Origin of the sequence: Brevibacillus sp. MER 51 (assembly GCF_023714195.1) — a bacterium.
In the GTDB taxonomy this organism is placed as follows: domain Bacteria; phylum Bacillota; class Bacilli; order Brevibacillales; family Brevibacillaceae; genus Brevibacillus.
Genome location: NZ_JAMAUS010000009.1, coordinates 115,343 through 173,013, shown reverse-complemented (window position 1 = coordinate 173,013; position 57,671 = coordinate 115,343). Strand labels below are relative to the sequence as shown.

Annotated in this window: 50 protein-coding genes (2 of these 50 running past the window's edge); 30 read left to right on the top strand and 20 right to left on the bottom strand. The window is 47.7% G+C overall.

The genetic code is table 11. From position 1 onward, the window contains the following. Positions 1-2,535: the 5' portion of a hypothetical protein gene (locus M3630_RS20000; RefSeq protein WP_251253257.1), read on the bottom strand. It extends 1,425 nt beyond the left edge of the window; only the first 2,535 of its 3,960 coding nucleotides appear in the window; its start codon is at positions 2,533-2,535; the stop codon falls past the left edge of the window. Positions 2,536-2,628: 93 nt separating this feature from the next. Between M3630_RS20000 and M3630_RS19995 the strand changes: the two genes are divergently transcribed. After that, positions 2,629-3,048, top strand: coding sequence for a hypothetical protein (locus M3630_RS19995; protein WP_251253256.1), 420 nt, complete (start codon positions 2,629-2,631; stop codon positions 3,046-3,048). Positions 3,049-3,227: 179 nt separating this feature from the next. Here M3630_RS19995 and M3630_RS19990 read toward each other — a convergent pair whose 3' ends face one another. The 13 genes from M3630_RS19990 to M3630_RS19930 all read right to left on the bottom strand — a co-directional run bounded on the left by M3630_RS19990 (position 3,228) and on the right by M3630_RS19930 (position 21,213). Then, positions 3,228-6,494 carry a DUF1080 domain-containing protein gene (locus tag M3630_RS19990; protein WP_251253255.1) on the bottom strand — a complete coding sequence of 1,089 codons (3,267 nt, stop codon included), beginning with the start codon at positions 6,492-6,494 and terminating at the stop codon, positions 3,228-3,230. An 82-nt stretch (positions 6,495-6,576) separates the two neighbouring features. Beyond that, a complete protein-coding gene (locus tag M3630_RS19985; RefSeq protein ID WP_251253254.1) occupies positions 6,577-7,665 on the bottom strand; it encodes a hypothetical protein in 1,089 nt (362 codons plus the stop codon). A 14-nt stretch (positions 7,666-7,679) separates the two neighbouring features. Beyond that, positions 7,680-9,488: a hypothetical protein gene (locus M3630_RS19980; protein ID WP_251253253.1), complete on the bottom strand. Its 1,809-nt coding sequence runs from the start codon at positions 9,486-9,488 to the stop codon at positions 7,680-7,682. A 13-nt stretch (positions 9,489-9,501) separates the two neighbouring features. Further along, positions 9,502-9,921 carry a hypothetical protein gene (locus M3630_RS19975; RefSeq protein WP_047072281.1) on the bottom strand — a complete coding sequence of 140 codons (420 nt, stop codon included), beginning with the start codon at positions 9,919-9,921 and terminating at the stop codon, positions 9,502-9,504. A 6-nt stretch (positions 9,922-9,927) separates the two neighbouring features. After that, entirely contained in the window at positions 9,928-10,347 is a 420-nt protein-coding gene (locus tag M3630_RS19970; protein ID WP_173610651.1) for a hypothetical protein, read from the bottom strand. After that, positions 10,347-13,382 (bottom strand): M23 family metallopeptidase, encoded by a 3,036-nt coding sequence (locus tag M3630_RS19965; RefSeq protein ID WP_251253252.1) that lies wholly within the window; start codon positions 13,380-13,382, stop codon positions 10,347-10,349. The genes M3630_RS19970 and M3630_RS19965 overlap by 1 nt, the downstream gene beginning before the upstream one ends. A gap of 11 nt (positions 13,383-13,393) precedes the next feature. Beyond that, positions 13,394-14,809, bottom strand: coding sequence for a hypothetical protein (locus M3630_RS19960; RefSeq protein WP_251253251.1), 1,416 nt, complete (start codon positions 14,807-14,809; stop codon positions 13,394-13,396). 48 nt (positions 14,810-14,857) lie between these two features. Next, a complete protein-coding gene (locus tag M3630_RS19955; protein WP_251253250.1) occupies positions 14,858-15,469 on the bottom strand; it encodes an S-layer homology domain-containing protein in 612 nt (203 codons plus the stop codon). A 12-nt stretch (positions 15,470-15,481) separates the two neighbouring features. After that, positions 15,482-18,862, bottom strand: a complete 3,381-nt coding sequence (locus M3630_RS19950) for a hypothetical protein (protein ID WP_251253249.1) — start codon at positions 18,860-18,862, stop codon at positions 15,482-15,484. Between the two features lie 59 nt (positions 18,863-18,921). Next, entirely contained in the window at positions 18,922-19,152 is a 231-nt protein-coding gene (locus M3630_RS19945) for a hypothetical protein (protein ID WP_229087933.1), read from the bottom strand. Between the two features lie 98 nt (positions 19,153-19,250). Then, positions 19,251-19,655, bottom strand: a complete 405-nt coding sequence (locus M3630_RS19940; protein ID WP_251253248.1) for a hypothetical protein — start codon at positions 19,653-19,655, stop codon at positions 19,251-19,253. A gap of 167 nt (positions 19,656-19,822) precedes the next feature. Next, positions 19,823-20,677, bottom strand: coding sequence for a hypothetical protein (locus M3630_RS19935; RefSeq protein WP_173610646.1), 855 nt, complete (start codon positions 20,675-20,677; stop codon positions 19,823-19,825). Between the two features lie 104 nt (positions 20,678-20,781). After that, a complete protein-coding gene (locus tag M3630_RS19930) occupies positions 20,782-21,213 on the bottom strand; it encodes a hypothetical protein (protein WP_251253247.1) in 432 nt (143 codons plus the stop codon). Between the two features lie 134 nt (positions 21,214-21,347). Between M3630_RS19930 and M3630_RS19925 the strand changes: the two genes are divergently transcribed. From M3630_RS19925 to M3630_RS19865, 13 genes are all read left to right on the top strand, one after another. After that, positions 21,348-21,602 (top strand): hypothetical protein, encoded by a 255-nt coding sequence (locus M3630_RS19925; protein ID WP_251253246.1) that lies wholly within the window; start codon positions 21,348-21,350, stop codon positions 21,600-21,602. Between the two features lie 93 nt (positions 21,603-21,695). Then, a complete protein-coding gene (locus M3630_RS19920; RefSeq protein WP_221866807.1) occupies positions 21,696-21,956 on the top strand; it encodes a hypothetical protein in 261 nt (86 codons plus the stop codon). Between the two features lie 89 nt (positions 21,957-22,045). Beyond that, a complete protein-coding gene (locus M3630_RS19915; protein WP_251253245.1) occupies positions 22,046-22,213 on the top strand; it encodes a hypothetical protein in 168 nt (55 codons plus the stop codon). Positions 22,214-22,531: 318 nt separating this feature from the next. After that, positions 22,532-23,086, top strand: coding sequence for an RNA polymerase sigma factor (locus tag M3630_RS19910; RefSeq protein WP_047072266.1), 555 nt, complete (start codon positions 22,532-22,534; stop codon positions 23,084-23,086). A gap of 37 nt (positions 23,087-23,123) precedes the next feature. Continuing rightward, positions 23,124-23,543, top strand: coding sequence for a hypothetical protein (locus tag M3630_RS19905; RefSeq protein WP_251253244.1), 420 nt, complete (start codon positions 23,124-23,126; stop codon positions 23,541-23,543). Between the two features lie 4 nt (positions 23,544-23,547). Continuing rightward, positions 23,548-24,123 (top strand): dTMP kinase, encoded by a 576-nt coding sequence (locus M3630_RS19900; protein WP_251253243.1) that lies wholly within the window; start codon positions 23,548-23,550, stop codon positions 24,121-24,123. Continuing rightward, positions 24,117-24,674, top strand: coding sequence for a lytic transglycosylase domain-containing protein (locus M3630_RS31215; protein WP_251253242.1), 558 nt, complete (start codon positions 24,117-24,119; stop codon positions 24,672-24,674). The genes M3630_RS19900 and M3630_RS31215 overlap by 7 nt, the downstream gene beginning before the upstream one ends. 46 nt (positions 24,675-24,720) lie before the next feature. Continuing rightward, positions 24,721-25,527, top strand: a complete 807-nt coding sequence (locus tag M3630_RS19890; RefSeq protein WP_251253241.1) for a sigma-70 family RNA polymerase sigma factor — start codon at positions 24,721-24,723, stop codon at positions 25,525-25,527. A 75-nt stretch (positions 25,528-25,602) separates the two neighbouring features. Continuing rightward, entirely contained in the window at positions 25,603-26,577 is a 975-nt protein-coding gene (locus tag M3630_RS19885) for an aldo/keto reductase (protein WP_251253240.1), read from the top strand. A gap of 137 nt (positions 26,578-26,714) precedes the next feature. After that, a complete protein-coding gene (locus tag M3630_RS19880) occupies positions 26,715-28,226 on the top strand; it encodes a spore germination protein (RefSeq protein ID WP_173610636.1) in 1,512 nt (503 codons plus the stop codon). A 16-nt stretch (positions 28,227-28,242) separates the two neighbouring features. Next, positions 28,243-29,445, top strand: a complete 1,203-nt coding sequence (locus tag M3630_RS19875) for a Ger(x)C family spore germination protein (protein ID WP_251253239.1) — start codon at positions 28,243-28,245, stop codon at positions 29,443-29,445. A gap of 68 nt (positions 29,446-29,513) precedes the next feature. Continuing rightward, a complete protein-coding gene (locus M3630_RS19870) occupies positions 29,514-29,747 on the top strand; it encodes a hypothetical protein (RefSeq protein ID WP_173610634.1) in 234 nt (77 codons plus the stop codon). Positions 29,748-29,783: 36 nt separating this feature from the next. Then, complete coding sequence (locus tag M3630_RS19865; RefSeq protein WP_251253238.1) at positions 29,784-30,875, top strand: GerAB/ArcD/ProY family transporter; 1,092 nt, start codon at positions 29,784-29,786, stop codon at positions 30,873-30,875. A gap of 45 nt (positions 30,876-30,920) precedes the next feature. Here the strand turns inward: M3630_RS19865 and M3630_RS19860 are convergent, their stop codons facing one another. From M3630_RS19860 to M3630_RS19850, 3 genes are all read right to left on the bottom strand, one after another. After that, positions 30,921-32,420 carry an IMP dehydrogenase gene (locus tag M3630_RS19860; protein ID WP_251253237.1) on the bottom strand — a complete coding sequence of 500 codons (1,500 nt, stop codon included), beginning with the start codon at positions 32,418-32,420 and terminating at the stop codon, positions 30,921-30,923. A 279-nt stretch (positions 32,421-32,699) separates the two neighbouring features. Next, positions 32,700-34,109 (bottom strand): sensor histidine kinase, encoded by a 1,410-nt coding sequence (locus tag M3630_RS19855; RefSeq protein WP_251253236.1) that lies wholly within the window; start codon positions 34,107-34,109, stop codon positions 32,700-32,702. After that, on the bottom strand, positions 34,106-34,807 hold the full coding sequence (locus M3630_RS19850) for a response regulator transcription factor (RefSeq protein WP_173610630.1): 702 nt from the start codon (positions 34,805-34,807) through the stop codon (positions 34,106-34,108). The genes M3630_RS19855 and M3630_RS19850 overlap by 4 nt, the downstream gene beginning before the upstream one ends. Positions 34,808-34,986: 179 nt before the next feature. On the opposite strand from M3630_RS19850, the gene M3630_RS19845 reads away from it, so the two are divergent. The 3 genes from M3630_RS19845 to pcrB all read left to right on the top strand — a co-directional run bounded on the left by M3630_RS19845 (position 34,987) and on the right by pcrB (position 37,166). Next, positions 34,987-36,042, top strand: a complete 1,056-nt coding sequence (locus tag M3630_RS19845; protein WP_251253235.1) for a DUF3048 domain-containing protein — start codon at positions 34,987-34,989, stop codon at positions 36,040-36,042. A gap of 120 nt (positions 36,043-36,162) precedes the next feature. Continuing rightward, positions 36,163-36,453 (top strand): YerC/YecD family TrpR-related protein, encoded by a 291-nt coding sequence (locus M3630_RS19840; protein ID WP_007717484.1) that lies wholly within the window; start codon positions 36,163-36,165, stop codon positions 36,451-36,453. 17 nt (positions 36,454-36,470) lie between these two features. After that, complete coding sequence (gene pcrB / locus M3630_RS19835) at positions 36,471-37,166, top strand: heptaprenylglyceryl phosphate synthase (protein WP_173610628.1); 696 nt, start codon at positions 36,471-36,473, stop codon at positions 37,164-37,166. A 61-nt stretch (positions 37,167-37,227) separates the two neighbouring features. Here pcrB and M3630_RS19830 read toward each other — a convergent pair whose 3' ends face one another. Then, complete coding sequence (locus M3630_RS19830; RefSeq protein ID WP_251253234.1) at positions 37,228-38,937, bottom strand: DUF4179 domain-containing protein; 1,710 nt, start codon at positions 38,935-38,937, stop codon at positions 37,228-37,230. Then, complete coding sequence (locus tag M3630_RS19825) at positions 38,934-39,491, bottom strand: RNA polymerase sigma factor (RefSeq protein WP_251253233.1); 558 nt, start codon at positions 39,489-39,491, stop codon at positions 38,934-38,936. The genes M3630_RS19830 and M3630_RS19825 overlap by 4 nt, the downstream gene beginning before the upstream one ends. Positions 39,492-39,989: 498 nt before the next feature. Here M3630_RS19825 and M3630_RS19820 point away from each other — a divergent pair, with 498 nt between their 5' ends. The 9 genes from M3630_RS19820 (at position 39,990) to mglC (ending at position 51,218) form a co-directional block, all read left to right on the top strand. Then, positions 39,990-41,144, top strand: coding sequence for a HesA/MoeB/ThiF family protein (locus tag M3630_RS19820; RefSeq protein ID WP_251253232.1), 1,155 nt, complete (start codon positions 39,990-39,992; stop codon positions 41,142-41,144). Between the two features lie 36 nt (positions 41,145-41,180). Beyond that, entirely contained in the window at positions 41,181-42,419 is a 1,239-nt protein-coding gene (locus tag M3630_RS19815; protein WP_251253231.1) for a PqqD family protein, read from the top strand. Positions 42,420-42,499: 80 nt separating this feature from the next. Continuing rightward, a complete protein-coding gene (locus tag M3630_RS19810; RefSeq protein WP_251253230.1) occupies positions 42,500-42,985 on the top strand; it encodes a tetratricopeptide repeat protein in 486 nt (161 codons plus the stop codon). A 70-nt stretch (positions 42,986-43,055) separates the two neighbouring features. Then, positions 43,056-44,660: a response regulator gene (locus M3630_RS19805; RefSeq protein ID WP_251253229.1), complete on the top strand. Its 1,605-nt coding sequence runs from the start codon at positions 43,056-43,058 to the stop codon at positions 44,658-44,660. Positions 44,661-44,663: 3 nt separating this feature from the next. Continuing rightward, the gene (locus tag M3630_RS19800) at positions 44,664-46,427 is read left to right on the top strand and encodes a cache domain-containing sensor histidine kinase (protein WP_251253228.1); all 1,764 of its coding nucleotides are present in this window, start codon (positions 44,664-44,666) and stop codon (positions 46,425-46,427) included. Positions 46,428-46,435: 8 nt separating this feature from the next. After that, complete coding sequence (locus tag M3630_RS19795) at positions 46,436-47,407, top strand: substrate-binding domain-containing protein (RefSeq protein WP_232773982.1); 972 nt, start codon at positions 46,436-46,438, stop codon at positions 47,405-47,407. Between the two features lie 125 nt (positions 47,408-47,532). Further along, positions 47,533-48,579: a galactose ABC transporter substrate-binding protein gene (locus M3630_RS19790; RefSeq protein ID WP_251253227.1), complete on the top strand. Its 1,047-nt coding sequence runs from the start codon at positions 47,533-47,535 to the stop codon at positions 48,577-48,579. Between the two features lie 83 nt (positions 48,580-48,662). After that, positions 48,663-50,180: a sugar ABC transporter ATP-binding protein gene (locus M3630_RS19785; protein ID WP_251253226.1), complete on the top strand. Its 1,518-nt coding sequence runs from the start codon at positions 48,663-48,665 to the stop codon at positions 50,178-50,180. Positions 50,181-50,198: 18 nt separating this feature from the next. Then, positions 50,199-51,218: a galactose/methyl galactoside ABC transporter permease MglC gene (mglC, locus tag M3630_RS19780; protein WP_173610619.1), complete on the top strand. Its 1,020-nt coding sequence runs from the start codon at positions 50,199-50,201 to the stop codon at positions 51,216-51,218. 54 nt (positions 51,219-51,272) lie between these two features. On the opposite strand, the gene M3630_RS19775 is transcribed toward mglC, so the two are convergent. Continuing rightward, positions 51,273-52,322 carry a DUF418 domain-containing protein gene (locus M3630_RS19775; protein ID WP_173610755.1) on the bottom strand — a complete coding sequence of 350 codons (1,050 nt, stop codon included), beginning with the start codon at positions 52,320-52,322 and terminating at the stop codon, positions 51,273-51,275. A 195-nt stretch (positions 52,323-52,517) separates the two neighbouring features. Here M3630_RS19775 and M3630_RS19770 point away from each other — a divergent pair, with 195 nt between their 5' ends. The 4 genes from M3630_RS19770 to M3630_RS19755 all read left to right on the top strand — a co-directional run. After that, entirely contained in the window at positions 52,518-52,955 is a 438-nt protein-coding gene (locus M3630_RS19770) for a VanW family protein (protein ID WP_251253225.1), read from the top strand. A gap of 101 nt (positions 52,956-53,056) precedes the next feature. Continuing rightward, positions 53,057-55,402, top strand: a complete 2,346-nt coding sequence (gene pcrA / locus M3630_RS19765) for a DNA helicase PcrA (protein ID WP_221866825.1) — start codon at positions 53,057-53,059, stop codon at positions 55,400-55,402. Positions 55,403-55,450: 48 nt separating this feature from the next. Then, a complete protein-coding gene (gene ligA, locus M3630_RS19760) occupies positions 55,451-57,466 on the top strand; it encodes an NAD-dependent DNA ligase LigA (protein WP_251253224.1) in 2,016 nt (671 codons plus the stop codon). 20 nt (positions 57,467-57,486) lie between these two features. After that, positions 57,487-57,671, top strand: the 5' portion of a protein-coding gene (locus M3630_RS19755) for a WD40/YVTN/BNR-like repeat-containing protein (protein WP_173610615.1). It continues 745 nt past the right edge of the window; the window shows 185 of its 930 coding nt (coding positions 1-185); it begins with the start codon at positions 57,487-57,489; its stop codon lies off the right edge, out of view.

The window sequence follows — 57,671 nt, the reverse complement described above, 5'->3', positions numbered from 1 at the left end:
TAAATACCACTTTCTTACTGGGAATAGTCTGCCATAATCATCTAGCTTAACGAAAACATCCTTCGCTTTTGACCAATCAATATTTTTATAGTCACGAGAACTACCTGCATTTTGGTTCCAGGACCATACTAAATCACCGCTACCTTGTGGGGTGGAGGATAACACCATCTGAAAGGATGCTCGATAGCCTTTATATTCTATCCCTATTTTTGGTTCTTTACTTTTATCCAGGTCTCTTACTAAAGAAGCGAATTTACAACGAAATGTTATGATACCCCCACCAGTAAAACTAATGACGTGTTTAACCGTGTTACCTGGAACGATTGAATCTGTAAATAAAACGGGATATCCGTTTATCATTTTCAGATTTGAATTTAGTTTCAATCCGCTATAATCTAGATGAGATTTTGAAGGGGCGTTATTCGGTATGCCTGTTCCCCCAAATACTTTAAGCTTCTCGGAATACGTATAAGAGGCAAAACTAGGAGCAGTCACTTCCCGAGTGACAATTCCGCCATTTTTTGATTGCTCATGTCCCTTATAAAACATTCTTCCTGTGATACTACTAGGTAATCCACTATCGTAAAGGGAATAATCTATGTCATGATTCTTAATCCCAGCCTTGTAACATTTTTGACCCCCTTCCTCCGGGGTAAGTTCTTCAGAGCCGTCAGTACTTCCTGAACCACTGCCTCCAGCCCCTGAACCATACCCTACCTCTACTTCGATTTCTTCCATATCCTCGTAAACCCATTTCAAAGAATGCCGTCCAGCAGGGAGTGCAACTTCCCGATAAAGACCAACGGCTGATTCGTGATTTTCGTTTCCTTCCCAAATCAGTTTGCCGTTATCATATAGCTTCAACGATTCATAACGACTGTACTTTCCTCCATATTCAAAGCGGACAAAGCCAGGATTTTCCAATTCGATATCACGCAAATAAACGCGGTTTGTGGTTCCATCCTGATCCTTGACCATCAGAACACCATCATCAATATCTCCAGTATTTGATTCAGGATGATAGAGCTGGTAAATGTCTACCCATTTCCAGTTATCCCTGACATCTATGTCTCTACTCCAACGTTCGTCACCTGAATTGAAGTCCTCTGAAAAGACACGAACGTATTTGGACCGATCCGGGTCAAAGTCTGTTAAATCAATGGCTGGCTCCAGTAAAACCTTCTCTGTAAAATTCAGTGAAGCACCAGGGTTCAGTTTCACTTGATAATCGATCTCTGCCCGATTTTCAGAGGTGGTTGCCATCTTCTTACTACGGTTGTAGTCCCAATCATTGGAGCGATCTACAGAAATATAGCTTCCGAAGCGGCCACGTATTTTTTCGGAATCATCATCGTAATCAAAGTCTGTGTCCTTTTCAGCTCGAAAAGGCTCTTCCGTATAACTGTCTGTCACTCGAAAAGTAATCGTATGAGTGCCTTTGGTAAGAGGGATTTTTGCCGATTGGATCTCTTTGGTAGAGGCTGACACAAGCACCTGCTCCCCGTCTACCAGCACCTCAAGTATTTCAGAAGGGCGAAAATCACAAGCATAATCAAATTCAAACCAGCCATCGTCAAAAAGAGTAACGGTAGTGGATGCATCGCCAGTACCTTGGCGTATGGGGTCTTCCATTACCAATGCTTGCATATTGAAATCGGGATGAGACCATCTTTTCCAAACGTTTACGCCGGAAAAAGAGAAGTGTGCTGTATCCGCGTCCAAATCTGAGATAACTTGTGGATTGTAATGATCGATCGACAGCGGAGGGCAGATTAATTCTACTTCGCCCTTTACAGCGACCGTGGTCTTATCTCCGATGCGAACATCGTAAGTAATGTTAGCATCACCGGATATGGTCTCAGAGTAGTGCTCGTAGGGATCAAGTGACCATGGAGGACCATGGTGAGAAGAAGCATAACTTCCATATAGTCCGCTACCATGCATAATGCTTTGTTGAAAAGTGTCATCAAAAAAAGTGTTAACATCAAATTGATAGGGTGGAGTTACTCTCCCCATTTTATGACTCCAAGAAAAAACACCGTCACATTCGTTGTCTAGCGAGATGGAGACTTCTCTCCCATTGATCTCCTTGGTCACTTCACCGTTATAGTAAGTCGTCATGATGCTTTTGCTTGATCTGGTAAGCCATTGCCATTTGGGATCAGCAAAAGCCTTGTTCCCCAACGTATCCACATCCGGCGGCGTCTGCTCATCCAAGCTTTGCACCACCTCAACGCACTCCACATCTTTAACATAAACCGCATTTTTCCCAAACCGCCGATCACTCATCCGACGCACAAACCAATCAAACTTATACGTCTGCCCTGGCTTGACGTGAAACTTCGCTTCTTGCCAGCTGCTGTTCTGATTCCATTCCCCGCCAACCTGATTGTTGTTGATAAAAAACAGCAACCCATCGCCAGGAGCAGTGCTGGCCATGTATTTAAAACGAATAAAGCCTTGCTTTTTAAAGCGCCATTGAAAAGTCACTTTGCTGGAATTACCGTGCTTGAGAGTGGTCACATCCAGCTTCATGATGTTTTCACTCCCCGCCATCTCATTGGAGCCGACCGAGTGAACCATCTTCCATTCCTGATCTTCCGTCGAGGAGACATAGCGGAAAAGGCCATGAAACTTATCCGACAGCGGGAGGGTCCGCATATCAAATGTAGGGACTTCTTTATCGATGGCATCGTAATGATTGAGATAATAGCCGCTAAAGTGATGATAGTAAGGAGCTGGACAAACTGGCAGCGAAACATTTTGATGGGTCCCATCCGGCTGCTCGGCGTTTTTCAGGATTTTGTAAATGCAATCGCGTACCATGAGCAAGGCGCGCTGGTAGTCGTTTTTTTGCGGATCGATTTGCTGGTTGACCCACCATTCCAGGCGACGGTACATGTTCCAAAGCGCTTCGCGGCAACGAACCTTGGCATACCAATTTTTGTCCCGGACAAATTGTTCAATCATCTGATCGATCATGCTTTCGAGAGAGTCGAGATTAACCGTCTGCCAACGACCAATCTGACCCTTGCCGGGATCACCTAAGAGCGGATTCTGATAGCCAGCGTAACGATCCTCTGCACGAGGACGATTCGGGCTGTCTGGATTGTCCGGATGATTCGGGTGGAATGCGCCCTCTACCAGCGAGGAGCGCATTTTTCCGAATGTGACGTTGCCCACTGATTTAGAAAAAATGCCAAACGTATGACCCAAAATGATCACCTCTAATCGGTAAAATCGTATTGCAGGTTATGATCTACCCAGACGCGGATGCGGTTACCCGTAACCCAAACACGCAGGGTATACCATTTCTCTTTTTCCCAGGCAAACGGGTTCATCGGGGTAGAGTACATGGTTGATCTGCCGTTCTCTACCTTAAAAAGCTGCATGGGCCGCGGCATACCACTGGCGCTTCCGTCACTGACGACGAACATCCAGTAGTTCTGGTCGTTGTGATAATTGAACACGATACCAGCGCTGTCTCCATCTGCGGGCTCATCTACTTTGAAATCGACCTCAAACTGATAGTCTGTATAGGTGAAGTCGTTTCGAATGTAGCCACTCATGCCACTCATGCCACTAGAGCCCTTTGTATGGGTAAAGGTGCCTTGGTCGCGATTATGCTCCCAAGTGCCCGAGCCAAAACGGGTCCAGTTGTCTTGCCCCATCGCGAGTGCATTCATATCCGTCGTCCATGGATAGTACGCATTGAATGGATCGTGTGGATCGTATGCTTCTGGAACAGAAAAACCACCTGACCAATGCTCGGGATCATGCTCAGCTTCGAGAACATCGTTGGAGTAGTCGTAGACCAAACCTTGTCCTATTTCTTCTATACGATCTGCCCATGCTTTCTTGTAGTCGCGAACAGAAAGTAATGGTTTCTCGATATGACCTTTTCTATGATCCAATTGGCCAGCCAAGTATTCCAGGATGACAGCATCTGCGAGTTCTTTTTTACCCATGACTTGGGTGAGCAGCGAGGTAGCACGCTCTTGGTTGGAGGCGACCCAATCTGCGTTGATAACAGCTTGATCTGGTTGTTTGTAACTGAGGATAGATTCGATCAGATGAGCTGCTGCTTCCGGCTGATAGGCAATTAGTTGCTCATGCAATACCGTTTGCTCGAGCGCGAGCTTGGCATACTTTCGCCATTCATCGTCCTGCAGTTCTCCATCACGCGCGCTTTTTTCTGCCACATCGTATAAATCGACGAGGTAACTGGCTCGTTCATGCGGGGAGGTAGCGAAGAGATAGCCGCTGCACAATTCCGTGATTCTGCTGCGCAACAGTGCGGTGACCGGCAACTCGTCAAGATCGCTGGCGTGAGCGGATTTGCGGGCTGTATGCTCGTCGAACAAAAAGGACGGATCGGGTTCCATGTAACCAAATGGATTCTCAATTTGCAGCTCGGCTGGACGGAATACATCTTCGCCGACCAGTGCTTCCGTAATGGTTGAAGGGGCTGCCTCCATTTGACTGGTGATTTCCACCTCCTCAACCGTGGAAGAGAGCAATACTTCCCGTTTTCCTGTAACCCCGTCCTCCTCCAGATGCGAGAGAATCTCATTCTGGCGGGTGGACTCCCATGTCTCAAAGGAAAGAATGCCGGCTCTGTCTTGCAACGCTTTACTGAAAATGACTTCAGATTCGATCAATGCCTGAACCCGCGTCCGCACACCCTCCAAAAATTCTTCATCTACGTAAGCATCGAAAGTTTTGTTGGTCAGCGCCCATTCCATGAGTGCTTCTAAAATACTCTGACCGTCTGTCAGGCGCGAGGCAAAAATCATGTCGTCCATCAGGTGGGAAGGGAATTCTTTGGAAGCAAGGATGTCTTCCAAAAGATGAGCGGGCAGTAAGCGCAAGATGGTTGCGAAGATCATATCCTCTGCCAGGAGGCTTGGGCGTACATTTTCCAGATTGGCGAAAATGTCATCCTCATCCTGATAAAAGGATGGCTTAGGTGCTTTGCCCCCACTAAGATCGATGGCGCGTTCCTTTTCCCAAAGATGAGCAGCATGTACGAGCTGGCGATCTGCGCGAAGGTCATCTTTGATAATCGAAGTGGGACGAGAAAGATCTTTCTTTCCGAGTTCGAAGTGCTGGGGAATCCAGAGCGGATTGGTTTTCTCTCGAAGAGAATCATTGATGGGGTTGGGAACAAACAAGAGGTGACTGTTGTGTCGGGAGCTTTGTTCCAGATAGGTCATGAGCGAAGCATCTGTTTGAATTGTTCGGGTTCCCGTAATCTGTGATAGGAAAATAGCGAGCTCCGAAACTACGTCTCGATTACCAATAGCATATTCCGTGATGAGTGTGCCTGGGGATTGATAGGGACGAGTAGCATATAGTCGAGAGCGATTGATGAACAAGTCATTTTGGTATGGTCGGAAGGCTGTTGGTGAAAAGGAATCGAGGGAGAGAAGACGCGTGAAATCTCGATAGCCCCAGTCGCGATTCTGTAAAAGGGAACCACCTTGGAGCATGGTTCGAAAACCTGTAGAAGCCCGATGGATTGCTAAATCTTGCGTAGCGATCCTGCTTGCACGGTGAAGGAAGTGCAGCAAGGCGTCATACTGACGGGCTTTGAGGTAAGCCCAGTCCATGTCGCGAAGCACCTTCGTCGGTTTTGTTTTCATCCGGTGGAAGGTTTGCACGAAGTGACGGGTCATTTCAAAGACAAAATGACGCTCGCCAATGAAACGGGACCAATCCGTATACAGGGCATGTCTGTTATCCCGGCTTGAAAGAGGCAGGTTGTTCTCAATAGATAGATTGTGAGTGATTGATCTGGTTGCGTATTCTCTTTCCATCTGCACAAAAAGAGAAGCCCAAAACTTTCGCCCAGCCAAGCTTCTATCGGTATTTACGAATAAATCGAAGGCAGAGAAACGCTCGCCCGTGAACCATTCATTCATCTTTTTTCCAGCGAAACGCTTAGTCCTTGTTGCGACAGGTTGTTCTTTCCCAATGATAGCTTCGGCAAAAATGGAACGACTCGCCGATCCTTGTGGCAAATCTATATGCAGCTCATCCTTATTCACGCGTACGGACATTTGGGCAGGGTTGAGCTTTGCCATTCCTGCTGCTTTAATCCGATCTGATAAATGTACACGACGAATAACTTGTAATGGCTGCTTGATGATTCGGTCAGCATCCAGGGCATCGTCCAGAAGCAAGCTCTCTTTAAGCGGCGAGCGATCGGATACCACGACCAGTTCCATGGGATTGGCCATGCTGGTATCATTCCGAATCATATCCTGCAAAGAGTCTTGTAGATCAGCCGCAAATGATTTCTGGTTTGCGAGCAAATAATCCAGCATGACCATACTGGCACTTTGTCCGTAGGGAATATAGACGAAGGAATACTTGCGGGAGGGCGAGGTCGTGAAAGTTACTTTTCCGATATAGTTGCGAATAGAAGCGTAGTGGTCTGCAAGTCTGAATTGATAGGCTGCTAGAGAAGAAATCCCGGTCAAATGGTTCACCTCCCAAAAAGAAGGGGGAACACCAGAGATGCGTTCTAGTTTTCCCCCTTTTGCTAGCTATACGGTTTTAGAGGGACTTCTTTTAGTAGCGAACTTCCTTCAGGAAAGCGACCCCCATTTTTACGTTGGCGGAGTAGTTCATGAAATTCTGTTCGGTATTATGGTCGAAATAGCGGTACACTTCCTGCTTGTGTTTCTTGGTCGTGTCGCTCGGATCGACATCAATGATCAATTCATCCAAGTGGAGAATGTTGTTTTTCGAAACAGCAATGCAGGCATCCAAGCTGCCGCGGTATCCATCGTAGCCATGAACGACATAAATCGGGCTCAAATGGTAACGGCGTGTCCAAGCAGATGCGTTAAAGCCTTGTGGTTCCAGAAGAAGACCCGTGTCCCCGAGCTTGCTATCGGAATACGCCTTGCCCGGCTGTGGAGCTTGGGTAATGAAGGCAGGATAGTGCTTTTGGAAGCGAATGCCCGATTTTGTCGCAAGCATTTGCAAGGTGTTGTTGCCAAAAGAGGTGTATTGACCATAATCGTGTGGGGCGATCGGAGCAGCAGGCTCAGTAGCGACAGCTCCAGCCGTCAGCATGATGTTTCCAACCACATCATCCATGTTGTATTTGAACGGCTTGAGTGCGCCGACATAGAGGAAGCTCTTGCGATAATCTTCAAAGTGAACAGCCGGATCGCCAACGGCAACCAGGGAAAGGCGGTTGTTCATCACGTTCATGTACAGGTAGACTGGTTTATCAATCGTACGATCTGTCGGTTTGCCATTCACGACGAATTTCTCGTCAGCCCATTCGAAATTAACCGGATGTCCTTCTGTTGCGAAGGTTTTGGCTGTGGCATTGTAGTCTGTCAATACTTGAACCGTCAAAGAGCTGTGTTCCTTCGGGTTGGTGAAGCCTGGATTAACGAATTTCACATAAAACTCTTTGGTCTCGGTGTTAATTTTGGAGATGCCCTTTAGGACAAGCTCGGAGGTTTTGCCAGAAGCGGAATCTTTTTTGGTGAGATCGGTCATAACTGTCCAGGTCGATTTCTCCTGTGTCTCTCCAGCGGTTGCGTTATGGGGATAGTTAGTGATTTGTTCGATTTCAGATTTAATGGTATCCAGGAGCTCTTTAGAAGTGGTGATTTTTTCAATGTATTTAAAATTGGCCATGTGAAAATCCTCCTTTAATATACTTCTTTTAAAATGGCGATGGTGCAATCGGTAGGGTTGGGGGAGTACTTGAAGAAGTTTACAGGGGTATTGATTCGGAAGAATTTGTAAACCTCTGTCCAAGTTCCGGCAGCGGGGTCCTTCGGATCTTTTGGTTCCTCTGTATCTACGACGAGCTCGTCCTTGTTGATCAGATTATGGTCCTCGATTGCTACAACACTGTCGAGGTAGCCACGATAGCCTTCGAACTGGTGTACCAGATAGATCGGCGATGCATGATATTTCTTCGTCCATTTCGAACTTTGGAAGCCGTTTGCTTCGAGTACCATTTTGGACAGCTCAGGAGGGATTGTGCCCACTCCATCGTATTTGGGGAGCTGGGTAATAAAGGCAGGGTAGTACGCCTGGAAGTAAACGGAGCTACGGGTTTGCAGCATGGAGAAGGAGTACATGCCGTTGGAAGTATAGCGTCCCCAGCCCGAATAGTTAGGATTGGTGTCCTGCTTGATGTCGGCTGGAAGGAAGCCTGATTTTTCCTTGGTTAAATCACCCATGCCGACTGTGATGCCAAAATTGCCTTTGTGATCATAGTCAGCAAAAGGAATGGTTTTTCCGATATAAGCAAAGCTGCTGTAGTAAGCGTCCATATCAGGTGAAGGATCACCTTCAATTACGATGGCTACCCGATCATTGCTGACGGAGAGGTTGTATTCGACCCAATAGTCAGGGCGACGTTTCTTGTTCGGTACCCAGGAGACGACAGAGTCAGCGCCGTAGAAAAAGTGGGAGGAAGGGCTTTTAATTTCGACCTTGTCGTCGTAATCGAGTGCCCATGCTTCGTGAGGTGGGATGTATTTGTCGGTATCATCAGGATTGTTCCATTTGTTGTATTGAAGTTCAGCTTGTTTTTGATCGAGGACGACCGGGACTTTGCCGGGAATAACTGTGCTCATATCGCAGGCAAGCTGGTACGTATCGGCAGAGTTTCCAACCGGATTTTTGCCTGTGAAGCCTTTGCCGTAGGACACATCCAGGTAGTTGTACTGCTGGATGGGATGCTTCAACATGACGAAGTAGTCGTTAGACGTTTGGCCTGAAGGTACGTCAGGAACGGCTTTTAAGACGACAGTGCGGTCGTAGTGATGGACGGGGTTGGCAATGTATTTGACCATTCCGAATTTGTAGGGAGTGGGAGTAACATTTGTCCAGATACCACCAGATGTGTAATAAGCAGTCCATTTCCCTTTTGCCAAAACATCATTCCAATCAGATGGAACTTGGGTGATCACTTGATATTCATTCCATTCGTCACCATCAGTAAAAGTTTGACCGTCTAATTCATACTTGCCTTGTTGAACAGCAAAGCATTTCTTACCGACCGTGTTGGCGGGATCAGTATCATCGACATTAATAACCAGTAGTCCAGGAATAGATAGAGTTACATCTTTGCCTTCATCATCTTTATAGACAAACTCTCTTACCTGAATTTTTTTGCCCGATTTTACATTACTAGAATTAAGAGTTTCGTAGATATAACCGTCTGCATCTACTAGAGGAACACCTCCATAAGATACTAACTCCCGCACATCCGGCAAAACATAAACCGGATAAGTCTTCCCATCCGTATGCTTGTACGTCCCTTGCGTATTCGCAACAGTCGTCTTCTGATACGTAACCCACTTATCTTCATTAACCTCAAACACCTTTTCCCAGCGGTTCTTAGTATCCGGGATTTTGGCATTGACGATTTCATCAGCCAGCTTGTTGATGAGCAAATCGGCTGTGACCTCGCCCTCGATCCAAGCTACTTGTTTACTAGGCATCCATACGCCTCCTTTACAGTTTCTTGCGTAAAAATTTCACATTGTACCAAACTTTCTTTTCCGTACCTGAAATGTTGTGGAAGTCAAAGCGGACTTGCGCATTTGGCTTCAACGGATAGACGATCCCAAAGCTGTTTCCCATCGAGACGGACTCCGGGAGCTCTTTGGTATAAATCGTTTCACAGACCTTCACGCCGTCCAGACTCAGCTCCCAGTAATCGCCGACGCAGTAGTTATTGGTAGCAAACGCCACGGATAAAAATTCTGTCGGGTAGGGAAGGGCATAGGTATCGGAAAAGACTTGCTTGGACGCAGTCACATCAATCATGCGTCCGCGAATGAAGGGCTCGGTAAATTTGGAAAAGTGCGGGTAGGGGAGCTCACGTACTTTGTCGATCACGCCCCCGCCCGAATAAACAACGGAGAAGCCCACTTGTACTCACCTCTCTTTCTCTATACGAAGGACATCGGTGCCAGTTAAGAGGCCCCTCGTATCATAGAGTAGACGGATCAGATAAGATCCTACCGTTTTTCCGTCAGGTGCGAAGCCCGCAGCGGTAACCGAGGTCAAGCGCCAAAGAGAATAGTACTCCCAGTCTGGATGGAGCTGATCGACTTCAAGCGGGAAGGTGGTCGTGTCTGTAGAGCCAAACGTGAGGGAAATATCCAGCATGTAGCCAGACTCATAGAATAGCTTTGCACCCGTGACCTTTTCCGGATCGAGGGGATGCTCTCGGATTAGACGTACAGAGGGTTCCTCGACGAACGGGTCTGCTGTGACTGTCGTGGTACGGTGGACTTCATCACGGATCAGATCGAGGATCGGATAAATCAAATAATCATTCGCAATCCCAGCCATTACACAATCGCCCCCTCGTTGTTGCTCCAAAATAAATCGAGGATTTGCATATAGCCGTTCTGCGCATCGAACATCGAACGGATTCCTTTGATGGTATACGCTTCGCGGGTGGTTGTATTAGAGTCGATAATGTAAATACGATCGAGGACATCCAAGGCAGGGTTGCCAGGGATGGAAATTTGCAGCGTACGGCACAATCGTTTTATATCAAAAAATGTTCGTCGCGCGGCCTGTCGCTTCAATTCGTCTGTCTTCGCAGAGGGAACGTGCCTCACGCCTGTGCGGACCTCGCCTTTTAACTCCATCAAAATCTCGGTATCTACGAAATGACCCGCCTTATTTTCTTCGTCCAAAATGACAAGATGGCTCCTGCCACGGGAAAAATCGATCGTCTTATGAATCGTGATCAAATTATCGTGCTCCGTAAAAGTAGCCACAATTGGCCGATTCATATCAATCTCTTCCAAGCGATACGTACCATAACGGTCACAATAGGAACGGAATTCTGTATCTTTCATGATTTCCGCGATGGCTTCTCCGACTTTGTATTGATACGATTCGAATTTGCGTCCGGGCGGCTCAATAAAAGGATTTTTCCAACCCTTTGGGGTCAAAATGGATTCGGCATCGACTTCCACAAATTCGCCCTCTTTATCGGGCACAGCCTTGAAAACCTTGCCTGTTGCCTGCGTCACGTGGGTATAGCTTGTCTCTTGTACAATGGCATAGGGGTAGTAAATGTCTTGCGGATTGCTACGCCAGCCGTACATTCCTGCATGGGCAATCAAGTCTTGTACAATGGCGGATTTGAGGTAGGCGGCTTTGGCAGTTGGTTCAGTTGGGACAGGTGCGGTACCCGCCCATTCAGGGATCGAATCAAATTCCGTGCTGGAACGGAACTTTTGATAGATTTGCCACACGCTGTTATACCAATTCGTATCACTCGCCCATTGGTAAGCCCCCTTGTCTCCTCCTTGCCAAAAATATTTGACGTCGTCGACTGATTGGAAGCGCCAACCTTTGCTTGCCATGGCCTCCCGATAGCGAACGGCTCCGCGGTAGAGCTGTCGCTCGATCCCTTGGTATTGCGGATCGCATTTTTCACCGGTATAGCATCCATACCCGAGAATGAAGTCTCCTGGAGGCAGACCTTTCCCCAGCGTCCCCATTTTGGTTTCGTGCTCCGCAACGGCTAACAGAAATTTATAATCGAGCTCTGGACCCTGCTGCTTGGCCTGCTTTTTGGCCATCGAGATAATTTTGTCCCGACGAGACATCGAGGAAAAAACATTGGTATCATGTGCGGCAGAATGTCCGATGTCTGGGGGATATTGCTTGTCCTCAGTAATTACCTTGTTCAAAATCTTCTTGTACATATCGCGGCAGTAAATGGTCATGGTCGATTCCTCGCCATTTAAATCGAGCTTGTCGATCAGCCCAGTAAACACGCGCATTAAATTCAGGCCATAGCCCATGTAGATCCGAACAGGAGTATTTTCGGAGAGGACACCGACATGGAATCCATTCACAAAATAAGACCAAGGGGTTTCCTTGTAGGTTTCGGGAAAGTAAAACGGATTATAGTCCGGGCTGTAGTAGCCGTTCGGGTTTGAAATCGTGATTCGTGCCTCACAGGAATCCATTTCAAACTGGTCGTCCATTTCGATGTGGGTAATATTGTCCAGAGTTAGGGTGTCCATATAGACGAACTTTCCGACCTGGAGCGATACTTTTCGCGGCTGTCCAGGCATGAAGGTGCTCGTAATTTCCCGTTCCTCAAAAAACTCCTGCTGCACCGTCGGATCGACTTTGTCTTTGTTCCCGTACAGGTCGGGGCGCCCTTGCAATTCCTTGATCTGAATGTACTGGAGGGAAAAACGATTGACTTGTTTTCCATTCCAGAACAGCTCTATACGAATTTCCATTTCGCCATTGGGAAAGGGGATATCACGAATCTCTACGTTTTCTGTCCCGGAGAATTTGTTGACCTTGATTTGCATTTTTCCATTGAAAAAAACGCGCAGCTCGCCGGCACCTTCACCGAAGTTAGTGGAGAACCCCATGCTAAAAATGCCGGGGTGAACGGAGGTCAGCTTGAGATTCATGCCAGTCGTTACGGTTGGGGAGGGGAAGACGGTCTTGTACCCTTTGGGATCAAAGGTAAAGGTGAGATTGCTATGCTCCGTCGAGCTTCTCTCGATCATGGATAGCTTTTTGGTTAGCTCGTCTACTTTGTAGACAGATTTTGAGTGCCACGTATTATTGGTAAACCGTTCCTCAAAAAGAGTTGCTCCTGGCGTTCCAACATAGGTGGCATCGGTTGTGACTCCTGCACCGTTATTGGAAGAGGCAGCAAACAGATACTTCGAACCATTCATATAAGGAAACGGATCGATAACGGCTTTTCCATTCCAGACCTCAAAGTGCAGATGAGCTCCTCTTCCTTTGGAGCGGGGGGAATTGGGATCGTCATAGGTGCCCATGTCCGTAACGCCGGCAGAGCGGACGTCTCCTGTATTGCCGCTTTTCCCGATAATAGTGCCTTGCGTGACATAATCCCCTGTTTTGACGTGGATTTCGCTCATATGGGCGTAACGGGTCCATATGCCATCCGCATGCTGAATTTCTACGCGAAAGCCAAAGCTCGTATATTTTTCAGACATAGTCACTTTTGTTACTTTGCCAGCCCAGGCAGCTTTGATAGGTGTACCGACTGGACAAGCGATATCAATCCCTTGGTGGTTGCGGTTGTCGCCCATATAGGCTGTAATATCTCGGATGCTTTTGCCCTCAACAGGAAAGACAAAGGGGATCTTGGAGAGAGCAGTTCCCCCGTCTCCTGAACCATCTTGAATAATGGTGCGGGTCAATGTTTTCTCTTCCCGCGGATCACTCATAATGAAATCGAGTTCTTCGGTACGGCCTGGCACGAAGACGAGTCGATCTACCTCGACGCGGCACGAGGGCTTCGATAATTCTCCGAGTTTGAGTCTCTCGGAGAGAATTCTACGCAGCTCATTGGACATCGTTTGCATGAAAGCACCTCCTATTTAAACCGTTCCAGGGACCATTTTCGAAAGCGATTCAAAAAAGAGACGGCCTGTGCCCGGGTAAGTAACGAGTAAGGCATAAACCATTTTTCTTTGTCTTCCGCGTTCGATGACGATACCTCGTACATATGGTTGACGACAGCCGCTCCATCGACGAAATTGTTGATCGCAATGCCTTCGATCAAGTAATCTCCGTTGCCAAACCGCTCGTCTTCCATAGAAAGGACGGATGGTGCCCACCATGAAGGCTTGCTGCCAGTCATACCACCGTTTAGCGCAATTTTTTCCCCGGTGTTGCTGTTGTACATATACTTTTCGCGCCCGACATCTTCAAAGCGGGTACTCGTCTCTTTGACATAAAAGAAATGAACGTTTTTACCTGCCTCAAGCGGCATGTTGAACAGTACCGTATGATCATCAAATTCTTGATAATCGGAACTGCTCACCACTTTTTCATCCACTTTGATGGCAAGTTGCTTCTTACCTGCAGGATAAGTACCGTTCAGGCGAAAAACACGTTGCCCCTCGTATGCCGTATAGGATTCATCCAACCGCTGTGTGGGAGGCTGTGAATCCGTAAAGCGTTGGTAAAAAGAGCGCCGAAGCCGGTCAATGAGCAGAAAAGCCTCTGCCCGATTGATGTAGGCATTGGGAAAGAAGCGGTCGTTTCTCCATACGCCAGGACTTTTCACCGAAAAATATCCGCCTCGCATAAACAGAGCGCCGTTTTCGTAGCTGTTGTAGATGAAGCGCACCTGTACGCCGTTTAAATTGTAAGGAAGATAAATCGTTGCACCTGGAGCAGGACTGACCATGTAGACATCTTGCTTGAGTCCGATATATTTTTTGGCGAGTTCTTGGGCAGGTGTCGATTTCCATTCCTCTTCTGGCACATCCATTCGCTTCAAGGAGCGACCATATGCGTACAAATACTCGTTGAATTGACGACTGAACGGATTGTAGAAATACGTGTCTCCGTTATCGAGGCGTTTGTTCGGGTAAGCAAAGGAAGAGGAGTTGGGGGGGATCGGTTTGCCAAAACGGTCCAAGGCAGGCTTGCCGAAGCTGGAAAAGGCGACAACCGAGTTGGCAGATGGTGCGTAATACAGCTCGACGTCCGTTTTGTTCGGGTCAGTTTGATTTGGCCGAATTTCTTTGAAAAGGGTTTGTGTGCCGTCAATATAGACAAAGAGGGGGTTATCTGCACCCGGTGTCAATTTGGCTGCGAGCGTAAAAACTTTTTGTCCGGTGGAGCCCTTTTGCTCCTCATACAGGTAAGGAGCATTGCTTTCAAAGGAGCCATAAGCAATTCCTTGAATGAACGGTTCTCCGTCAGCCATCAAGTAATTGCTGGCCTCCATTACTTCATTAAAAAACCAGTCTTTTTCATTCACATCAGCCCAGCTGATCATTTTCATCACCTCCTATATAGAGTAGACAGAAACCCGGAACAGCCTCAGCTATTCCCGAATCATCCGCTCTACCAGCCGCCTTGTCCGATTCAAAAAAGCAATAAATTCGGCACGCGTCACGAAATCATTGGGGCGGAAATAAATGACGGGCTTCCCATCTCGGGTAATGACCGTGATTAGCCCGAGATCGGCCATTTCCTCGATGTTTTTTTGCGCCCAATGTCCTTCAATATCTTGAAACTGAAAGCGTGATTCGCGCTCAATTGAGTCTTTTTTGATGAGGATCAGATCGACGGTTACGCTGTAGCGCCGCCCTGCCTCAAGTACTTGGGGGGTAATAGATTCTGCGCTTCCGAGAAAAATGCTTCCCTTTTCATCGTAAAACTTGTGGGTCCAGCCTGCGTAGCTCAAGTAATCGTTATACGATTCCTTGTCTGGAAAAAGCAAGGTCAATGAACATTGGTAGCTGCTAAAACCGGAGTGGTGGATGTGCGAGGGAGCGTTAATGATTTTGATTTCGCGCAAGGAAGGCTGGGGGCTTGGCGGAGAATACGGCTCGATGAGTCGGGCGTTTACTTCCATGAACTCAAAGCCATTATCAAGGAACAGCTTTTTTTTGTATCGCTGATTGGCAGTGCCAAAGGCGTATTGTTGGGTCATTTCTGTACCTCCTTACAATCTCGTGTAGCTCGTGGCGATTCCAGAGCGGACTTGTTGGCTCAATTCGGTGGAAAGGCTTGCTTGTGTATTGCGAACGGCTTCGCTGACGGTTGAGCCGAGGCGTTGGAGGTCAGCTTCCGTTCCGCTCATGTTGGCGATGGTAATGTTCACATTGCTGTCGCCGCCATAGGTAAAGTCGTAGGTGCTATGTGTTCCATTGGCTGTTTGCATGCCCCAGTAGGTCAGTGGCTGCAAGCCGTCGGGCATGTTGAAGGTTCCTTTGGTGGGCTGCTTGGACATATTCAGGGATACGAGATTGTCGTATTTGGCTTTTTCGAGGCCTTTTTTAAAGTCCTCAATGCTTTTCTTGAATGTCTCGTTGTTTTGGTTCTCGGCCAAAAGACGATCCATGTCAGAATTCCCAGCATCTAACGACTCAATAGTACTGCGTAAATATTCTTCCTCGAGTTTCTTAATGACTTCAGAATTGGCACTGTGACCAGCTAAGAGTGCTTTGCTTCGGTCAATGTAATACTGATGCTCTTTATTTGCCAGGTCAGAGCTCACTTTGCTCATCGCAGATTCAATTTTGGTGCCGGCTGTATGGTTGGTTTTATCGAGGTTAATTTGTTCATATGAAGCGTCTAAGCCCGCAAGTGTAAATTGTCCTACTAGTTTGGCGTCGCTATTGTCAGGAATATTCTTGATGAGGCTTTCCAGTAAAAAACGAGTTGTTCTGTTATTTGCTCTTCTACCATCTTGGTACTTTGCAAATAAGTCTAGAATTTCCTGGGAATCCTCTGTTTTGCCCTCGGACAAAAGTTTGCTCTTTTCTAGTTCGTATTTGGCTTTGAGATTTCTGTCATTATGGTCAAGTTTTTCCAGATGATAACCAACTACTTCCTTGCCAAGGTCGAGTGTTTTAACCTCTTTCCATGAAGTAATGGGGGTATTGTCCAACTTGGAGCCGTCGCCATCGATATCGATAAGCTTAGAGTTCTTATCTTTCTCCTCCAGTTTTTTGTTATCGGATTTCGTTTTTTCGAATTCAAGGTCAGCTTCCTTCTCGTCTAGCTGAAGCGTTTTATTTAACTCTTCTTTGAGCCTAGCACCGTCGTATTTATCACCGGCTTGCAAGGCTTTCGAGTAATCGCTCCATGAAGGGGCAGTGCCACCCATGAGGTTGATTGCACTATCTGTAACAGCATTAAAAGCTGTTGATATATAACCCATAGCTTTTAAAACAGGAGGCATTTTGTCAATATTCATGATGTCAGCCGCGAGGTTTTTTTGGTTATCCAAGACCCTGCTTTGTCGCTGGGAGTCGGACATAAACAAAGGCTGTAACCAGTCTTTGTTAAAAGTATCCAAGAACGAGAGCGCCGTTAAACCAGCACCTAAGACACCTGCGCCTTTAAAAAATTTTCCAGCATTTTTTAATCCTTTTCGCCATGCTGGTACACTCTTGGCTGCATCATCGACAGAAGTTGAAGCAGCTTTGCCTGCTTTGGATGGGGCTTTTGGAGTGGAGTCTGTCTCATCCGTATCGCTCTTTTTTTCGGCAGATTTAGGTTTAGGTTTAGATTCCGATTTAGGTTTAGATTCAGAATCGGTTTCAGAATCGGTTTCAGAATCGGTTTCAGAATCGGTTTCAGAGTCGGAGTCGGAGTCAGAGTCAGAGTCAGCTTCTTTCTTATCCTCCTTCTTTTTGCCTTTAAACATCTTGTCCCGTATCTTCGTCTTGAAATCACCAGATAATTCGTCAAAAAGGAGAGCAGCAACAGGAGCGAGTCTGCTTGCGGTAGAGGATGAGTTGCCAGCGGCTGGGGTTGAGGAAGCAGCCTGAGGACCCGCTGCGGCAGTCGGAGGTTTGGGTACAGCCGTGGACAGTGCTTCTGTCAATTCATTTAAGGCTTCCCGTGTTTTCTGGAGTTGTTCCTCCTGCTGCTTCAAATCGCTTGTCATGTCCGTGATCTGCTGGTCAGTAGTGATAGACGTATCAGCAAGGGCACGCAGCTTCTCATCCAGCGAGGAGACGGCAGGAATCAAGGTGGTAATCGTGTTCTGCAAACCACCGAATGCCCGTTGGGTCAAGTAAATTCGACTGGTGAGCAAATGTGCCTGACGCTCTACATCGCGCATCTTCAGCCAGAGCAGATGCAACTGTTTCAGCAGCTTTTTCTCTTCTGCAATCAATGCCCTTAGCAATCGATCATTGTACGGATACAAATCTTGTACCTTTTTCTGTTCCAACCTGTTGCGAATCAATCGAGTGCGGGCTGCCTGATAAGAAGACAGATTTTGCAATTGCCAGGACTGGATCTCCATTGCTTCTTGTGTAAAGGGAGAAGAGGATTGACCAAGCAGTGTGGTAACGCGTTCTTGTCTTCGCTGCTCACTTCCTTCATGAAGATTGCGCCGGGCTTTGACGTAGGCAGCTTTTCCGCCGTATTGATCCGCATCCCCAGCATTTTTCAACAGTCGTACAGCGAGCGATAATTGGCTCTGGCTTTCTCTCATGCGCTGAAGGAGGTGGACCAAAAGCGTGGGAAAGCTGCCGGGCTGATTTTTAAACATATCGAATGCGTCAAGGGAGGTTGCCTGCCAGATGGTTTGCATCCGGGTTTGGGGAGCAAAAGGGTCATCTGGTAACAGAGCTGCTTTCTCCCGAATATCGGCTACCGTTGCATGCGGGTCATTTGATTGGCGAGAGGACGTATAGTAGGCTCTGGTTACTTCTTCAAGGCTGACGGCATGTGTTAGTGCAATATCCCGCAGGTCTTGTTTGACTCCGGATCGCAAGTATTCGCGCAAAGCAAGTGCTACTTCTTCCACTTGTTTTTGATCCGTCGTTCGTCCTGAAAGGCGTGCATGCGCCAAATCCATCATATTTGTATCTTTGAATAAAAAATTGCGCTCTGCCTTTTTTAACAGGCGGTTCAAAGATTTCGCTGACTCCCAATTTTCGATATCCATCGAGGTGATAAGCGTGTGAAGGCCGCTGCTCATCATGTTTTGCAACACATCTACGGCAGCCTCTTCCCATGCTTGTGGATGGAGGGTGCTTCTCGTACCGTATGCTTTTTCCGTTCTTTTAACGGGAGCATCAGGAACAGTAGCAAAGCGGAACGGGGAAATGGCTCCTGTGCTTACGGACAGCCGGGAAGCAGAAGCAGCATGGAAAACTGGCTGAGACTCGTACTTACGGGAAAAGCTGAGCGGCTTCGACTCAATGTCGCGTATCATCTGGCGTAATTCATACAGTTGCTGATTGATTGCTTGAAAAAAGGGGGTTGCTTGCTCCGCTCGAAATGCGGATGCCGACGGCCCTACAGAACTCCGTGCAGCACTCGTTATGGAGCGGAGGGCATCGGTCAATCGTTGGGTTTCCATGAATATCACCTTCCTCAAAAGAAAAATCCCGTTCTGGTCTTAGAATAGACAGAAACGGGTTATAGACCACCTAACACTTTGCCAAGTACGGCAATATCGTCTTCGGAAATTTCCTGATAGTCTTGCGAACTAGATGCATGGGGAGAACTGGAAGTAGAATTCGTACCCTTTCTTCGCAAGAAAGGAAAACCCATGCGTGTTTCTACCTCAAATTGAATGTATTTGTTCACTCTCTTCATTAATTCTGCTACTTGGGGAAGGGTGTACTCCCAAATATCCCATTTCTTCAAACCACAGTCCTTATGGAGATGAAAAAATAGGTCGCCCCAATCAAGTGGCTCACCAGATTCCGTATCGCGAATGGTGGAACTGTCACCCTCGCCACTCTCTACTTTTTTAAGCCGTTTAGACCAATGAGAATGTTAATAAGCTTTTTGGCCGTCTCCAAATCACAATGTTCATCCAAGTACTCACGAGTAACCGTAGGGTAGTTGCGAAAGCCCAGAAGCAGGATATCGAATAAGTCTTCTTCCTTGTTTTCATACGGGAGAAAATTAAGGATAATCGCGTCGATATGAACGGTTCCTAGCTTTTTCATCAGGAGGCGGGCGTCTTTTAAGGTCACAGGCGGAATCCGGTAGGTTTTGCCGTCACGCAGCATGATTTCACTATCATCTTCAAAGAAAATAGCCTCTACTAGATCAGCCTCCTGCTGTTTTTTGATCCGCTCTACAGCTTCCTGGTTCATCATCTCTGCGTGTTTTTTTTCCAGATCTTCTTGGTGGTTTAGCACGGAAGAATCCCTCCTTGAACAATAGTAGATTGTATTTGTTAAATATATCTACTTGCTAAAATGCGTTGTCGTTCGCTATGATTCGTTGTAAGTTATTCCCTTTAAAAAAGGAAGGCAAGAGCGAAGAGCACGGAGCTCTCCACTCAGCCTGATTAACCTCGAAAGAGTTACACTTTTTTGGTCGATACGAAGCGTTTCACACTGCCTAGCTTGCCATCTGCTCGCTCTGGATCAATAACGGACAAGGAAATAGCGGAAGTACTGGCTGTGGAGCGGGCCGCATCGATCGAGAAGCTGCCTTTTGCCATGCAGGAGAACAGCTCTGTCTCAATGCCTGCATAGGTTCCATCCTTTTGCAGGAAGGAGCCGTGATGGACGACATGAACCGGGAATGGCACTTCATCCATCAAAATGTCGACGACGTCTACGGTTTCGGTTCGCTGATAGTTGAATACCACATCTTCATTAAGCAGGGCTGGGGAGAAGATAAGACGCGTTTTATTTTCACTGCCATCCTGGAATGTATCCACCATGAATTCGTCAGCTTTTGGAGCAGCAGACGTGCTCAAGTTTACTTGCTTCAACAGGCGATTGCTATTTTTCAGACGAACAGCAAATCCGCCACCGTTGAAGAGCTTGCCGCCAAACTCGACTTCACAAACACCAGCGTCACTACCAGCGGAAGCTGTGCGATCCAGGCTGCCAGCAGTAACTGCTTTTTGCTCACCCAGTACATACACATAGTCGCTCTTTTGCTCTTGCAGCTTGGAGCCCATCATCAGTTCGAGAGCCGCCAGATCAAATTTGGCATCCGTTGCGGTAATCTCAATGCTTTTGGATTTGACGAGAGTGTCAATGGCGAAGAGCCCATCGCCGCCAAAGATATCCTCCATTTCAACATTCATGTCAATTTTCAGGTCCTGCATATTACCAAGTGTAATGACTTCGACGCCATTTCCATCCTTGGAAGCGCGTTTGGCAAGAAATTGACCGACACCTTTGATAATCATTTTTTTAGACAATGAAAGTCACTCCTTCTAAATAGGGGATTTGGTTTCTGTTGCTGTATCGTGTGAAAAGGGAACCGCGATCAGCTTGTCATAGGATAGACGGGGTTTTGAAATGTCTAACAAACTTGCAAAGTAAACTTCGTGATCAGTGTGAAACAGTACGCAGAGGAATGATCCGTATCGGATTCCTGCTGCGAGACAACATAGGTGTCCAAACCTTCTATTCCATTCATTGATAAGCTTTTGCCGTCTAAGAGATGGAAAAGATGGTTCGCGATTTGATGCGCCAGCTCGATATCGCCAGGCGTGATCACATCCAATCGGAAAAAGCTGGTGAGAAGGAGCGGATTATCGGTGTCGCGCTTTCCAGAAATTGCGTAGAAGGAAAGGAGAGGCTTTGCAACATCAGATAGCTGGGCGGGCTTTCTTTGCTTGATTATCTGCTTGGATTGGGAGTCCTTGTCTTCTGGAGCAATGCCGAGTAATCCCAGCAATTGGCTATCCGTAGAAAGTAATTCATAGAGATGATGATAGAGATCGACAACCATGAATGATTCACCCCCTTTTGATGGGAATTTTTTGGAACAAAATGTGCTCCTTCTACGTTCATAGGTTAGACAGATGGGGAAGATGTCTCCCTTGGAATACATATTCGGTCGTAAATAGCCAGGAGGTCATAACATTGAGAAGTGATAGGATACAAGTCATCATTCAACAAACGAAGGAAAAACTGTCTGCGAAGGCGCTGGAAGATCATGAAGCCGTTGTCGGGATTATGGCGATGGCCAAAAACTTCATGATAAATGAAGAAAGTGTGCGTCACATTATTCACGAGGTTTTTGATGGAGATAAGGAACGGATGGCACAGGCATTGACAGTAGCCAGCCATTTGATAGATGAAAGTTTGATACAAAAAATCATCTCAGATGTAAAGTAAGCCCGTCCACTGCGGGCTTTTTCTTTTTATAGGGAGATAACTCATTCGAAACTGTCTATTCTATTTCAAACGAATAAGAATCGAGGGATAAGAGTGAGAGATTCCAAAAAAGCCGTATTGTATGTCGTAATTATTGCTGCATTAGCTGAGTTTCTACTAGGAGAGGATATTGATCGCGAAGGCTGGGAGGAGCTCAGTGACGCACTTGGCATGCTGGGAATGGATCTGAATGAGGTTTTCTCAGAAAATGATTCCTTGCTGCTTGGACTTCAAAAAGTTTGTCAGGAATTTGGGAAGATGAATATCACAGAGGAAATGATAGAGGAATTATACGTAGAGGACCAGCTGGAATAAACGGCTGGTTTTTTTATTTCAAAATCCGCTTAATACATCGCTAATCGCTTCGTATAGATTCGACAACAGGCAAAAGGAGGGGAGAAACCATGTACTATCAGATTAGTTTTTCGGCAGATGGAGAGCAGGTGCAGGTCATGAAATATATGTCGACCCAAGACACACCTATAGCCGTTTTGGAAGAGTTCTTTCGCGAGCATGTTCAAGTGAATCCTGAGTCCTTAAAAGGAATTGGGATTGTCAGGATCGGTGGGTAGTATGGCCTGCCAGGGATGTGATTATGAAAAAGCCTGCCAAAAGAAAATGACAGTCAATGACATCGTGTTGTCAGCAAAGGAACAGGATGTCGTGCCCATGACTTGTCGTTGTGTGGTTCATGACATTTGCCGCGATTGCCAATGGTACATCAAGCGCCAGTGTGCTTCATGGAAGATTTTGAATGGAAAAGTATTCACGGCTGGTACCTTGCAAACTTGTCCGAAAAAAGTTTTAAAAACTGGTTGCTAAAACCTTCCTCCCATTACCTAGTGTGATAGAGCAACTGTGAATAGGAGCATGAGGAGGGGATGAAGTACATGACAGATCAACTTCACCAGATGGACGAGTTATTTTTCGCAGGGAAAGTCGATGATTTTTTACAGAAGGCAAAGGAAAACTGTGAAGCCAAACTGACCGGAATGACGTTTGCTGGAATGACCCACGATGATGTCGTTCAGGAGGTTCTCTTAAAGGTGTATCGCACAATGAAGGATTACGACCAGGAAAAAGCCAGAGTGACTACCTTTGTCGATCACGTGATTACGAATAAAATTCGCGACTGCTTGCGAAAAGCCGGCACGCAAAAAAACCTGACAAACAGTAATGCAGTTCTTGTTTCGGATGGAGATGAGAATGAAGAGGAAACGATGATCAGCCGTATTGCTGCTCCGATTGAGGAGTTTCGATATGAGGAAGTTGAGATGATGATCGACATCATGGAGTATATGAAGCTGTCCACCCGAGACAAGCTGATTCTCCAGATGAGAAGCGAAGGCTATTACCATGAGGAAATTGGCCAGAGATTCAATATCAGCAAGGAAAGAGTGTGTCAAATCATCAAGGCGATTTTAAAGCAGTACGGTGAGCTGTGAACATACACAAATAATCGATGAAAAGGAATGATCCAGCATGGCAGTTTTGTTGAAAAAGATGAATGAGGAATTGACTGAGGAGCTCTCCCATCAGGTCATTGGAAAATACGTACACGTTCCGACCAATATGCATACAACGCCTACAGCCGAAGGTGGAGAGGAAGAGGTAAATATTTGGTTCGGCGGTTGCGTAGCGGGCATTGAAAAAGCAGTCATTGCCTTCGATTACGAAAAGCAGGAGTTTCGTGAGGAGCCGTTGACCTACACTAACTTTTTGCTGACAGACGGTATGGGATACACGGTGAATCGACTCCATTCCGAGATTTATGAGATTACAAAGGAAGAATTCGAGCAAATGCTAGCGGATCATCTGGCTACTCAGGCTGCTGAGCTTGAAGCAGAGAAAAAGCTTCGTGAAGCAGCAGAGGAAATCACGACAAATGAGGAGACGATGTAGTGCCATGAGACAACCCACGATTGTCGCTTTTGAAGGAATTGACGCCAACGCGAAGGAAGCCCAAGCGGCGTTACTGGAAGAAAATTTGAGATGCCTCGGATATAAGGTGAAAAGAGTATCGTTTCCGCGTTTGGATACCCCAATCGGAGCAGTCATTGGCATGTGGCTTCGCTGCGAAATTGAGCTGGATGAGAAAGCAGTAGGAAAGCTTTTTGAAGCCGATTTTCTGGACTATCAGCGAGAAATGGCGAGGATTTCGAAGGAAAACGTTGATTTTATCATCATTGATCATTACGAACTGTCCAATTATTACTACTTCTATATAAAGGATGCTCCCCTTTCCTGGTACGCCACGATGAGTGATTTGACAAAGCGACCTGATGCAACCTTTTTTCTGCGAACCGAAGTAGATGCGAATCATGCCACGCTGCTAAAGGTGCAGGAAGCCTATCTTTCCCTGGCCCATGCTTCGCGCCGATCTGTTTATACGCTGGATACGGCAATCGGAGTGGAGAGAATGCAGAAAAACATTCTCCAAGCAGTCCATCAGGTACATCTGAAAAAGCGAGTTACGTGCTAACAAAGTTATTCGGCATTGTTGCCGCAGTGTTCATTCCCGTCAATGCTGTACTGCCAGCCGTAGAAAAAGGACTGTCGGAAGTTCATCCTGTGATGAAACTGGCCATGGACACAAATAGGCAGTTGCATATAAAAAAGGAGCTTTCAACCGTAATCACACAGGTTGCACCGAGACTTGATAAAGCAACAGTCGAGCTTTATACAGAAACGATTTTGGGATTATCCAATCAATACGAAATAGATCCGGTTTTGATCATGGCGATGATCTGGCAGGAAAGCCGTTTTCAGTACGACGCGATCTCCAGCAAGGGAGCAAGAGGATTATTACAAGTCATGCCACGCACTGGAAGCTCGCTGGGAGTTCACCCTGATGACCTGTTTGATCCCGTGATCAATCTACAAGCAGGTATCAAATATTTAGATCTCTTGCAAAAGAAATATGGAAATCTTCGTTTAAGTATCATCGCCTATAACCAAGGCGAGGGAAATGTCGACCGAAATCGTTATCACGATGGCTACTATACAAAAGTCATGACCCATTACAAAAAATGAACGGCTTATTAAGAGAATCATAGCAGGTAGGCTGGGAGGAGGTATTATGAGTGAGCATGCTGTGTTCGTAAAACAGAGATTGGGCAAGAAAAAAGAACAATACTCCTTGTATAACATGGAGAATATTCGCCGCTGCAAGGAAGACAGTGAGTTTCTTGGTGACGTTATACTCGCAAATGAAGAGCTCATTTGGCATTCTGTGCACAAATATATCGGAAAGCCTGAGACATTAGTGAAGCAATATTGCTTGGAAAAAGCGGATATCTTGCAATTGGGGAGAATGGGAATTATCAAGGCAATCAAAGCCTTTGATATCGCAAGAGGCGTGAAGTTTTCGTCCTTTGCAGTCATAACGATTGTGAGGGAGATCAACTGCTTTCTGCGAGATAGCGGAAATATTGTACGGCCGACTAGAACGGCAACAACGATTCTCCAGCACATCAGTAAAATAGAAGCAGACCTGGGATATCTCCCTACCATAGAAGAATTGTCCGTACTGTTGGGTGAAAATGTGGAGCAGATCAAAAAAGCGCTGGATGTCGGGAGACCTGTGAAGTATTTACAAGAGCCATTCTTGAAGGCATCCGCTTCGAGCCATGAAGCTGCCACCGCTATGGACGTCTTGAAGGACGAAGGAAGAGACGTGGAGGAGTACGTGCTGGACAAGCTATTTGTTACCGCTTTGCTTGCGCAACTGCAAAATCAAATCTCATCAAAAGAGTGGCAAGTCCTGCAACTAAGGATGGCAGGCTACAATCAGACGCAAACAGCAAATTTTTTAAATGTATCCCAAATGTGTGTATCAAGAACTATGAAAAAAATACAGAATATTTCGACAAATAAACTTTCCTAATCTCATTTTTCAATCCCCACCCAAATAGGAGATAATGAAAGAGCACTCCTATTATGAAAAGAGGTCGATCACAATATGAAATATTACCGGCTCGGTGGCAGTGGATTGAAGGTATCGGCATTGGGATTAGGTACGAACTCATTCGGAGGGCGTGCGGATGAGCAAACGTCTGTAAGCATCATTCATACCGCAATCGAAAACGGGATTACCTTTATTGATACGGCAAATATCTATACACAAACAGAATCGGAGCGAATCATCGGGCTTGCGTTAGAAGGGAAGCGGCACGAGGTCGTTTTGGCGACGAAGGCTGGTTTGGTAAAAGGCGAAGGACCGAATCAGAGAGGTTCATCACGCTATCACCTAATGCTGGAGCTGGAGAACAGCTTGAAGCGTTTGCGCACCGATTATGTGGACTTATATCAAATTCATACGTTTGATCCAGAGACGCCTTTGGAAGAAACACTCCGCGCACTAGATGACATGGTTCGATCAGGAAAAGTGCGTTACATCGGGGCCTCCAACTATGCAGCATGGGAATTGATGAAGGCAATTGGCATCAGTCAGCGGGAAGGGCTGAATCGATACGTATCAACGCAGGTCAGCTACTCGTTGGCAGATCGGACACCGGAGCGTGAACTCGTACCGCTTTGTCTTGACCAGGGGGTGGGGATCATTCCGTACTTCCCGCTTGCTGGCGGAATTTTGACAGGCAAATATACCTCCGCAGAACAGGCCCCCGCTGGTTCGCGGGCGGACAAGGAGCCGCGCTTCGTCCGGTTGTTAAGTGAGGACAAGCTGGAGTTTGGACGCAAAATCAGTCAGGTAGCGGCGGAGCTCGGTGTATCCTCCAGTGTGCTGTCTTTGGCTTGGCTCATGCACAAGCCGGCTGTCTCTTCGGTGATCGTGGGGGCGACCAATGCAGGGCAGCTTACGGATAATTTGCAAAGTGCAGCGTTGACACTGGATGAAGCGACCTTGGCAGAGCTGGACCGATTGAGTGACACGTATCGATACGGGGAACCATTTGCCGTATATCGTTTGCCGTAACAATGGTGACAGTTAACGACTAACATGCCCAGTCCCAAAGCCTCCTTAAAATAGGGGGCTTTTTTGCGTTTCAGCATAGACCCCGGAGCCATGAGGGATAGTAAACATATCCCGAACTGGAAAAAGAGTGATTCGAAATGATTGATACAGAAAAAAAATCTGCGCTTTTTCATTGCTCGTTGGACGAAAATCTGGAAAAGGTGAAGAAAGAGCTGGGCAACAGCACGGATCTTGTGACGCGGCAAGTGCGTCTGAAAGCAATCGATCAGGTTGTGGTAGGGATTTTGTACACCGAGGGTCTGGTCGATAAAAATATGATTAGCAGCTTCATGGAATCTCTTATGCTCCATGCAAAAAAGATGGACATCCCTGCGGAAACCGAGTGCAAAGAAAGATCATTGATACTAATGAAGGATTTCCTGCTGACGATCGGTGGAGTGGAAGAGGTCTATGACTTTGACCACTTGTATGATGCGATATTGACGGGGGATACCGTTATTTTGGTAGATGGATATTCCTACGGCTTTATCGCAAATACGAAGCAGTGGGAAGACCGTGGTGTTCAGGAGACTTCCGTGCAAACGGTGGTTCGGGGTTCCAGAGAAGCGTTTTCGGAAAACCTCCGAACCAATACAGCTTTGGTGCGCAGGCGGATCAATAATCGCAATCTTTGGTTGGAGACCATGCAGATTGGGGACATGACACAGACCAAAGTCGCCATGATGTATATAAAAGGAGTCGTGCAGGACAGCGTAGTGGCAGAAGTGAAAGAGCGGTTGGGGAAGATCGAGATCGACGGTATTTTGGAGAGCGGGAACATTGAAGAAATGATTCAGGATCATACCTTTACTCCGTTTCCGACCATCTACAATACAGAGCGTCCAGACTCGGTGGCAGCCGGGCTGCTGGAAGGCCGCGTTGCCATTTTGGTGGACGGTACACCGATGGTTTTGTTGGTACCAGCTGTCTTTGTCCAATTCTTCCAGTCTCCAGAGGACTATTACATGCGTGCAGATTTTGGGATCCTGCGCATTTTGCGGTTTATTTCTTTCTTTATCGCTTTGCTTGGTCCATCCATTTATGTTGCGATTACCACCTTTCATCAGGAAATGCTGCAAACCAACCTGCTCATGAGTATAGCAGCCCAGCGTGAAGGCGTACCATTCCCTGCTGCAGTCGAGGCGCTGTTGATGGAGTTTACCTTTGAAATGTTGCGAGAGGCAGGAGTGCGCATGCCGAGGGCGGTTGGATCAGCAATATCCATCGTGGGAGCACTCGTGCTGGGGGAAGCGGCTGTGCAGGCAGGACTGGTTTCACCCGCTACGGTCATCGTCGTTTCCATTACGGCAATCACCAGCTTTGTCTTCCCTTCCTTTTCCATGTCCATTCCGATTCGACTGTTGCGGTTTGGTTTGATAGCACTTGCCGCCAGCTTTGGTTTTATCGGCATATTTGTGGGGATGATCGCCTTGTGCATTCACCTAAGCACTTTGCGCTCGTTTGGTGTCCCGTATATGGCTCCGCTGGCCCCCGTGAATCTGGCCGATCAAAAGGATACGCTGCTTCGGATTCCGATCTGGATGATGCATACGCGTCCTCATTTTTTGCGCCAGAAAAACAGCGTTAGAGAACGAAAAAGTAAAATATAGACGAGGGGGAGACGGCATGAAACAAAAAGGGGTGTTCTTCCTGGCTCTGACTCTTCTCGTTTTATTGACAGGCTGCTGGAACCGCAGAGAATTGAATGATTTGGCAATCGTCATGGGAACTGGTATCGACAAGATTGACGGAGAGTACGTGATTTCCGCCCAAATCGTCAATCCGGGAGGGGTAGCGTCAAAGGAGGGCGGGGGGATGAACCAATCATCTGTTGCGACTTACAGCATGCGGGCATCTAGCATTTTTGAGGGAATCCGGAAAATGACAACGGTAACCCCGAGAAGGCTTTACTTTTCCCATATCCAAGTGCTGGTTTTGGGGGAGCAGATAGCAAAAGAAGGGGCAAAGGAAGTGCTGGATTTGTTGTTTCGCGATCATGAGGTCCGGCCTGATTTTTATGTCATTTTGGCCAAGGACGCGACAGCCCTGCAAATTCTCAGCATGATTGATCCACTGGAAAAAATCCCGGCGACGAAGCTCTATAAAAGCTTGGAAACAGCAGAGAGTGCCTGGGGATCGATTGTCTCCATTCAATTGGATGAATTTATTGCGGATTTGCTACGGGACGGGATCGAGCCAGTGTTGGTAGGCGTTAATTTGAAAGGGAAGGTACATATGGGGGCTTCCGGTAGTAATTCCCAAAAAGAAAGCCAGTCATCGCTGTTGAGGTACCACGAAATCGGTGTCTTCAAAGGGGACAAGCTACGGGGGTGGTTTAACGAAGAGGAAAGTATCGGATTCAGCTACATCACAGACAGAGTGGACAGTACCGTTGAAGAAATTCCTTGTGATAAAAACAATAAAATTGTCATTGAGATCATCCGAAGCAAAACAACTGTCAGCGGCAAGGTGGAAAAAGGCAAACCACAGGTGGAAGTGAGTATTTCCGCAGAAGGCAATGTGGGCGAGGTAGCATGCAGCAACGATTTGTCCGATCCCAAAACCATCTACAAATTGGAAGCTGACGTAGAAAAGCAGATCAGAGACAAAACCTTGCGCGTCATCCATAAAGCGCAAAAGCAATACAGATCAGATGTTTTTGGATTTGGGCAGTCGATCTACCAAAATGACCCCAAAGGGTGGGAAAAGGTGAAAGAGGATTGGGACTCTCAATTCGCCAACCTGAAAGTGAAGATCAAAACAGATGTGAAGATCAGGCGGTCCGGAAAAGTGGGCAATTCGTTTATTCCTTTCATGAAAAAGGAGTAGAGCATAACTTTTTCCATCCATGGAAATGGTAAAGGTAATCCTGCGAAAAAGTAGGTGCACGGCATAGCATGTGGACCGTTATATTGATTTTGCTGATCAGCCTGCTCATTGCCCTCTTTGAGGTGCCTTATTTGAGAAGGAACGCGATGAAAAAGGAAATGCTGGTTTTCTTCATTTTGCTTGTAGTTGGAACGGGACTTGGGATAGCCGAATCGCTTAAGGCGAATATTCCGAACCCGTTGGACTGGATCACATTTGTCTATAAACCATTCAGCGACTTCATTTTGGGAACTGTGGAATGAAGCAGTAGGCAGCAGCGAGGCGGGGAGCGAGAGGAATTGATAGACAACGGTCATATTAGCGCAAGGCAATTCATGATACTCGTGGCGCTTTTCGGGATTGGTGATGCGATTTTGTACGTACCATCCCTTACTGCTACCGCTGCCAAACAAGATGCCTGGATCTCCGCCCTCATCGGGTGGGGGGAAGGCTTTCTTTTAACCTACTTGTATGTTTCGCTGAGTATGCGGTATCCGAACAAGTCGATCTATCAGTACAGCGAGGAAATATTGGGGAAGTGGATGGGGAAAGCGGTTGCTGTTTTGTTCATCACCTACTTCTTCATCGACGCTTCGCTCATGCTGATGGAGATTGGCGATTTTGTCACGACGCAGATTATGCAGGAGACCCCGATTGAAATTATTCTTGTCCTTTTTTTGGGGATCATCATAATGGGAGTCCGCAGTGGGCCAGAAGCCTTTTCTAGGGTGGGTGAGCTGTTGTTTCCGTATTTTCTGTTGCTTTTTTTTGTCTTGATTGCATTTATCTCCCCCCAGATCAAAATAGAAAATGTGAAGCCTGTGCTTGCGCATGGAATCGCTCCTATTATCGGGGGGAACTTCCGATACATGGGTTATTTGCTGGAAACGGTCATTCTGATTGTGATGTTTCCCTTGGTAAAACGGCCAGCGCGAGCGGCCAAAGCCTATATCTTAGGCATCCTTTTCACAAATTTCTGCCTGACGATGATTACTTCTGTGGCAATCTTGGTTTTAGGCGCCGATATTACTGTGCTGCTCGCCTACCCAAGCTACACACTTGCGCAAAAAATCAGTATCGGTAATTTTTTGGAGCGAATAGAAGTGTTGATGGCCGTCATCTGGTTTATCACGCTCTTTGTCAAAATTACCGTTTGCTATTATGCGACAAGCTGTGGAATCGCGTATACAGTTGGGTTGCGAGATTACCGCCAATTGACACTGCCACTGGGGATGATCATGATTGTGGTAGCATTGGCGACGATGCCTAACCGCGCTTATTTTGATACTTTCGTTTCAGAAATTTGGATGCCGTATTCCTTGACGTACGGTTTGTTCTTGCCCGTTCTCTTACTGAGTGTGGGTGCCCTAAGAAAAAAAACAGCCTGCTAGCACTGTGAGCTGCAGACTGGTTTTTGTGATTATGCGTCGATTATCTTACTCTGCAGCCATGCTGCTTTCTTTCAAGATTACGTCATGTGCGCCGCCTTCTACCAAGCTGGTAGCAGAGATGACGGTGATCCGAGCTTTTTGCTGAAGCTCTGAGATGGAGAGCGACCCGCAATTGCACATGGTCGATTTGATTTTGCTCAAGGTACGGTCTATGTTCTCGCGCAGGCTTCCCGCGTATGGTACGTAGGAGTCTACGCCTTCTTCAAAGACGAGACTGCTTTTGCCGCCAGTGTCGTAGCGTTGCCAGTTGCGAGCGCGGTTGGAGCCTTCTCCCCAGTATTCTTTCACGAAGTTGTTGCCGATCTTCACTTTTTTGGTCGGGCTTTCGTCGAAGCGAGCGAAGTAACGGCCCAGCATGACAAAGTCTGCACCCATAGCCAAAGCCAGTGTCACGTGGTAGTCGTGTACGATTCCGCCATCGGAGCAGAGTGGAACGTAAATGCCTGTTTCCTTGAAGTATTCGTCGCGAGCTGCTGCCACTTCAATCAGGGAAGAGGCTTGGCCACGTCCGATTCCCTTTTGTTCGCGGGTAATGCAGATGGAGCCGCCGCCAATCCCTACTTTGATGAAATCTGCGCCAGATTCCACGAGGTAGCGGAAGCCTTCCTTATCGACGACGTTCCCTGCACCGATCGGAACATTGAAGTTTTCTTTTACATATTGAACCGTCTCACGCTGCCATTCGCTGAAGCCGTCGGAGGAGTCGATGACCAGAATATCTACGCCTGCTTCCACCAACGCAGGGACGCGCTCTTTGTAGTCCTTTGTATTGATACCGGCACCTACGATATAGCTCTTGTTCGCGTCCAAGAGGGACAGTGGATTGTTTTTGCGGGAATCGTAGTCCTTGCGGAAAACAAGGAAGTCGAGATTTTGGTTTTCGTCTACGATTGGCAAGCAGTTGAGCTTGTGCTCCCAGATCAGGTCGTTGGCTTCGGAAAGCGTGATGCCGGATTTGCCATAGATCAGCTTCGAGAATGGTGTCATGATGTCGCTGACGAGTTTGTCCTGAGAGTCACGGCTGATGCGATAGTCGCGACCCGTTACAATTCCGAGCAGCTTGCCTTTTGCCGTACCGTCTTCCGTAATGGCAACGGTGGAGTGGCCTGTCGCCTCTTTCAATTCCAAAATGTCTTTCAGCGTATGGCTTGGTGTCAGGTTGGAGCGGCTAACGACGAAACCAGCCTTGTAGCCCTTTGCTTTGCGAACCATGGTCGCTTGGCTCTCGATGGATTGGGAGCCAAAAATAAACGAAATACCGCCACATCTAGCCAATGCGACCGCCATATGATGGTCGGAAACTGCTTGCATGACTGCGGATGAGAACGGTATGTTTAGTGAGATGGCAGGCTTTTCACCTTTTTTATACTTAGTAATCGGAGTGGATAAGTCTACATTATTCGGTGTGCATTCTTTTGTGGTGAGATTTGGCAACAGCAAAAACTCATTAAACGTCCGAGATGGTTCTGTGTAATAAAAAGCCACGATTCTCTCCTCCTAGGTGAAGTTAGTCTCCATTTTTTGAACTGCCTCTTTATTAGAGAAATTTTTACCATGGTAACCGCGAAGTTCGACAACGTCAATAGGGAATCGTTAGCAGGAGTAATTTCTTTACTAAAATTGTGAACACAGGCTTTCATGTCTTTGACGAAGCCTATGTAGAAATCGGGAACGATGAGAAGCTCAGATTTGTCACGGTATCTTCCTGCGCTTTTATCGAATGTCTCCTTTAGAATAGAAAAGAGAGGACAAAGCCCCCTCTTATCAGTTCAATCTGCCTTTAAACTCAACAGGTACGATCATCGTAAAGCAAGGCCCATCTGGATCGTTGCGGGCATCAATCGTCCCCTTATGTGCTTCCAATACGGCACGGGCAATCGCGAGTCCAAGTCCATGCTTGCCCGACTTTCCTTTGCGGAAACGCTGGAACAAATTCGGCAGCAGCGCCTCCTCAATGGGGGGGCCATCATTGGAAATCGTGACGACGACGCTTTTTCCTGCATGTCTCCCTGTGATGGTTAGTCGGCTTTTGGCGTAGCGCAGTTGATTTTCCATGATATTGACTAACGCAGTGCTCAATTGCTCGCCGTCTCCCTCCACGATCAAGTCGTCTGCCAGATTTAACTCCCACTCGATTTGTGGATTGAGCACAGAGAGCCGTTGCTTCAACAGGTGCATCATCTCTGACAGGTCGACCCGGTCGACTTGCATCATTTGAGAGACAGACTCGATCTTCGTGATATACAAGAGCTGACCGACAACCTTTTCGAGGCGCTTGCTCTCCTCCATGATGATGGAAAGCCCTTTTTCTGCCTGCGGGCCTTGAAAGACGCCTTCGATGAGTCCTTGCGTGTATCCTTGAATCGCCATGATCGGTGTTTTGAGCTCATGGGAAATATTTTGGACAAAATGCTGCTGCGACTCGTCGTATTCCTTCAGTTGGTTTTTCATCATATCGAATGAGCGGGCGAGCTGTCCGATCTCGTCCCCGCGATCCATCGCAAGCGGGATATCAAACTGCCGACGAGCGATCTTTTTGCACAGCTCCTCCAGTGTGCGGAGCGGTCTGCTCAAATACCCGCTAAACCACACGGCCAAAAGCCAGCTTACGAGCAGCAGCAGACCAAACACCAGCAAAAACTGACGAGTCAAAATCGAATTGATCTGGTTGAGCTCCTGCTCCTTGGAGAAGAGCACCATGTAGTAGGGGAAGCCGTGGTAATCCATTTTTTTGCTGACAAACAAATAGTTCTCGGCTCCACGGTCCAGCGAACCATGCTGGAGCTTGTTGCTTGGGTACGAGGCGGCTTGCTGGAACAACTCCCTGGCATCCTCATACGGAATGCGGCCATTGCTTCGGCTGCCCAGCTCTCGTCCGTTCTCAGCATAGACGATCATATCAAAGGAGTACTCATAGCGCTGGAGCAAGAGCTGTAAAAAGTAAGGGGCCGCAGCCGGAACAGGCAGCAGCTCATTATGCTCATTGAAGGAGATATGCTGCGATAAGGTGTTAAACTCTTCTTCCAAGAGCGAGTAAGTGTTGGACACCAGATACTGTTTGACAGCCATCGGATACCCGATGCCAAGGCCAACCCCGAGGACGCTCGTCAGGATCATGAACAAAATAAGGATTTGCCTGGAAATCGGCAGGTTTTTTAGCCGGAATTTGCTCATATACGCGTCATTCGGTAGCCGAAGCCATAGACCGTCTCCAATGGAAACTTGGGCATTTTCTTGCGGATGCGCTTGACCAAGTCATCGACAGCCCTGTCTGAGCCGATGTAGTCTTCCCCCCAGATGGAGGTTAGAATCTGCTCACGATTCAAGGCCAGACCTTGATTGTGCAATAGGTAGATGATGAGCTCGAATTCTTTGGTGGTTAAATCAATGAGCTCGTCGCCTTCTTTTACTTGTCTGCCTTTTTCTGAGATGATATAAGGATCGACCGTTACCCAATCTTGGAAAGTTTGGGTAGAGGAAGCAGCGGCACCAGGCTTCTCATAGGTACGCTGGAGCAGCTTTTTCGCGCGGATGACCAGTTCGCGAGGGAGAAATGGCTTCGCCAAGTAGTCGTCGCTGCCTAGTTCCAGTCCGATGATTTTATCGACATCCTGATCGCGAGCGGAGATGAAGATGATGGGTACATTCGACTTTTCGCGGATAAGACGCAAGAGCTCATAGCCGTCGATGTCGGGCATCATGATGTCCAATATCCACAAATGTGGCTGTGTTTCTTGATCAAGTAACGGCAAGACGTCCTTGCCGCTAGAAAACGCTTTCACCTGCAATCCGGCACTTTGCAAATACGACTGCAAGAGCTCCAACAGGTTCGTTTCATCGTCCACCAGATAGACGAGGTAGGGGGTATTCATAGCTTTCGGCCTCGCTTTGCATCTGTTTTATATCAGTATTGTAGCATAGCCCGAAAAGAGATGTGTGGCATGGACGTATGAGAATCGTGGAAAACGTGTGGAAGCAGGATTCCCATGTATCCTTCTGGAAAAAGAAACAGGGAAAAAAAGACAACGAGAGATGGAAAGGAGCGATTCATATGAAACGAACAGTCAAATCGTCTCTCATGGTACTAGCCTTCATGCTCTTAACGACGGCTTGCGGTCAAAAGCCAGTGGACACCCAGCCTAGTCCACAGATACCTGATCCGATTGTGCAAACGCCACCGGAAACGAATCAGCCCATCGAATATGCGTATAAGGCACCGATGACAGGACTTGGCAGTCACGAAAACCTGGGGAGCAAACGCCCGATCATGGTGATGATCAACAACGCTCCACTCGCACGTCCACAAACAGGCATCAACAAAGCAGACATGATTTATGAGGTATTGTCAGAAGGGGAAATGACCCGCTTTCTTGCGATTTTCCAAAGCCAAAAACCGGAAATAATCGGACCTGTCCGCAGTATCCGCCCTTATTTTATCCAGATCGGGACTGGTTTTGATGCGGTCCTCGTTCACGCGGGAGGCAGTCCGGATGCGCTGGAAACCTTGGCGCGAAAAGACCTCAGTCATCTGGATGAAATCCCGAACGGTCAATACTTTTGGCGAGAAAAATTCCGCAAAGCGCCACATAACCTGTACACCAAGCCAGAGCTCCTGGAAAAAGCGATGCAGGATAAAGGGATGCGTCAAACGGCAGAGGTACCTCACTTCACGTTCTTGCCGGAGAATGCCGAGATCAAGGAAGGCGAGCCTGCTACACAGGTGGATCTGACCTTCCACTCATTGAATAAAGCTGCTTTTACATATGATGCCGAGCAAAAGAAATACATGCGCTTCACGGCAGGCAAGCCGCATTTGGACTTGAGCGACAAGAAACAGTTGTCCACGACCAATCTGTTGGTCATCTCAGCCAAACACCGCGTGCTGGATAAAGAAGGGCGTCTTTCAGTCGATGTAATCGGTCCGGGGGACGGTTATTTGTTCCAGCAAGGAAAAGCGCGCAAGATCAAATGGAAGCGAAGCAATGGAGTCATCCGTGCCTATGAGGATGCGGCTTTGACGCAAGAAGTACCGCTTTTGCCCGGGAATACTTGGGTGTCCATATTGTCGAACACACCGGGTCTGTCGAAGTCCCTCAAGTTCCAGTAAGGATTAGGGGTTGCGGATGAAGGCGGTTTCTTCTAAGATAATTGTTGAAGCTTTAGTGCTTAAAAATTGTACAGTGAGAAACCGCTCGAAAAGACGGACTATATAACAGAGGTGACAGACATGCAATTGGAAAAATTAAAAGGAAAAGGGCTCGAGCAATTGTTTGAAGCTGTTCTTTCCCTGGAAACAATGGAAGAGTGCTATCAATTTTTTGACGATCTGTGCACAGTGAACGAAATGCAGTCGCTCGCACAGCGCCTGGAAGTGGCGAGAATGCTCCGCAAAGGCTTTACTTACAATCAAATTGAAGCAGAGACCGGCGCAAGTACGGCGACTATTTCCCGCGTCAAACGCTGTTTGAACTATGGAAATGACGGATATCAGATGGCGCTTGAGCGGATCGGAAAATAGCTAGGAGGCAGGCAACGTTGATTGACTATCGTGGCTGGCGCCATACATTTAAACTAGACCCGGATAAAACAATCGATGACGAGGCCTTGGAGGCGATTTGCGAGTCCGGAACAGATGCGATCATTGTGGGCGGCACGTACGGTGTGACTTATGACAATACGCTCGAATTGATGTCGCGATTGCGTCGTTACGCAGTACCGGCTGTCCTGGAGATTTCCTCGCTGGATGCAGTTGTGCCGGGATTTGATTCGTACTTGATCCCGCTCGTATTGAACGCTGGCGATCCAGACTGGATTTTTGCTCCACATGTATCGGGGCTTCAAGCGTTTGGCGCTTATATTCATTGGGATGAGATCATTACAGAAGGATATATCATCGCTAATCCAGACGCGGGCGTAGCACAGCTGACGAAAGCACGTCCGATTGCGGATGCCTCGCAGGCCAAAGCGTACGCGCAGGTAGCGACGAACATTTGTCGTTTGCCGATTGTCTACATGGAGTACAGCGGTACATACGGCGATCCGGCAATCGTAAAGGCAGCCAAGGCAGGCGCGGGCGAAGCCCACCTCTTTTATGGCGGCGGGATTCGTAACTCGGAGCAAGCGGCTGAAATGGCTGCGATTGCTAATACGGTTGTTGTAGGGAATGTCGTTTATGATGATCTCGCTGCTGCGCTTTCTACTGTGAAGGCTGTAAAAGGAACCCAAAACTAAAAGAGACCACCACTCCCATGAGCTGTTACAGTTTCATTGGGAGGGTGGTTTTATTTTTGCGTTAGTTCTTCAGTGGAAGTGCTACGCTCCAATCCATATCTTTTGCTCCGTTCACTTGTTCCTCGATCGAAAGCGTCAACTCTTTTGGGATGACGTCCATCTCATCTACGAGTGTACCTTTCATGATAAAATTCCCTTTTTTGTCTTTTGTTGTAGAGCCTATGAAATTAAAATCGTATTCTTTGCCCTTGTCATCAGCACCCTCCCAGGAGTCTAAAAAGATCACACCCGGTGCCAAAGTTGCCTCTAGCTGTATGGTACTACGCAGCTTTTTGTGTTTTTCAGAAGTAATTGGGTTTGTTTTCGTTATCTCTTCTGAAGCAAAGTTTGAGAAGGTTAGTGTGCTTCCTTCATGCTTTATCGTTACAGGAGTGGTTTTTAGTGTCTCAATGGACAGCTTTTGCTTAAAATTCGAAGGCAGCTGATCGTAATTATCACCGACTCTAAAGGTTAGATTTTTATCCGTTGGCAAGGAATGAAAGGTGATGAAGTAAATATTTTTGTCATCGGTTGCACGAACGAAATATTCCCTGCTTACATTTTTGAAAAATGGATTCGGCTCTTCCCCAAATTCACTCACTAGGTCCAGAGTGCTCCAAGCTGCGAGTACAGCCCCCTTATCGTCCACCACTTCATAAGTTAAGGATGGGGAACTACCGCTTCCTTCCATATTCTCGATAACGAATTCAGTTTGGCCAGGTGTCACCATCACTTGCTTCAGATTAATCACTTCGCCATTGGGAGCGGTAAAATGCTCGTTAATCGTAACAATTCTCGTTTCCTTTTTGGCTTTGGAAATATCAACAGGGATGGTCACGCTCCAATTTCCGTCAACTTTGTCCAGCTTCTTGATGCGAAGCTCGATGTTTAGTTTGTCAGGAATCTTGCTGACATCTGTAAAGTATCGGCTAATCGGTCGGCTGACCATCAAGTACTCATCTTTTTCCCCGATGCTTTCCTTCTTGTTATATTTAAGATGGTACTTATCAATTGTCTCAAGAACGTTTCCCTCTTCGTCTGTGATTTTTATTTCATAGGTTTCGTTCAGTTTATCTTCATCCCCCACTGGCAAATTCCGGAACAACTTTTCAAGCTGCTTGCCATTCTTATCCTTGAAGCCGAAAATAATTCGGACATCCCTCGTATCTGCCATAACTTCTTTTACTTCCAGCGTCATTCCGTTGTCGACGGCTTTCAAATCAAGCTTCTTGTTATATCCTCTTTCAAGTCCACGCTGGATGAGGGCGTCCTCGGACGCTTCTGCTGAAAACAAGCTACTCTCTGTCTGCTGCGGATCTGATTTTATGGTAGAGGCATACAAGTTATTTACATAAGTCGCAAAGGATGGTGAAGTCAGTGTTCCAAAATAGACGACTGCTGCCATTCCTGCGACGGCGATGGTTGCTTTTTTCACGATATCCAGACTCCTTTTCTTCCAATCAATTTTCTTCTGTATGTTTTGTCTCTCTGAGCGTTTCAGAACGTGTATAGGGTAAGGGGGCAGATTCGCCATAATGGCATGGATGACAGCATGGGATGGCTCATCTGTTGCTAGCGATTCCTCTGGATCTTCCAGCTCGTTCAGCTCATACTTCAACTTCAATTGACAATGAGGGCACTCTTCCAAATGGGCTGCTATGACCTCGGCTTCCTCTGGTTCAAGAAGATCGTATAGATACAAAGCAATTTGTCCTTTATCTAAGCATTTCATAGATGAAAGTCCCCCCCTTGCCCTGCATGCCCAATGGCTTCCCTTAGTTTGTCCTTTCCACGAGACAGGCGCGTCCGCACAGTACTCGACGGAATCGACAGTCGATGACTGATTTCTTCACAACTCAATGATTCGAAGTAGCGCATTTCGAGGACGATCCGATACTTTTCTTCGACGGACATCATCCTTTGACGCAACAAGCGCTGCCCCTCCTTATTCAGAAAGGCAATCTCCGGCGTGTGGCTATCCACTGGCTCTATCTCTTCGTTCGAGCTGAGCGCAAGCTTGCGTTTACGTTTACGTAGCTCGTCCAGACAGTGGTTGGCCGCTATCCGGTACAACCATGCAGAAAAATCGTAGCTTGTCTTATATTCTGGTAAATGGTAGTACGTCTTGATGAAAATTTCCTGCACGATATCTTGTGCATCCGGTGTATGTCCCAACATCTTGCGAAGAATGGTACTCACTTTTCCGTGGTATCTGGCAATGATCTCGGAGTAGGCGTCTTTGTTTCCTTGCAAGACCCGTCCGATGATCACTCGATCTTCCTCCATTATTGCTCCTCCTAAGCAAAAAAGGCTCGCTGCGCAGCTTTTCCTTTTTTGTTCAAACAAAAGTGATCTTGGTGAAAATTTCCTAGTACATCCTATTACTACGAATCCCAAAAGGAAAGTGTCCCAAAATAAGGGCAATTTTCCAAAAATAATAGAAAATTTTTTCCAAAAAGAAGGAATTATAAGATTTTTAATAGAAAATGGAAGGAAAATACTATTGCTTACGAAATAAATAGTCGAATATTACCAAAATATATAATTTTTTGCTAATATTTGTAGATTTCTGTAAATTCATGAAATATAATGAAGTTGTCTTAATTTTCAATCATAGAGAGGAGGAACTATCCATGAAAATCCAAGCGAAAAAAGTTGAAAGCGTTCGCACTACTGCAGTAGCAGCTTAATTCTCTTAAGAAGAGGGGGAATAGCACACGAGCTATTCCCTTTTTTCATCTAAAACGAGCCGGGTTAGCGAACATACTATTGGGAGGTGTTTTTATGGAACGTCGTCCTTTGTTTAAACCGGTGCATCCCGTCTATGAAGTGACAGAGCAGATGCTCCGCTTGGGAGAGGCTCCTGGCTATACATTCGAATTGGAAGACGAGAATGGGTCCATCCGCAAGATGATCAAACTGATGGATGGCACTCGTACTGTCGGTGAAATACATACATTATTGGCTGTGGAATACCCTGAAATTACGTATGAAGAAATAGTGGAAGCAGTGGAATCACTGAGTGGATTGGGCTTCCTAATGGATCAGGCAAAAGAAGAGGCTTCCGTTTTGACTTCGGAACAAAAGGAAAGATATAAAGCAAATATCCGCTACTTCTCCTTGTTTACCGATCTCAATCAAAGTCCAAGTGAGCTACAGGAACTGCTAAGCAGAAAAAAAGTGACGATCTTAGGAATGGGTGCCTTTGGCTCTACGCTACTGGTCAATCTGGTAGGAGCGGGAATCCAGCATATCAAGCTCGTGGATTTTGATAGAGTAGAGCTCAGCAATTTGAACAGGCAAATGGTCTTTAACGAAAGGGATATTGGTCGCTTGAAGGTAGAAGCGGCACGTGATTTCATCGGAAGGCTTCATTCTGAGGTATTGATTGAAACGGAGACGATGCAAATCACGTCCAGCGAAGACGTAGAGCGGGTTATTGCCGGTAGTGACCTCGTGATGCTCGCAGCCGATCAGCCCTTTTTCTTTTTGCAGAGATGGGTGAATCATGCCTGCACCAAGCTGCAAATCCCGTTTATTGCCGGGGGATTCAACCTCATCGAAGGTCAGTTCTTCATGGTAGAACCGGGCAAGACAGGCTGTATCGACTGCATGCATTTGCATCGTTCTGCGCAGATCGAGGACTATCCGCAGTTGATTCAAAGGCTGCTCGATACCAACTTTATTTTGCCTACCGCCACCATTGCACCCAACACCATGATGATTACAGGAATGATGGCTTCCGATGCAATCAGGTATTTGACGGGAATTGCTCCTGTCCAATCAGCGGGCAAATTTATCATTTTCGATTTCAACACGTTGGAGAAGAGCGTGTTTTTTGAGTGGGAGAGAAATGAAGCCGATTGTCCGACTTGTGGAAGCGGCAGCGGAACGGAGCCGATTTTTCATATCAAGAGAAATGAAGTGCTCGCAAAGTAAGGAATCGTTCCTGTAAGAGAGGAAGGTGTCTGTCAATTGAATATCTCCGGAGATAGCATTCTCAAGATGCACCCGCTTGCGCGTCGGGCGGAAAACGAGGAAGAGATCCTCATTGGACGAACGGATATCAGCAATTTTATTGTGCTTCCGGCCATTGGTGTCGAGATTATCGATATGCTGGATGAAGGGAAGAGCATCAATGAAGTCGCGACGATCATGGAAGAACAGTTGGGTGAACCGGTGGATGTGCTTGACTTTGCGCAGGATTTAATCGCTTCCTATCAATTTGTCTACATGGCAGATGGAGAGGTTGTCAACGAGCCAGTACCGGTAGTGGATCATTTCTCCTGGATCAAGCAAGGGACGGGTCAGTTTTTCTTTAATCGTGTTGCCTTTGGATTATACGGTATCTTATTTTTCACGGGTCTTTTCATTTGTTTGTTTACGGGCAAGTATATCCCCGTCTATTCCGATATTTTTGTTTCTTCTTCCGTGACGGTTTCGGTAGTGGTTTCTTTCGTGGCCACATGGGTTTTTCTGTTTTTCCATGAGATCGCTCACTTGATGGCGGCCCGATCATTGGGGATCGGCAGTCGTATCGGTCTGGGGCATCGACTTGTTTTTGCTGTAGCAGAGACGAATATGTCCAATATTGTTCTCGTTGAGCCACAGCGCAGATACAGGGCGTTTTTGGCGGGGATGTCCTGGGATGCGATGTTTATGGGAGTCGGTGTGATTTTGTTGTTTGCCAATGATCAAGGCTGGCTGACGCTTGTGCCCTTCATGGAAGCATTCATTCGCATGCTGAATGTCATTCTTCTCATGGCTTTGGCCTTTCAGTTCATGGTTTTCATGCAGACCGACTTGTACTACGTGTTGGCAACCAAGTTCCAATGCTCCAATTTGATGGTGAATACACGTATGTTTTTGAAAGGGAAATTCCGTTCCTTGACGCAGGATGAGCAGGAGGAATGGGAGTACGTAGCTGACCATGAGAAAAGGGTCATCCGTTGGTATAGCTGGGTCTACTTGATTGGATCAGTGTGGGGCATCTGGTTTTTTGTCCAGTATCAGCTACGCATGGCGGTTGATTTCATTTGGATCATCGCCGACGACATGAAAAACGCTCCGCTTCACTCGTGGGAGTTTTGGGACGGCATCCTGTTGATCCTGTTGGTTCTGGTTCCGTTTCTCATTTTGGGCTGGTCGTGGATGAGAGCCTATCGACAACGGAGAAGCGAAAGAGAGCGGACAAAATCTTTGCAGGGCACATAACTAATTTGTGTCTTCACCTTGCCAAGCTGCCCTGTTACGCTAAGGGGGAAGAGAGATACCCAGGCAAAGGAAGTGCTCACATGAACCCGATGATCCAAACTATCATTCATCTGCGAAAGGAAGGGCATCTGGACGAGGCTATCCAGCTTGCCCTTCAGCTCGTTAACCAATCTCCTACTGATCCTGTCGCCCATTATCAGTGTGCGTGGTGCCACGATGCAGCCGGATTGGAGAAGGAAGCCGTTCCCTTTTACGAAAAAGCGATTGAGCTCAAACTGTCTGTCGAAGACGACCTGCAAGGGGCATTACTTGGTCTGGGCAGTACGTATCGTACGCTGGGACAATACGAGCAGGCAGCAGCTACGCTTGAAAAAGGGATGCAACAGTTCCCCTGCGACCGTTCCTTTCCGATTTTTCTTTCCATGGCGTATTACAATCTCGGGAAGCATCACGAAGCCATGAACCTCCTCCTGAAAAACCTCGCAGAAACCTCAAGCGATCCTACGATTTTGGCCTATCAAAAAGCGATTCTGTTCTATGCAGATGATCTGAATAAGACTTGGTAGCGCCATACTAATTCCATTTGCAGGAAAACAATCGCCTCCCGTTGTACAAGTACAACAGCGGGAGGTGCCTATGTATAAGCTGATATTGGTAGATGACGAAGAAGATGTAAGGGAAGGGGTTAGCCAAGAAATTGACTGGCATAGCCACGGATACGAGGTGGTTGCCAAAGCAGAAAACGGCAGAGAGGCATTGGAACTGGTAGAGAGGCTGCGACCGGACGTCGTCGTAACCGACATCAAGATGCCCTTTATGAACGGACTTCAGCTGGCGGAGTCTATCGGGCGCGATTACCCTGCCATTCGCATCATTATCTTGACTGGGTTTGATGAGTTCGAGTACGCGCAAAAGGCCGTGAAGCTGCAAATTGATGAATATGTGCTCAAGCCGTTTTCTGCGAGCGAACTGATGGAAGCGCTGGACAAGGTCAAGCGACGGATGGACGAAGAGGCGGCCCATCGGGAAAACGTTCAGTTGCTGCGCGATAGCTATCGAAAAAGCTTGCCGGTGTTGCGGGAAGTTTTTTTATCATCTTTGCTGAGTCGTCAACTCGTACAGCACGATGTTTTTTCAAAAGCATGCGAATACGGGATAGAGCTCAGGAGTCCCGAATACCTCGTGGCGGTCATTTGTATAGACCAGCCCAAGCGGGAGGAGCAGCAGCTGTTTCTTTTCGCTGTGAAAAATATTGCAGAAGAGCAGCTGAACGCAGGCAAACAGGCGGGCATCGTTTTTCTCCATGAAGATCAGGTAGTGCTGCTCATGCGAACAAAAGCAGACGACACGCAGCGAATGGAAGTGCGAACACAAAATATCGCAGAAGAAATCAGGCGAACGATTGAAAAATATATGAGCATCACGGTAACAATCGGAATCGGCAACGTCGTGACTGATGCAGCGGCACTCCCTTACTCGTATGAGAACGCTATGCAGGCACTCGATTACAAAAGCATCCTCGGCTGCAACAGGATGATTGTGATCAATGACGTGGAAAAGCAAGCGAGTGAGCAGATACGCCTCGATGAGAGAAGGGAGCATGAATTGGTTCGGTGCATCAAAATGGGGACGAGTACGGAGCTTCGGATCGTGATTGATGAATTGTTTGCTCAAGTGGCGGGTGTACCCGTATCCATTGAGGACTACCGAATTTATTTGTTGGAGATTATGACGACCATTTTGAAGACTGCCCATCGTGCCGAAGTTGACATGGATCAACTGTTTGGAGGCCAACGTTATCTGTTGCAGGTTATGACGACCTTTACCGGTATGGAGGATGCCCGAGAACAGATCACAGATATTTGTGAGCGCCTCATGGCGAATATCGCAAGCGGACGGCAAACGACATACAGGCGATTGATCACGCAGGCATTGGATTACACCCACGCACATTACCATTCTCCCGACATATCCATCCATAAGGTGTGCGAGCATCTGCACATCAGCCTCGGTTATTTTAGCGGTATTTTCAAGAAAGAGACGAAAACCACCTTTGTGTCCTATCTCTTGTCGTTGCGCATGGAAAAGGCCAAGGAGCTTTTGCGGACAACCGATTTGAAGTCTTTTGAAATCGCGGAGAAAGTAGGATATACCGATCCTAATTATTTTAGTTTCAGTTTTCGCAAGTATACAGGTATGTCTGCTAAAGAGTACCGAAGTCAGAGCGAGCAGGAAGGTTAACCCATGAAAAGATTGCTCGCGGTGATCAAGGTCAAAGGCATTCAATTTATCATTACCACTTCCTTTACACTCGTGACAGTACTCGTCATGCTGTTTGTCGGGGTGATGCTGTACGGAAAATTTGCGCAGACGGCAGAACAAAACGCCTATTTGCACACGCAGCAAATCCTGGAGCAGGTAAAATACAATCTGGACAGCTATTTGAACGGGATGACGCAAATTTTCGAACTCGTCGATGACAAGATCAGAAGAAGCAAGGGGCTCACGGCATACAAGCTGAGCGAACAGCTTGAGACCATAGTAGAAACGAGAAAGGACATCGTCTCTATCGCGGTTTTTACACGAGACGGAACGCTATTGGCCACAACTCCTTCCAAGGTACTGAGGAAAAACACGCGTTTGACCGAACAAAGCTGGTTCCAGAAGGCGATCGAGGACCCGACGAACCTGAACTTTTCGCTCCCGCATATCCAGAACTTGTTTAAAGGGGAGTACACCTGGGTTGTCTCAATGAGTCGGGAAATTCTTCTCCACGGACCTGATGGAGAAATACCTGCCGTACTTTTAGTCGATGTGAATTTCAAGGAGATCGATGACCTGTGCCAGAGGGTGGGCTTGGGGAAAAAGGGGTACGTCTACATCATCGATTTGGTCGGGAACATCGTCTACCATCCGCAGCAGCAGTTGATTTACGCCGGATTGAAAAATGAAAACCGTTCCTTGCCGCTGAAGCATTCTTACGGCAGCTATGTAGAAGAGACACTGGACGAAACGCGCTTGATCACCATCAAGACGATCGATCAGCTAGGCTGGAAAATCATTGGGGTCTCCTACATGGACGAGATTGTCACGACCAAAAAAGAAATCAGCCGCTTTATTTTTTGGTTGCTCATCTTTGTGATTGTCATTGTGTTGCTCGTGCTGCACTATCTCTCTGCGAAAATATCACGACCGATCAAGCTGCTGGAGCAATCCATGGAAAAGGTGGAGCAGGGAGACTTTTCAGAGAGTGAACCGATCCGGGGAAGCCATGAGGTCGAACAGCTTTCCTTGCGTTTTCATCTGATGGTCGCGAAGGTCAGGGAATTGATGCACCAGATCATTCGGGAACAGGAAGCCAAACGAAAAAGCGAGTTGGAGGTGCTACAGGCACAGATCAATCCGCATTTTCTGTACAACACGTTGAACTCTGTGGTCAGAATGGTCGGCAACGGAAAAAACGAGGATGTCATCACCACGATCACTTCGTTGTCAAAGCTGTTTCGGATTAGCCTGAGCAGAGGCAAGAACATTATCACGGTGCGCGAAGAGCTTGAGCATGTGCGTCATTATCTCATTATTCAAAAAATGAGGTACAAGCAAAAATTTGAGTACGAGATCGTGGTCGAGAATGAGGATGAGGTGCTCAACTGCCTGACCCTGAAATTACTGCTCCAGCCGATTGTGGAAAACGCAATCTACCACGGGATTGAGCATTTGGCTGATCCGGGACGGATTCGCATATTTGCAGCACTCATCGACGGCAAGGTGTTACTTCAGGTAAGCGACAATGGCTTGGGCATGTCCCCAGATGTTCTTGCACAAGTAAAAGCTGGCTTTTACAAAACCGAAGAAGGCTCGGGGGTTGGAATTCAAAACGTGCAAGAGCGCATACGCTTGACCTTCGGCGAACAGTACGGTTTGGAAATCGAGAGCGAACAGGAAGAGGGGACCGTTGTGTCTGTATGGATTCCGTGTCAGGTTGCAGAGGGGCGAGATCGTTTATGAGGACAGCGGTGAAACGATTGAGCGTATACGGACTGGTCGTTTTGGCAGCGGTGACGCTTTTTTACTCGTGTAGTGCCCCGCTAACGAATGGGGAAGTAGACAAGAAAAAGACAGTGGCGTTGATCGTCCGTATGAAGCATGGCGATTATTGGCGAACGGTCAAGCTCGGGGCGGAGATGGCTGCTAAGGAATACGAGCGAAACCTGAATTTCTACGCGCCGGACTACGAGGAGGATGCCCAGAGGCAATTGGAGCTGGTGCAGCAGGCAATCGCAGATGGCTCCGAGACAATCGTGGTGGCACCTAGTGACGAGCAAGTTTTGCGTGAAGCCATCAAGCTGACAAGAGAGCGGGCTATCCCGATCCTTGTGCTGGACACAGTCGGAAAAGATTCAGCCGTGAAAAGCTATATTGGGACGGATAATTACGACATGGGCATGAAGGCATTCGAAAAAATGGTGTTTTTGATTGAAAAGAAAGGACAAATCGCATTGCTCGGCACAGATCGATCAAAGGCAAATGCCAAGCAAAGAGAACAGGGCGTCCTCGACTTGCTCCCACGGGAAATAGAGATTGAATTGGTTGCCAACGAAAATGTTCCCTCAGATAAAAAGCAGATCAGTGAGTGGACGCGCGAACTGATCCGCAAGCATCCGCAGTTGAAGGGAGTGATTGCACTCGATGCCAGTACAGCGATCGGTGTGGCCGAGGAAATGGAAAACAGTGGACTGCGGGACAAAGTCAAAATCGTAGCAATCGACAGTCCGCCGGAAGTGCTCGAGTATTTGCAGGAAGGAATTATTTCCGCGACGATCATCCAGAAGCCGCTATCGATGGGATATCTCGGCGTCAAGTACGCAGTCGAAGCGAGCAACGGAGAAGCAGTGCCCAGTCTGGTCGACACGGGAACAAAAGTAATCGATCGGGAGAATATGTTCTGGTCGGAGAATCAAAAGCTCCTCTTCCCCTTCGTTAAATAGACCACCGAAAAACAGATGAGAATTTTGATAAAAATGCGCAGGATTTTCGATGGAACACATTCGGGAAAACGCTTACATTTGGTGTATATCAGATGTAAACATAGGGGATAAAGGGGGATTATCGAATGAGAAAGCTGATTGCCACTACAATGGTAGCCGTTGTTACACTCTCAGTGGTTGGATGCTCACAATCGGGCGGTTCGCAGCCGACAGCGTCGGGGGGAGGGACGGCTCCTGCGGGGAATCCCAAAGTCGGAGTCGCGATCTACAAGTTCGATGATACGTTCATGACAGGAGTGCGCAATGCGATTTCGAAAGCCGCAGAGGGCAAAGCGGAAGTAGACATTGTAGACAGCCAAAATGCCCAGCCTACGCAAAATGACAAAGTGGATTTGTTCATTAACAAAAAGGTAAATGCCCTCGCCATCAATCCGGTGGATCGCACAGCTGCTGGCGTCCTTATCGACAAAGCGAAGCAAGCCAATATTCCTGTCGTCTTCTTCAACCGTGAGCCGATGCCAGAGGATATGCAGAAGTGGGATAAGGTCTACTACGTGGGAGCGAAAGCGGAGGAATCCGGCACGATCTCTGGGCAGTTGATCGTCGATTACTGGAAGGCCAATCCGGAAGCAGATAAAAACAAGGATGGTGTCCTCCAATACGTCATGTTAAAAGGCGAGCCGGGGCATCAGGATGCGGAGCTGCGGACGAAGTTTTCGGTGAAGGCAATTGAAGATGCAGGGATTAAAGTAGAGAAGGTCGCGGAAGATACGGCCATGTGGGATCGTGTAAAAGGACAGGAAAAGATGGCAGCCTTCCTCGCAGCTTCCGGTGACAAGATCGAAGCTGTTCTTGCCAACAACGACGATATGGCATTGGGGGCAATCGAAGCGCTGAAGGCATCCGGCTATTTTGCGAATGGCAAGTACATGCCCGTTGTTGGCGTGGATGCCACAGCGCCCGCGCTAAAGGAGCTCGAGGCGGGAACCTTGCTCGGAACGGTCCTCAACGATGCGAATAACCAAGGAAGAGCCACTCTTAGCATCGCAGCGTCTTTGGCGAAGGGTGAAACGCCTACGAAAGACTCCACAGGCTTTGACATTACGGACGGCAAGTACGTGTGGGTGCCCTACAAAAAAATCACCAAGGAGAACATGAACGAGGCGAAATAAAAAGCAGGAGAGTCGGTGAAGAGACGAATCCGACTCTCCTGTTTCGGTGATGGGGATGATTTTGCAAGAAGGAGGGCATTCACATGGGCCAGCAGGGGTTTTTGTTGGAAATGAACCACATTCATAAAGAATTTCCAGGGGTCAAGGCACTCGATGATGTCACGCTAAAAGTCCGTCCCGGAACAGTCCATGCACTGATGGGAGAGAATGGAGCGGGCAAATCGACCCTGATGAAGTGTCTCTTCGGAATTTATCGGCCAGATGCGGGAGAAATCGTCTTAAACCAGGAGCAGGTGACGATGAGCAGCTCAAAGGACGCGCTGGCACATGGCATCTCCATGATTCATCAAGAGCTGCATCCGGTGCCCTTTCGCAATGTCATGGAAAACATATGGCTGGGACGTTTTCCGGTCAAAAGAATCGGTCCTTTTCCGTTCGTGGATGAGAAAAAAATGCTTTCAGATACGGAGAAGCTGTTTGCTGATTTGGGAATGGACCTAAATCCGCACGCTGTTGTCCGTGACTTGTCTGTATCCAAGATACAGTCGCTTGAAATTGCCAAAGCTGTCTCCTACCAATCCAAAGTGATTATTATGGACGAGCCGACGTCTTCACTGACAGGAAACGAGGTGGAGCAGCTATTTGCGATCATCCGTGAACTGAAGAGCAGAGGCGTCGCCATCATCTATATTTCACACAAGATGGAAGAAATTTTACGGATCGCGGATGACGTGACGATTATGCGTGATGGCAAGCTCATTGGGACATGGCGGGCAGTCGAGCTGACGACAGACCTGATCATCTCCAAGATGGTCGGACGGGACCTGACTCAGCGTTTCCCAAGTCGATCCAATACACCAGGAGAACCCATTTTGAAGGTAGAGGGACTGACCTCCCCATTTTCGCAGTCCTTTCAGCATGTGTCGTTTGAATTGCGCAAAGGCGAAATTTTGGGCATAGGCGGACTCGTGGGTGCACAACGAACAGAGCTGATTGAGGCATTGTTTGGACTGCGGGCAGTGTCAGCAGGAAAAGTGTCGATCAACGGTCAGGAGGTACGGATCAAATCACCGAAGGATGCGAAAAAGTACAAAATGGCGCTCTTGACGGAGGAGCGGAGAGTCACCGGCATCATTCCTGTCTTATCGATTCTGGAAAATACGGTCATTGCGAATTTGGCCAGTTATCAAACACCTTTTCTGCTCCTCAATGAACGCAAGCGAAGAGCAGATGTCAGCCGAAGCATCGAGATGCTCCGCGTCAAGACTCCTTCGATGAAAGCACTGATCAAAAACCTGTCAGGAGGCAATCAGCAAAAGGTTCTCTTGGCGCGGTGGCTTTTGACTGATCCGGATATTTTATTGCTGGACGAACCTACACGTGGGGTCGATGTCGGCGCCAAATACGAAATCTACACCATCATCGCGGAGCTGGCGAGCCAGGGAAAAGGCATCATCATGATTTCCTCGGAAATGCCGGAGTTGCTTGGCATGTCAGATCGGATCATGGTCATGTGCGAGGGTAAGCTCTCCGGTTTTTTGTCAGGTACAGCGGCAACGGAAGAAGAAATCATGCGGCTGGCTACCAAGCATCTTGCATGAGAAAGGAGGGGAACAGGCATGTCTCAATTGTCTGCTAAACAGGTGCATGGCTTTGTTACGCAAAACGCCATCTATATCGTTCTGGTTTTGTTAATAGCGGGAATAGCGATTTACGATCCCAATTTTCTTTCCATTACAACGCTTCGGGATATTTTGATCCAATCCTCAACTCGTGCCATTATTGCTTTGGGTGCTGCGTTTGTTCTTATTACGGGCGGAACGGATCTTTCCGCGGGGCGAGTGGTCGGATTGACGGCTGTCATCTCCGCTTCGATGCTGCAAACTCAAGACTATCCAAGGAGATTTTTCCCCGATTTACCCGATTTGCCGTTGCTTATCCCTATTATCATTGCAATTGCTGCGGGTTTGCTGGTTGGCCTGATCAACGGCATCATTGTGTCCCGCTTTAGTGTGCCCCCTTTTATCGCCACGCTGGGCATGATGGTCATTGTATACGGGTTCAACTCTATCTATTTTGATATGGAGCCCAATCAATCGCAGCCAATAGCCGGACTGCGGAGTGACTTCAATCAGCTTGGGACAGGGTACATCGGCCCGAGTGGCCCGTATTCGATTCCGTATATCGTCATCATTGCGATCATGGTTGCGTTCATCGTCTGGGTGATCTTCAACAAAACACGGCTTGGTAAAAACATGTACGCCATCGGGGGCAACATGCAGGCCGCAACTGTTTCCGGGATCAACGTTGCTTTCAACCTCATGATCATTTATGCCATTGCTGGTGCCCTGTATGGACTCGGTGGTGTTCTGGAGGCAGCTCGGACAGGTGGCGCGACGAACAACTACGGCAACATGTACGAGCTGGACGCCATTGCAGCCTGTGTGGTAGGTGGAGTCTCGACGTCTGGCGGAATTGGTACCGTTCCAGGAGTGCTTGCGGGTGTCCTTATTTTTGGTGTCATCAACTACGGTCTTACGTTTATCGGAGTCAGCCCGTATTGGCAGCTCATCATCAAAGGACTCATCATTGTGGCAGCCGTTGCTTTTGACATTCGTAAATACTTGGCGAAAAAATAATAGAGACCCCAGTCGGCTGTCAACCAATGCAGCTTTTCTGGGGTCTTTGCTTGTTTATTTTCGCAACGGTGTGATTTTCATATACGTAAATAATCGCCATACCCACTCCAGTGGCCCCATGCGGAAGGCAGATAGCCAGAGTACGCTTGATACCATTTGCACCACGTAGATACCAAGGCAGATCAATGTCGTTTGCAGGTAGCCGAGATTGCCAAACCAATCGAACAAATAGCCTCCCACAAGGATCAATACGGTTTGTCCGACGTAGTTTGTCAAAGCCATGCGACCGTAGCTGGTCAGCGGAGAGAGGACGGTCTGAACGGTTTTATTTTGCAGCAGCCGAATCAAGGTAGTCGTGTAAAAGGCAGCCATGACAAGACCAGTAGAGGTCAAGGCAATCGTGTAGTTCATCAACTGCTGGAGGGCTTCTTCTGACACGGTATCGTCTACAACCAGATTCGCCCCACTCATTGCTAGATCAGTCGGAGTCAGTCGGTATTGGATAAACAAGCCGATTAACGAAAGGACGAGGGTCACGCCCTGCACTTTTTTAATCACAGGCATAAATCTCGGAATGTCCTGAAAGACTCCGTACTGCCCGACAGCAAGTCCCAGAATAAACAAGGGAAGCACCAAAAGCGCTTTGAAGCCAATAGAGCAGACAGCGATAGAAAGAATAAGGCCGATAATCAGATTGGTTCGCGCCTTCAATCGATAAAAGGGCAGTAAGATGAAACCGAAGATAGCGTAGATGAAAAGTGCTTCACCAGGGTGAAACATTTTATGCACAAAGCCAAGAGCGAGTAGCGCAATCAGACGCCGAATGAACAAAACAGTGCTATTGGCCCCTTTTTCTTTTGCCCGACTGATGAAAATATAGAAGCCTACGCCAAACAAGAAGGAAAAGATCACGAAGAAGCGAGATTCCACAAAGAAATTAAAAAACTGGAACAGCCAGTGGTCCACACTTCCAATCTCAGGGGTTTGCGCATACAGCAATGCCACAATGTTGACGAGGAGAATGCCCATTAAGGCAAAGCCCCGTACGGTATCTAAGGTATCAATTCGTTGGTTCATGGTAGGAGCGTTTTCGCTCAATCCCATCACTTCCTTCTCTCGTTGTTCGCCGTCCGATCACGCACTTTTCCTATCCTAGCTCATCCGGGGATAGAGGAGAAATGGCATTTGCTTACGTCTCGCTTACAAAAGTGTAAGAAGTGAGCGGATCTCCCGTATTCGACCGCAACTTCATCCTGAATTCCTGCGTCTATTGTAATAATCAGGAAGTCGGGGTGCACAATGAAACCGATCGCACGGGGGAAGTGGCGTCTGGCAGCAGGCATGACCTTTTTTCGTTGGAAAAGGTATGTACAATGGACATTTGGTCGAACGAGGTTCGCTCATGAGAAAAGAAGCGAATGGTTGCGTTATGTCCATTATTCTCATCAAACGATTTTGTTACGCCCATTGCAGAACGTGGAAATGTGGATGCAGCACAACAAAGTGATCAATTTGCGGCTGGCAATTGAACGATTGAACGGATTGATCATCCATCCCGGGGAAACCTTTTCGTATTGGAAGCAGATTGGCAAGCCGACTCGTAGCAAAGGCTATGTAGAGGGGAAAAATGAATTGTATCGGGATGTTTACACGCTGGAAGGAGAATGGTTGGAACAGGAATGGCTGACGCAGAATCGGGCTTATTTGATGTATGAGCCATTGCTGCCCAAAGGATGATGTTTCCTGTTCGGGATACGAACTGGAACTCCACTGCGATCTGTGCGAAAATAGGAACATATGCTTTCGTCTAGGGAACGTGGAAAGGTGGATTTATACATATGTCTTATGCAGATCGTATCACAGCAGGCCTGAACCCTGAGCAGCGGGAAGCAGTCCTTACAACAGAAGGCCCCGTCTTGATTTTGGCCGGTGCGGGTAGTGGCAAGACCAAGGTACTGACACAGCGTATTGCATACCTGATCAGTGCCAAACAGGTAGCGCCTTGGAGCATTTTGGCGATCACCTTCACCAACAAAGCAGCGCGGGAGATGCAAAACCGTGTGGCGGCAATTATTGGCGGAGCGGCAGCGCAGGATGCATGGCTGTCGACGTTTCACTCCTTGTGTGTGCGGATTTTGCGCAGGGATATCGACCGACTGGGGATCAATCGCAGCTTTTCCATTTTAGATGCGGGTGACCAGTTGTCTGTCGTCAAGCAATGTTTAAAAGAATTGAACATCGATCCGAAGCAGTATGAGCCGCGTTCGATTTTGGCTGCGATCAGCGGAGCGAAAAACGAGCTGACCGATCCAGAAACCTATACGCGTCTAGCGGGCGATCCATTTGCACAAGTGGCAGCAAAGGTTTACACGGCTTATCAGAAAAAGTTGAGAAATAACCAGTCGCTGGACTTCGATGATCTAATCATGACGACAGTTCGTCTGTTTAAAGAAGTGCCGGAAGTATTGGAGTTTTATCAAAAGAAATTCCGTTATATACACGTTGACGAGTATCAGGATACAAACCGCGCGCAATACCTTTTGATTTCCATGCTGGCAGACAAGTATCGAAATGTATGCTGCGTGGGGGATGCTGACCAAAGTATTTATAAATGGCGCGGTGCAGATATCTCGATCATTTTAAACTTTGAAAAAGACTATCCAGAAGCCAAGCTCATCAAGCTCGAGCAAAACTATCGCTCCACCAAAACGATTTTGCAGGCGGCGAACCAGGTCATTGCCAACAACAAGCTGCGCAAGGAGAAGAAGCTCTGGACAGAGAATCCCGGCGGCGACAAGATCATGTGCTTCCAGGGGGATTCCGAGCACGACGAGGCGTATTTTATCGTCGATACGATTCGCAAGCAGATGGCACAGTACAAGCGCTACGACAAGTTCGCAGTCTTGTATCGGACGAATGCACAGTCTCGTGTGGTCGAGGAAGTTTTCATCAAGTCGAACATGCCGTACACCATCGTCGGCGGAACCAAGTTCTACGATCGCAAAGAGATCAAGGACATCTTGGCTTATTTGCGTCTCATCTCCAATCCGGATGACGATATCAGCTTGCAGCGCATTATCAACGTACCGAAGCGTAATATCGGGGATACGACGGTAGACAAGCTGCAAGCGTATGCGAACGCAAATGGTCAGTCCCTTTTCCAAGCGATTCAGGAGACGGCTTACATGGGGCTGCCTTCACGCACCACAAATGCAATTCTTTCCTTTAATGATCTCATCTCGAATCTGATGCAAATGACCGATTACTTGAGTGTGACTGAGCTGGTGGAAGAAGTGCTGAAGCGCTCTGGATACCGCGATTCATTAAAAGAAGAAAAGACGCTGGAAGCACAGGCTCGTCTGGAGAATATCGAGGAGTTCCTGTCTGTAACCCAGGAGTTCGAGCGCAAAAATGAAGACAAGAGCTTGCTTGCGTTCCTGACCGACCTCGCGCTGGTAGCAGACATCGATTCCTTGGGAGATGATGGTGCCCAGGAGGAAGTATCGGCAGAGGGACAGGTTGTATTAATGACCTTGCACAGCGCCAAAGGGCTGGAGTTCCCTGTGGTGTTCCTGGTAGGTTGCGAGGAAGGTGTCTTCCCGCATAGCCGCTCTTTGTTTGACGATGCCGAAATGGAGGAAGAGCGCCGTCTGGCTTACGTGGGAATTACACGGGCGGAGGAACGCCTGTACATGACATGTGCCCGTATGCGGACGCTGTTTGGACGGACCAATGTGAATGCGCCGTCTCGCTTCCTGCAAGAAATTCCGGCTGAGCTGTTGGAAGGAAATCCAGCGACAGCGGACAGAGGCTTCGGTGGTGGACGCAGCAGTGCATTTGGACAGCGTGATGGCAGTGCATTCGGGCGTGATGCGGGAGCGAGACCGTTTGGAGCGTCCTCCTCACAAGCAGGCTCTGCTCCGAAATTTGGCATGGGTCAGCGAACCGCAAGCAGTACACCTGCTACATTTACTCGTCCGGCGGGTGAAAAACTGCCTGGACACGGTCAAGGAGCAGGCGTTGATTGGAAGGTTGGCGACAGAGTGGCGCATGGCAAATGGGGCAACGGTACGGTTGTCAAAGTAAAAGGAACGGGCGACGACATGGAGCTCGACATTGCTTTCCCAAGCCCGACTGGCATTAAAAAGCTGTTAGCGAAGTTCGCCCCTATTCAAAAAGGATAATGTGCAAATGCAAATACAGGCCAATCGCAAAAGTAAAGGATGAACGAAATGGATCGATTGACGGCGGAAACAAAAATTAAAGAATTAGCGAAACGAATTGAGCGGCATAATCGTCTTTACCATGAAGAGGATCGACCTGAGATTTCTGACCAGGAATACGATCAATTGATGCGGGAGCTAAAGGAGCTTGAAACCAGCTTCCCTGATTTGCAGTCACCTGATTCCCCTTCCTTGCGTGTAGGGGGAGAGCCGCTGCCCTTCTTTGAAAAGGTCGTTCATAAGACACCGATGCTCAGTCTCGGCAACGCCTTTAATGAGGAGGACATCAGGGACTTTGACCGCCGGGTTCGTCAGACCGTTGGCAGTCAGGCTGTCCGATATGTAGCTGAACTGAAAATTGATGGTCTGGCCGTGTCGCTTCATTATGAAAATGGGCTGTTCGTCCGCGGGGCTACACGTGGAGACGGAACAACAGGCGAAGACATCACACAAAACCTGAAAACGATTCGTTCGATTCCTTTGCGATTGACGAAGCCGTTAACCCTTGAGGTTCGCGGTGAGGCTTACATGTCCAAGGGAGCATTTGAAAAGCTGAATAAAGAGCGCGAGGAGCGAGGAGAAGCGTTATTTGCCAATCCGCGCAATTCCGCAGCAGGCTCGCTCCGACAGCTCGATCCGAAAATTGCCGCATCCCGTCAACTGGATACGTTTATTTACGGCATTGGCGATTTGCAAGGGGAGACAGTGGAATCGCACAGTGAAGGGCTTGATTTGCTGGAGACGCTAGGTTTCATGGTGAATCAGGAGCGACGTGTATTTGACGACGTCGATGAACTGCTCGCTTTTATTGCCAGTTGGACAGAGAAGCGTCCTCATTTGCCTTATGAAATCGACGGCATGGTGATCAAGGTCGACAGTTACGCTCAGCAGGAGGAGCTTGGTTTTACTGCGAAAAGTCCACGTTGGGCCATCGCATACAAGTTCCCTGCCGAAGAAGCGGTTACGATTCTCGAAGGTATTGAAGTATCTGTGGGGCGTACAGGGAATGTCACCCCGACTGCTTTATTGAAGCCAGTCAGTTTGGCAGGTACAACCGTGAAGCGCGCTTCCTTGCACAACGAAGACATCATTCGGGAAAAAGGCCTCCTTATCGGTGATCATGTTGTCGTCAAGAAAGCAGGGGACATTATCCCGGAAATTATCGCGGTCTTGCCAGAGCGTCGTACTGGAAATGAAGTACCGTTTGCCATGCCAACGCATTGTCCAGAATGCGGGAGCGAGCTGGTACGCTTGGAGGAAGAAGTGGCTCTACGCTGCATCAATCCAATGTGTCCCGCACTGATCCGTGAAGGCATGATTCATTTCGTGTCCCGGACGGCCATGAACATTGACGGCTTGGGAGAAAAGGTCGTGGCCCAGCTGTATCGCGACGGTATTATCCACAGTGTCGCTGACCTGTATTATTTGCACCAGCAGCGCGATGCTCTGCTGGGCATGGAGCGCATGGGTGAAAAGTCCGTAGATAATTTGCTTGCGGCAATTGAAGCAAGCAAGGAGAACTCGCTGGAGCGCGTATTGTTCGGTCTTGGCATTCGCTTGGTTGGAGCCAAGGCGGCACGTGTTCTCGCGGAGCATTTTGGCAATATCGATGCCATCATGCAGGCATCCGAAGAAGAGATTACGCAAATCGATGAGATCGGGCCGAAAATGGCTGCGAGTCTCGTGAACTACTTCGCACAGCCGCAGGCGCAGGCAGTTATTGAGAGACTGCGAGCGGCCGGAGTAAACATGGAGTACAAAGGAATCCGCATTGAGAGTGGCGAAGACCTCCCATTCTCAGGCAAAACAATCGTTTTGACCGGCACCTTGACGCAAATGTCGCGGCAGGAGGCAGAGGAAGCGATTGCGCGCTTGGGTGGCAAGGTAACAGGCAGCGTCAGCAAAAAGACAGACCTGGTGATTGCAGGTGAAAAAGCCGGCTCCAAGCTGGAGAAGGCAGAAAAACTAGGCGTGGCTGTAATGGACGAAGCAGGCTTCCTGCAAGTATTGGAGAGCAACGCCTAAGAAAACGGTGGCGACAACGGATGAGTAAGGGAAGGGACGTGAAGAGCATGAATAGCTTCCTGAAATGGGGAATCGGTGTAATAGCCATGCTGCAATTGGTTGGCTGTGGAAGTAACAGCAGTACTGGCAGTGGTAAACAAATCAATACGACTCCTCCAACAGTCACAGCTGCTGCTCTACAAGGGAACTTGACCTATCAGGACGT

Excerpts from the sequence above, each read along its gene's own strand:
- M3630_RS19995 (WP_251253256.1), top strand. The coding sequence starts at position 2,629 with ATGAAACTTATCCGACAGCGGGAGGGTCCGCATATCAAATGTAGGGAC.
- M3630_RS19985 (WP_251253254.1), bottom strand. The coding sequence starts at position 7,665 with ATGGCCAATTTTAAATACATTGAAAAAATCACCACTTCTAAAGAGCTC.
- M3630_RS19980 (WP_251253253.1), bottom strand. The coding sequence starts at position 9,488 with ATGCCTAGTAAACAAGTAGCTTGGATCGAGGGCGAGGTCACAGCCGAT.
- M3630_RS19970 (WP_173610651.1), bottom strand. The coding sequence starts at position 10,347 with ATGGCTGGGATTGCGAATGATTATTTGATTTATCCGATCCTCGATCTG.
- M3630_RS19965 (WP_251253252.1), bottom strand. The coding sequence starts at position 13,382 with ATGCAAACGATGTCCAATGAGCTGCGTAGAATTCTCTCCGAGAGACTC.
- M3630_RS19960 (WP_251253251.1), bottom strand. The coding sequence starts at position 14,809 with ATGATCAGCTGGGCTGATGTGAATGAAAAAGACTGGTTTTTTAATGAA.
- M3630_RS19955 (WP_251253250.1), bottom strand. The coding sequence starts at position 15,469 with ATGACCCAACAATACGCCTTTGGCACTGCCAATCAGCGATACAAAAAA.
- M3630_RS19950 (WP_251253249.1), bottom strand. The coding sequence starts at position 18,862 with ATGGAAACCCAACGATTGACCGATGCCCTCCGCTCCATAACGAGTGCT.
- M3630_RS19930 (WP_251253247.1), bottom strand. The coding sequence starts at position 21,213 with ATGGTTGTCGATCTCTATCATCATCTCTATGAATTACTTTCTACGGAT.
- M3630_RS19915 (WP_251253245.1), top strand. The coding sequence starts at position 22,046 with ATGTACTATCAGATTAGTTTTTCGGCAGATGGAGAGCAGGTGCAGGTC.
- M3630_RS19910 (WP_047072266.1), top strand. The coding sequence starts at position 22,532 with ATGACAGATCAACTTCACCAGATGGACGAGTTATTTTTCGCAGGGAAA.
- M3630_RS19905 (WP_251253244.1), top strand. The coding sequence starts at position 23,124 with ATGGCAGTTTTGTTGAAAAAGATGAATGAGGAATTGACTGAGGAGCTC.
- M3630_RS19900 (WP_251253243.1), top strand. The coding sequence starts at position 23,548 with ATGAGACAACCCACGATTGTCGCTTTTGAAGGAATTGACGCCAACGCG.
- M3630_RS19890 (WP_251253241.1), top strand. The coding sequence starts at position 24,721 with ATGAGTGAGCATGCTGTGTTCGTAAAACAGAGATTGGGCAAGAAAAAA.
- M3630_RS19885 (WP_251253240.1), top strand. The coding sequence starts at position 25,603 with ATGAAATATTACCGGCTCGGTGGCAGTGGATTGAAGGTATCGGCATTG.
- M3630_RS19880 (WP_173610636.1), top strand. The coding sequence starts at position 26,715 with ATGATTGATACAGAAAAAAAATCTGCGCTTTTTCATTGCTCGTTGGAC.
- M3630_RS19875 (WP_251253239.1), top strand. The coding sequence starts at position 28,243 with ATGAAACAAAAAGGGGTGTTCTTCCTGGCTCTGACTCTTCTCGTTTTA.
- M3630_RS19870 (WP_173610634.1), top strand. The coding sequence starts at position 29,514 with ATGTGGACCGTTATATTGATTTTGCTGATCAGCCTGCTCATTGCCCTC.
- M3630_RS19855 (WP_251253236.1), bottom strand. The coding sequence starts at position 34,109 with ATGAGCAAATTCCGGCTAAAAAACCTGCCGATTTCCAGGCAAATCCTT.
- M3630_RS19850 (WP_173610630.1), bottom strand. The coding sequence starts at position 34,807 with ATGAATACCCCCTACCTCGTCTATCTGGTGGACGATGAAACGAACCTG.
- M3630_RS19845 (WP_251253235.1), top strand. The coding sequence starts at position 34,987 with ATGAAACGAACAGTCAAATCGTCTCTCATGGTACTAGCCTTCATGCTC.
- M3630_RS19840 (WP_007717484.1), top strand. The coding sequence starts at position 36,163 with ATGCAATTGGAAAAATTAAAAGGAAAAGGGCTCGAGCAATTGTTTGAA.
- M3630_RS19830 (WP_251253234.1), bottom strand. The coding sequence starts at position 38,937 with ATGAAATGCTTAGATAAAGGACAAATTGCTTTGTATCTATACGATCTT.
- M3630_RS19825 (WP_251253233.1), bottom strand. The coding sequence starts at position 39,491 with ATGGAGGAAGATCGAGTGATCATCGGACGGGTCTTGCAAGGAAACAAA.
- M3630_RS19820 (WP_251253232.1), top strand. The coding sequence starts at position 39,990 with ATGGAACGTCGTCCTTTGTTTAAACCGGTGCATCCCGTCTATGAAGTG.
- M3630_RS19810 (WP_251253230.1), top strand. The coding sequence starts at position 42,500 with ATGAACCCGATGATCCAAACTATCATTCATCTGCGAAAGGAAGGGCAT.
- M3630_RS19805 (WP_251253229.1), top strand. The coding sequence starts at position 43,056 with ATGTATAAGCTGATATTGGTAGATGACGAAGAAGATGTAAGGGAAGGG.
- M3630_RS19800 (WP_251253228.1), top strand. The coding sequence starts at position 44,664 with ATGAAAAGATTGCTCGCGGTGATCAAGGTCAAAGGCATTCAATTTATC.
- M3630_RS19790 (WP_251253227.1), top strand. The coding sequence starts at position 47,533 with ATGAGAAAGCTGATTGCCACTACAATGGTAGCCGTTGTTACACTCTCA.
- M3630_RS19785 (WP_251253226.1), top strand. The coding sequence starts at position 48,663 with ATGGGCCAGCAGGGGTTTTTGTTGGAAATGAACCACATTCATAAAGAA.
- mglC (WP_173610619.1), top strand. The coding sequence starts at position 50,199 with ATGTCTCAATTGTCTGCTAAACAGGTGCATGGCTTTGTTACGCAAAAC.
- M3630_RS19775 (WP_173610755.1), bottom strand. The coding sequence starts at position 52,322 with ATGGGATTGAGCGAAAACGCTCCTACCATGAACCAACGAATTGATACC.
- M3630_RS19770 (WP_251253225.1), top strand. The coding sequence starts at position 52,518 with ATGAAACCGATCGCACGGGGGAAGTGGCGTCTGGCAGCAGGCATGACC.
- pcrA (WP_221866825.1), top strand. The coding sequence starts at position 53,057 with ATGTCTTATGCAGATCGTATCACAGCAGGCCTGAACCCTGAGCAGCGG.
- ligA (WP_251253224.1), top strand. The coding sequence starts at position 55,451 with ATGGATCGATTGACGGCGGAAACAAAAATTAAAGAATTAGCGAAACGA.